Annotated in this window: 56 protein-coding genes (1 of these 56 only partly in view); 5 read left to right on the forward strand and 51 right to left on the reverse strand. The window is 39.6% G+C overall.

Going from position 1 to position 45,964, the window contains the following annotated elements:
- Positions 1–439, reverse strand: partial view of a succinate dehydrogenase/fumarate reductase iron-sulfur subunit gene (locus EO112_RS03790; protein ID WP_062401129.1) — the 5' end (the start) only. The gene continues 518 nt to the left of window position 1, outside the view; 439 of the gene's 957 nt are visible here — the first part of the coding sequence; its start codon is at positions 437–439; its stop codon lies beyond the left edge, outside the window.
- A gap of 1 nt (position 440) precedes the next feature.
- Entirely contained in the window at positions 441–2,159 is a 1,719-nt protein-coding gene (locus EO112_RS03795) for an FAD-binding protein (protein ID WP_126940927.1), read from the reverse strand.
- Between the two features lie 932 nt (positions 2,160–3,091).
- Between EO112_RS03795 and EO112_RS03800 the strand changes: the two genes are divergently transcribed.
- From EO112_RS03800 to EO112_RS03810, 3 genes are all read left to right on the forward strand, one after another.
- On the forward strand, positions 3,092–5,374 hold the full coding sequence (locus EO112_RS03800) for a ribonucleoside-diphosphate reductase subunit alpha (protein ID WP_127162995.1): 2,283 nt from the start codon (positions 3,092–3,094) through the stop codon (positions 5,372–5,374).
- Between the two features lie 700 nt (positions 5,375–6,074).
- Complete coding sequence (locus EO112_RS03805) at positions 6,075–7,289, forward strand: ATP-binding protein (protein WP_127162997.1); 1,215 nt, start codon at positions 6,075–6,077, stop codon at positions 7,287–7,289.
- 39 nt (positions 7,290–7,328) lie between these two features.
- A complete protein-coding gene (locus EO112_RS03810; protein ID WP_240629337.1) occupies positions 7,329–8,009 on the forward strand; it encodes a Fic family protein in 681 nt (226 codons plus the stop codon).
- A gap of 39 nt (positions 8,010–8,048) precedes the next feature.
- Here the strand turns inward: EO112_RS03810 and EO112_RS03815 are convergent, their stop codons facing one another.
- From EO112_RS03815 to EO112_RS03825, 3 genes are all read right to left on the reverse strand, one after another.
- On the reverse strand, positions 8,049–10,229 hold the full coding sequence (locus EO112_RS03815) for a P-loop NTPase fold protein (protein ID WP_127162999.1): 2,181 nt from the start codon (positions 10,227–10,229) through the stop codon (positions 8,049–8,051).
- A 287-nt stretch (positions 10,230–10,516) separates the two neighbouring features.
- Positions 10,517–10,849, reverse strand: coding sequence for a type II toxin-antitoxin system RelE/ParE family toxin (locus EO112_RS03820; RefSeq protein ID WP_127163001.1), 333 nt, complete (start codon positions 10,847–10,849; stop codon positions 10,517–10,519).
- A complete protein-coding gene (locus EO112_RS03825) occupies positions 10,846–11,154 on the reverse strand; it encodes a type II toxin-antitoxin system RelB/DinJ family antitoxin (RefSeq protein ID WP_127163003.1) in 309 nt (102 codons plus the stop codon). Before EO112_RS03825 ends, EO112_RS03820 begins: the two co-directional genes overlap by 4 nt.
- A 403-nt stretch (positions 11,155–11,557) precedes the next feature.
- Between EO112_RS03825 and EO112_RS03830 the strand changes: the two genes are divergently transcribed.
- A complete protein-coding gene (locus tag EO112_RS03830; RefSeq protein ID WP_127163005.1) occupies positions 11,558–12,586 on the forward strand; it encodes a ribonucleotide-diphosphate reductase subunit beta in 1,029 nt (342 codons plus the stop codon).
- A gap of 242 nt (positions 12,587–12,828) precedes the next feature.
- On the opposite strand, the gene brnQ is transcribed toward EO112_RS03830, so the two are convergent.
- From brnQ to EO112_RS03905, 15 genes are all read right to left on the reverse strand, one after another.
- Positions 12,829–14,160: a branched-chain amino acid transport system II carrier protein gene (gene brnQ, locus EO112_RS03835; protein WP_127163007.1), complete on the reverse strand. Its 1,332-nt coding sequence runs from the start codon at positions 14,158–14,160 to the stop codon at positions 12,829–12,831.
- Positions 14,161–14,374: 214 nt separating this feature from the next.
- Entirely contained in the window at positions 14,375–16,378 is a 2,004-nt protein-coding gene (locus tag EO112_RS03840; protein WP_127163009.1) for a molybdopterin-dependent oxidoreductase, read from the reverse strand.
- Between the two features lie 13 nt (positions 16,379–16,391).
- Complete coding sequence (locus tag EO112_RS03845) at positions 16,392–16,862, reverse strand: hypothetical protein (RefSeq protein ID WP_127010306.1); 471 nt, start codon at positions 16,860–16,862, stop codon at positions 16,392–16,394.
- Positions 16,863–17,099: 237 nt separating this feature from the next.
- Entirely contained in the window at positions 17,100–17,534 is a 435-nt protein-coding gene (locus tag EO112_RS03850; RefSeq protein ID WP_009353871.1) for a DNA starvation/stationary phase protection protein, read from the reverse strand.
- Between the two features lie 188 nt (positions 17,535–17,722).
- Positions 17,723–18,145 (reverse strand): hypothetical protein, encoded by a 423-nt coding sequence (locus EO112_RS03855; RefSeq protein ID WP_009353899.1) that lies wholly within the window; start codon positions 18,143–18,145, stop codon positions 17,723–17,725.
- 32 nt (positions 18,146–18,177) lie between these two features.
- Complete coding sequence (locus EO112_RS03860; RefSeq protein WP_062401143.1) at positions 18,178–18,963, reverse strand: sulfite exporter TauE/SafE family protein; 786 nt, start codon at positions 18,961–18,963, stop codon at positions 18,178–18,180.
- 3 nt (positions 18,964–18,966) lie between these two features.
- Positions 18,967–19,908, reverse strand: coding sequence for a hypothetical protein (locus EO112_RS03865; RefSeq protein ID WP_127163011.1), 942 nt, complete (start codon positions 19,906–19,908; stop codon positions 18,967–18,969).
- A gap of 9 nt (positions 19,909–19,917) precedes the next feature.
- Positions 19,918–21,099 (reverse strand): DNA polymerase IV, encoded by a 1,182-nt coding sequence (locus EO112_RS03870; RefSeq protein WP_127163013.1) that lies wholly within the window; start codon positions 21,097–21,099, stop codon positions 19,918–19,920.
- A gap of 1 nt (position 21,100) precedes the next feature.
- Entirely contained in the window at positions 21,101–21,451 is a 351-nt protein-coding gene (locus EO112_RS03875) for a helix-turn-helix transcriptional regulator (RefSeq protein ID WP_009353907.1), read from the reverse strand.
- Positions 21,452–21,761: 310 nt separating this feature from the next.
- Positions 21,762–22,325, reverse strand: a complete 564-nt coding sequence (locus EO112_RS03880) for a redoxin domain-containing protein (RefSeq protein WP_062401150.1) — start codon at positions 22,323–22,325, stop codon at positions 21,762–21,764.
- 145 nt (positions 22,326–22,470) lie between these two features.
- Positions 22,471–23,712 carry a serine dehydratase subunit alpha family protein gene (locus tag EO112_RS03885; protein ID WP_009353877.1) on the reverse strand — a complete coding sequence of 414 codons (1,242 nt, stop codon included), beginning with the start codon at positions 23,710–23,712 and terminating at the stop codon, positions 22,471–22,473.
- A 146-nt stretch (positions 23,713–23,858) separates the two neighbouring features.
- The gene (gene menC, locus EO112_RS03890; protein ID WP_127163015.1) at positions 23,859–24,998 is read right to left on the reverse strand and encodes an o-succinylbenzoate synthase; all 1,140 of its coding nucleotides are present in this window, start codon (positions 24,996–24,998) and stop codon (positions 23,859–23,861) included.
- 247 nt (positions 24,999–25,245) lie between these two features.
- Complete coding sequence (gene menH, locus EO112_RS03895; RefSeq protein WP_127163035.1) at positions 25,246–26,064, reverse strand: 2-succinyl-6-hydroxy-2,4-cyclohexadiene-1-carboxylate synthase; 819 nt, start codon at positions 26,062–26,064, stop codon at positions 25,246–25,248.
- Between the two features lie 10 nt (positions 26,065–26,074).
- Positions 26,075–27,883, reverse strand: a complete 1,809-nt coding sequence (gene menD / locus EO112_RS03900; protein ID WP_127163017.1) for a 2-succinyl-5-enolpyruvyl-6-hydroxy-3-cyclohexene-1-carboxylic-acid synthase — start codon at positions 27,881–27,883, stop codon at positions 26,075–26,077.
- Positions 27,884–28,107: 224 nt separating this feature from the next.
- Positions 28,108–29,250 (reverse strand): isochorismate synthase, encoded by a 1,143-nt coding sequence (locus tag EO112_RS03905; RefSeq protein WP_127163019.1) that lies wholly within the window; start codon positions 29,248–29,250, stop codon positions 28,108–28,110.
- A 262-nt stretch (positions 29,251–29,512) separates the two neighbouring features.
- Between EO112_RS03905 and EO112_RS03910 the strand changes: the two genes are divergently transcribed.
- A complete protein-coding gene (locus EO112_RS03910) occupies positions 29,513–31,138 on the forward strand; it encodes a class I SAM-dependent methyltransferase (RefSeq protein ID WP_062401162.1) in 1,626 nt (541 codons plus the stop codon).
- Between the two features lie 220 nt (positions 31,139–31,358).
- Here the strand turns inward: EO112_RS03910 and rplQ are convergent, their stop codons facing one another.
- The 31 genes from rplQ to EO112_RS08430 form a co-directional block, all read right to left on the reverse strand.
- Positions 31,359–31,697, reverse strand: a complete 339-nt coding sequence (gene rplQ / locus EO112_RS03915) for a 50S ribosomal protein L17 (RefSeq protein WP_009353923.1) — start codon at positions 31,695–31,697, stop codon at positions 31,359–31,361.
- A 14-nt stretch (positions 31,698–31,711) separates the two neighbouring features.
- On the reverse strand, positions 31,712–32,719 hold the full coding sequence (locus EO112_RS03920; protein WP_062401164.1) for a DNA-directed RNA polymerase subunit alpha: 1,008 nt from the start codon (positions 32,717–32,719) through the stop codon (positions 31,712–31,714).
- Between the two features lie 51 nt (positions 32,720–32,770).
- On the reverse strand, positions 32,771–33,160 hold the full coding sequence (rpsK, locus tag EO112_RS03925; RefSeq protein WP_009353912.1) for a 30S ribosomal protein S11: 390 nt from the start codon (positions 33,158–33,160) through the stop codon (positions 32,771–32,773).
- 15 nt (positions 33,161–33,175) lie between these two features.
- Complete coding sequence (gene rpsM, locus EO112_RS03930; RefSeq protein ID WP_009353922.1) at positions 33,176–33,544, reverse strand: 30S ribosomal protein S13; 369 nt, start codon at positions 33,542–33,544, stop codon at positions 33,176–33,178.
- Positions 33,545–33,566: 22 nt separating this feature from the next.
- On the reverse strand, positions 33,567–33,680 hold the full coding sequence (rpmJ, locus tag EO112_RS03935; protein ID WP_007391661.1) for a 50S ribosomal protein L36: 114 nt from the start codon (positions 33,678–33,680) through the stop codon (positions 33,567–33,569).
- Positions 33,681–33,706: 26 nt separating this feature from the next.
- Complete coding sequence (gene infA, locus EO112_RS03940; protein WP_009353944.1) at positions 33,707–33,925, reverse strand: translation initiation factor IF-1; 219 nt, start codon at positions 33,923–33,925, stop codon at positions 33,707–33,709.
- Positions 33,926–33,948: 23 nt separating this feature from the next.
- A complete protein-coding gene (map, locus tag EO112_RS03945) occupies positions 33,949–34,719 on the reverse strand; it encodes a type I methionyl aminopeptidase (protein ID WP_009353874.1) in 771 nt (256 codons plus the stop codon).
- 3 nt (positions 34,720–34,722) lie between these two features.
- Positions 34,723–35,286 (reverse strand): adenylate kinase, encoded by a 564-nt coding sequence (locus tag EO112_RS03950; RefSeq protein ID WP_009353894.1) that lies wholly within the window; start codon positions 35,284–35,286, stop codon positions 34,723–34,725.
- Between the two features lie 11 nt (positions 35,287–35,297).
- Positions 35,298–36,560, reverse strand: a complete 1,263-nt coding sequence (gene secY / locus EO112_RS03955; RefSeq protein ID WP_009353878.1) for a preprotein translocase subunit SecY — start codon at positions 36,558–36,560, stop codon at positions 35,298–35,300.
- Between the two features lies 1 nt (position 36,561).
- Positions 36,562–37,002, reverse strand: a complete 441-nt coding sequence (rplO, locus tag EO112_RS03960; protein ID WP_009353906.1) for a 50S ribosomal protein L15 — start codon at positions 37,000–37,002, stop codon at positions 36,562–36,564.
- 19 nt (positions 37,003–37,021) lie between these two features.
- The gene (gene rpmD / locus EO112_RS03965; protein ID WP_009353936.1) at positions 37,022–37,201 is read right to left on the reverse strand and encodes a 50S ribosomal protein L30; all 180 of its coding nucleotides are present in this window, start codon (positions 37,199–37,201) and stop codon (positions 37,022–37,024) included.
- A gap of 14 nt (positions 37,202–37,215) precedes the next feature.
- On the reverse strand, positions 37,216–37,716 hold the full coding sequence (rpsE, locus tag EO112_RS03970) for a 30S ribosomal protein S5 (RefSeq protein ID WP_009353893.1): 501 nt from the start codon (positions 37,714–37,716) through the stop codon (positions 37,216–37,218).
- 18 nt (positions 37,717–37,734) lie between these two features.
- Entirely contained in the window at positions 37,735–38,097 is a 363-nt protein-coding gene (rplR, locus tag EO112_RS03975; protein WP_009353882.1) for a 50S ribosomal protein L18, read from the reverse strand.
- Positions 38,098–38,128: 31 nt separating this feature from the next.
- A complete protein-coding gene (gene rplF / locus EO112_RS03980) occupies positions 38,129–38,674 on the reverse strand; it encodes a 50S ribosomal protein L6 (RefSeq protein ID WP_009353919.1) in 546 nt (181 codons plus the stop codon).
- A 24-nt stretch (positions 38,675–38,698) separates the two neighbouring features.
- Positions 38,699–39,097 (reverse strand): 30S ribosomal protein S8, encoded by a 399-nt coding sequence (gene rpsH, locus EO112_RS03985; RefSeq protein WP_009353887.1) that lies wholly within the window; start codon positions 39,095–39,097, stop codon positions 38,699–38,701.
- 28 nt (positions 39,098–39,125) lie between these two features.
- The gene (rpsN, locus tag EO112_RS03990) at positions 39,126–39,395 is read right to left on the reverse strand and encodes a 30S ribosomal protein S14 (RefSeq protein ID WP_009353911.1); all 270 of its coding nucleotides are present in this window, start codon (positions 39,393–39,395) and stop codon (positions 39,126–39,128) included.
- Between the two features lie 17 nt (positions 39,396–39,412).
- Positions 39,413–39,952 (reverse strand): 50S ribosomal protein L5, encoded by a 540-nt coding sequence (gene rplE, locus EO112_RS03995; RefSeq protein WP_009353920.1) that lies wholly within the window; start codon positions 39,950–39,952, stop codon positions 39,413–39,415.
- Positions 39,953–39,980: 28 nt separating this feature from the next.
- On the reverse strand, positions 39,981–40,298 hold the full coding sequence (rplX, locus tag EO112_RS04000) for a 50S ribosomal protein L24 (protein WP_009353903.1): 318 nt from the start codon (positions 40,296–40,298) through the stop codon (positions 39,981–39,983).
- A gap of 16 nt (positions 40,299–40,314) precedes the next feature.
- Positions 40,315–40,683 (reverse strand): 50S ribosomal protein L14, encoded by a 369-nt coding sequence (gene rplN / locus EO112_RS04005; RefSeq protein ID WP_009353930.1) that lies wholly within the window; start codon positions 40,681–40,683, stop codon positions 40,315–40,317.
- A 24-nt stretch (positions 40,684–40,707) separates the two neighbouring features.
- Positions 40,708–40,968, reverse strand: coding sequence for a 30S ribosomal protein S17 (gene rpsQ / locus EO112_RS04010; protein ID WP_009353932.1), 261 nt, complete (start codon positions 40,966–40,968; stop codon positions 40,708–40,710).
- A 39-nt stretch (positions 40,969–41,007) separates the two neighbouring features.
- Positions 41,008–41,208, reverse strand: coding sequence for a 50S ribosomal protein L29 (gene rpmC / locus EO112_RS04015; protein WP_009353915.1), 201 nt, complete (start codon positions 41,206–41,208; stop codon positions 41,008–41,010).
- Positions 41,198–41,635, reverse strand: coding sequence for a 50S ribosomal protein L16 (rplP, locus tag EO112_RS04020; RefSeq protein ID WP_009353916.1), 438 nt, complete (start codon positions 41,633–41,635; stop codon positions 41,198–41,200). Before rplP ends, rpmC begins: the two co-directional genes overlap by 11 nt.
- Complete coding sequence (gene rpsC, locus EO112_RS04025) at positions 41,635–42,300, reverse strand: 30S ribosomal protein S3 (protein ID WP_009353925.1); 666 nt, start codon at positions 42,298–42,300, stop codon at positions 41,635–41,637. The genes rplP and rpsC overlap by 1 nt, the downstream gene beginning before the upstream one ends.
- Positions 42,301–42,318: 18 nt before the next feature.
- Entirely contained in the window at positions 42,319–42,654 is a 336-nt protein-coding gene (gene rplV / locus EO112_RS04030; RefSeq protein WP_009353926.1) for a 50S ribosomal protein L22, read from the reverse strand.
- An 11-nt stretch (positions 42,655–42,665) separates the two neighbouring features.
- On the reverse strand, positions 42,666–42,947 hold the full coding sequence (gene rpsS, locus EO112_RS04035) for a 30S ribosomal protein S19 (protein ID WP_009353934.1): 282 nt from the start codon (positions 42,945–42,947) through the stop codon (positions 42,666–42,668).
- A 22-nt stretch (positions 42,948–42,969) separates the two neighbouring features.
- Positions 42,970–43,800 (reverse strand): 50S ribosomal protein L2, encoded by an 831-nt coding sequence (gene rplB, locus EO112_RS04040; protein WP_009353898.1) that lies wholly within the window; start codon positions 43,798–43,800, stop codon positions 42,970–42,972.
- 23 nt (positions 43,801–43,823) lie between these two features.
- A complete protein-coding gene (gene rplW / locus EO112_RS04045; protein ID WP_009353943.1) occupies positions 43,824–44,108 on the reverse strand; it encodes a 50S ribosomal protein L23 in 285 nt (94 codons plus the stop codon).
- Complete coding sequence (gene rplD / locus EO112_RS04050; protein ID WP_009353880.1) at positions 44,108–44,731, reverse strand: 50S ribosomal protein L4; 624 nt, start codon at positions 44,729–44,731, stop codon at positions 44,108–44,110. The genes rplW and rplD overlap by 1 nt, the downstream gene beginning before the upstream one ends.
- Positions 44,732–44,756: 25 nt before the next feature.
- Positions 44,757–45,398 carry a 50S ribosomal protein L3 gene (gene rplC / locus EO112_RS04055; protein WP_009353879.1) on the reverse strand — a complete coding sequence of 214 codons (642 nt, stop codon included), beginning with the start codon at positions 45,396–45,398 and terminating at the stop codon, positions 44,757–44,759.
- Positions 45,399–45,417: 19 nt separating this feature from the next.
- Positions 45,418–45,729, reverse strand: coding sequence for a 30S ribosomal protein S10 (gene rpsJ / locus EO112_RS04060; RefSeq protein ID WP_009353924.1), 312 nt, complete (start codon positions 45,727–45,729; stop codon positions 45,418–45,420).
- Positions 45,730–45,888: 159 nt separating this feature from the next.
- Positions 45,889–45,964: hypothetical protein (locus EO112_RS08430; protein WP_164723757.1), on the reverse strand; the 76-nt coding region annotated here is incomplete at its 5' end.

Here is a 45,964-nt window from a genome sequence, read left to right on the forward strand (position 1 = left end):
CTGTGTTCATAACGAATTTTTTGAAGTCTGCAGCAGATTGACGTGTACCAGTTTTAGTAGTGAACTCTGGTTTTACAAAAATCCAAGGAGCTACTTCTTTCAAGCGGCTAACTTTTGCTTCCCAGTCAACTACTAAGTCACGGATCACATCAAAGTTACCGATTGGTGCTACTGTGATTTCATCAGAACCAAAACGTTCTGTAATTTCATCAATTTTAGCCTCGCAACCAAGCATTGCTTGACCGTTAACTTTCACGGAGCAAGCGCCACATACTGCAGAACGGCAAGCTGCTACGAAAGTTAATGTTGGATCTAATGTATCTTTAATTTTTTGTAAGCCCCAAAGGATAGTACGGTCTGCTTCATAATCGAAAGTATAAGACTGTACATACGCGCGGCCTTCGTTAAAGCGGTGGATATGATAAGTAATTTGTCTCATCTTAGTACTTCCTTTCTTGTGGTTCGTATTTAGTGAACACTACATCGCGTTCGGACATTACGTATTCGCCATTTTCGCCAAGTTTCCAAATAGCGTGTTTTAAGTATTGGGAATCATCACGTTTAGGGAATTCTTCACGAACGTGAGCGCCACGAGATTCTTTACGATGTAAAGCGCCCAAAGCGATAGCTTTCGCAACTGTCAACATAGATTTGATTTCTACGTAGTTTACGAATGCCATATTGTAAGTACGGTTAGAGTCACCTACATAGCAAGTTTCATATTCTTCTGTCAAACGATCGATCACTTCAAGAGCTTCTGTGATACCTGCTTCGTTACGGAAGATACCTACTTTATTCCACATCGCCACAGCTAATTCATCACGAATTTCAGCTACTGGACGACCAGATGTACGGGATGTAACTTCAACGAATTTAGCTTCCCACTCATCAGCTTTTGCTTTCAATTCAGCATCGCAATCTGCAAATGCACTAGCTTGTGCATAATCAGCAGCACCTGCACCAGATACTTTACCAAATACAACGCCGTCAGCTAAGGAGTTACCACCTAAACGGTTAGCACCATGGATAGAGATACAAGATGCTTCACCAGATGCGAAGATACCAGGGATTTCTGTTGCACAAGTTTTGTAGTCAACTACGTCGATACCGCCCATGATGTAATGGCAAGTAGGACGAATTGGCACTGGATCTGTTAAAGGATCGCAATGTTCAAAGCAAAGAGCCAAGTCACGGATACCATGAAGTTTTTCGATGATAACTTCAGGTCCTAAGTGACGAAGGTCAGCTACTACGTATGCATCAAGGCCAGAACCATTGAAACCACGACCAGCTGCGATTTCATCTTCGATTGCTTTTGCTACAACGTCACGAGACGCTAATTCCATTTTGTTAGGAGCGTATTTTTTCATGAAACGTTCGCCCTCAACGTTTAACAAGTATCCGCCTTCACCACGAACAGCTTCGGACATCAAGATACCAGTTTTACCAAGACCAGTTGGATGGAATTGGATCATTTCCATATCTTTTAAGCCTACACCAGCGCGGAAAGCTACTGCCATGCCGTCACCAGTAGAAAGGAATGGGTTAGTTGTACGAGTCCAGAATACACGGCCAGCACCACCAGTGGATAATACGATGGATTTAGCTTTGATAATTTCTACTTTACCTTTTTTCATATTCCAGATAATAGCACCACCAGCTTTACCGTCTTTTACAACGATATCTAATAGGTACCATTCTTGTAAGAAATGTACGCCTTCTTTAAGACATTGTTCATATGTTGTATGAAGAATTACGTGACCAGTTTTATCCGCACTGTAGCATGTACGTGGATAGGATTGTCCACCAAAGTTACGTTGTGCGATTTTGCCTTCGTCTGTACGAGAGAAAGGAGTTCCCATGAAATCCATTTCTAATACGCCTTCTGGGCAACGTTGACAGAAGAATTCGATAGCATCTTGGTCGCCAAGATAGTCAGAACCTTTTACAGTATCGAATGTATGAACTTCTGTGGAGTCTTCTTTTGCTACGTTATTTAACGCCGCATTAACACCACCTTGTGCCATTGCTGTGGCAGAACGTGTTGGGAAAATTTTTGTGATCAATGCTACACGTAAACCATCACGTCGTGCAGCTTCTAAAGCAGCTCGTTGGCCTGCTCCACCACTACCTACTACGAGAACATCATATTGTTCCATACGTACCTCCTCAAAAACACTTGTCTTATTTTGAACTATACCTCTTACATACTGTTCTTAAAATAAGGAACTATGTTTAACTGCATATATGACTGATATATGCATCAATCTATAGCCTTATTATATACGGTATTCCAAAGTGTTACAATTGTCACAGCAGCCCCTAAAAACCCCCTTTTTACAAGGGATTAAGCCGTTTTGATAACGTTTTTCATAGGTTTTAAGTAAGTATATAACAATATACTATTTTCAAGGTAATTCTCATTCAATTTATACTTATACAGTGTACTTTTATCTTTTCCCCCAACTATCTTGTTATTACACAATTTTTTAGGTTATATAATTTTTTGTCATTATTAAAAGTTTCTTTAGAAATAATTTCCTCTTACTATTTCTAAAATTACTCATTTTAATTATGTGATAGTTTTTCTCATAATTTATTTTCTTTCTTTTATATATTTATTTTGCATTATTAAAATTACTAAAACTCATATTACAATATATTGATTTTTATCACACCTCGACTACAAGTCATATCTATTTTTTTCCATTTTCTTTTTCTAAAAGTACTCACTACAAACTATCTTATACAAAAACGACGAAATTTTTCATCCTCTGTATTTTGTAAAGTATCTTTTCCTCATTATGGTATGCATTTTTGACATGCTGAGGGCGTTGTGAAAAAATGACTGATATAGTATAATTTTAGAAGATGTTGTGCCAAAGCACTTTATCTCTATACAATATATTGATATTGAGTCCGTGTGAAAACATATCTATGCACTCTCATTTGCGATTCGTAAATGGGAGTCCTTTTATGGTCAAGGCCTAATACATTATGTTAACCGGATATGTTTCCACATATATTCAATATATGTGGATAATCTTTACAACAGATACAAAAACTACATCGTCAGAAAAAGGAGACTCTCATGAGCATTATGATCAAGAAACGGGATGGCCATTATGAGCCATTGTCGGTAGAAAAAACGAAGAAAATGGTTGCCTTTGCTTGTTTAGGCTTAGACTCTTGTGACCCTATCGAGCTTGAAATGGACTGTAAATTGCAGTTCGTGGACGGCATGACTACGAAACAAATTCAACAAACTCTTGTTCAAACTGCCATCGAGAAAGTCATCCAAAAAGTAGACGATGGTTTTGGCAACATGGTAAACCGCATGAACCAAGACTGGCAATTTGTGGCAGCTCGTCTATACTTATTCGATTTGTACAAAGAAGCTGCTATTAACCGTAAATACAAAGCCTTTGGTTATGGCAACTTCACTGATTTAGTAAAAACCTTAGTTGCTGCTCGCCGTTATGCAGACTTTTTCTTAACACAATATACAGAAGCTGAGTTGGAAGAACTAGGCGATTATATCAAGCCAAAACGTGACTACTTATTTAACTACGAAGGTATTAAATTATTGGCAGACCGCTATCTAGTGAAAGGCTTCAACAAAGAAATTTACGAACTTCCACAAGAGCGTTTCATGGCTATCGCTATGCATTTAGCTGTCATCGAAGGGGACAAAAAAGTCTATTACGCTAAAAAATTCTATGATTTGATGAGCGAATTAAAAATGACTACAGCTACACCAACGTTGGCGAATGCTGGTACACCATTCCATCAACTAAGCTCTTGCTTTATTTCTGGTGTAGAAGATAATCTATGGTCCATTTACGATGTGAATGCAAAGTTCTCCCGTGTGTCTAAACATGGTGGCGCTCTTGGTATTTATCTTGGTAAAGTACGTGCCTTGAACTCCGATATTCGTGGCTATAAAAATTCTTCTGGCGGTGTCATCCCTTGGATTCGTTTATACAACGATACTGCCGTTGCTGTAGACCAGTTAGGTAAACGTAAAGGTGGCGCTACGGTAACACTTGACGTGTGGCACAAAGATTTCTACGAATTTGTTGAACTTCGTACGAACAATGGTGATGACCGTCGTAAAGCGCACGACATCTTCCCTGCTCTATCTGTACCAGATATTTTCATGGAACGTGTTATCAACCGTGAGCACTTCACTTTATTCGACCCACATGAAGTATCTCGTGTGATGGGCTTTCAATTAGAAGACTATTACGATGACGATACGAATAAAGCTTTCACGGAAAAATATTTAGCTTGTGAAGCTAGTCCAGATTTACACGGCATCGAAGTCAGTGCTTTGGATATGATGAAAAAAATCATGCGTTCCGCTGTAGAAACTGGTACACCTTTCATCTTCTTCCGAGATACGACGAACCGTGCGAACCCTAATAAGCATGCAGGTATGATTTATGCATCCAACTTGTGTCATGAAATCGCACAAAACGTTGGTTTCACGGATTTAGATGAAGAAATTATCCAAGACGATGGTTCCATCGTGACTCGCACAAAAGCGGGGGACATGGTAACCTGTAATTTAAACTCTATCAACCTAGGTCAAACCTCTGATGAAGAGTTAGAAGAAAACATCGCATTACAAGTTCGTATGTTAGACAACGTTATTACTATCAACCAATTCCCTGTGCCTGAAACACGCGTAACTAGTGAAAAATATCGCGCTATCGGCCTTGGCACTAGCGGTTACCACCACTACTTGGTGAAACATAAAGTACAATGGGAAAGCGATGAGCATTTGGATGTAGCTGACACATTGTTTGAAAATATTGCTTACGCTGCCATCAAGGCATCCATGGAATTGGCGAAAGAAAAAGGTGCTTACCCTGCTTTCAAAGGTTCTCAATGGGAAACGGGGGAATATTTTGAGCGCCGTGGTTACGCCTCTGAAAGATGGCAACAACTGCGAGCAGATGTGGCAAAATACGGTATCCGTAACGGTTACTTAATGGCTATCGCTCCAACAGGCAGTACATCCAACATTGCTAATACCACAGCTGGTATCGATCCTATCTTCAAAAAATTCTTCATTGAAGAGAAAAAAGGTAGCTTTACACCTAAAACAGCACCTGATTTGAGCAACGAAACTATGTGGTTCTACAAAGAAGCCCACACGATTGATCAACAATGGTCTATCAAGGCTTGCGGTATCCGTCAACGCCATATCGACCAAGCACAGTCTTTCAATTTGTACATTACGCCACAAATGAAAGCAAAAGAAATTCTTGATTTATATGTGGAAGCCTATAAACAAGGCATTAAGACAATTTACTATATCCGTAACCAATCCTTAGAAATGGATGAATGCACTAGCTGTTCCTCCTAATCTTTGGTGGGGTTAACCCTTATACATATAAGAGCACGGCATGCTCCTCACAAACGGCATTTCATGATGTTTGTTCGGGGCACACCGTGCTCTTTTGGTATATTTCGAATTAGGCAAATTCCCCACCAAAAATCTAGTCGGAACGACGTCGTTTTGTCGGGGAGGTCGGATTTGTATTCTGTAAGTGACTGTGGTATACTTGACTTACAAACAAGAAGAGTCTTCAACGTGTGGTGGCGTTAGGCTCATCTCAAAAACAGAAATGTGATTTGCCTAACGTGTATAAGTACTAGTGATACTTATCTTTACGTTAGGCTTTTCATTGTCTATTTTACAAGATCAATGATTTGAATTGCTAAGCTAATAATAGAAATGACTAAAGTAATCTTTTCATATTTTGTCATAGCAACCACCTCCTCCCATAGTAGGAAGAGATGAGCCCAACTCACGTTGATGACTCTTCTATGGTTTTATTATAGCACAAATATTTGCGATATGTTGATATTTTAAAGGTATTATATATAGTACGATTGATATGTATTTTGTTTATGATCGAGACTATACTAATACCTTTTTATGCTTTCGAGTATAATCGAATTGATATGCGCAATCTGTAACACTTTCGACTATACTCGAAATAATTATTGGAATCTTTAATTGTTTCGAGTATAATAGAATCAATGAAAGTGAGGTGTTAGCTATGGAATATATTAAACGTCCTAAGTACTTAACCCAAATAGAACCATTCATTGATAAGCCTGTAATTAAAATTCTCACAGGTATGCGCCGTGTTGGAAAGTCTACTTTATTAACGATAATTAAAGACACTATCTTACAAGAAGTGCCTGATGAACGTAAAGTTTATATTAACTTTGAATCCTTAGAATTTTTAGAGATAAACAATGCCACATTATTGGCAAAATATCTCATAGAAACAACAAAACACTTGGATGGGAAGCTTTACTATTTCTTTGACGAGATACAGTTAGTGGAAGATTGGGAAAAAGTTGTAAATGGTCTACGTGTTGGTAAAGATTGCGACATCTATATTACTGGTTCCAACTCCACCTTAATCTCTGGCGAACTTGCTACACTTCTTGCTGGCAGATATGTAGAATTTGAAATACAGCCATTTACATTTGATGAGTTTGTAGAAGTATTCCAAGAAAAACAGCTTAGTAAAGAAGAGCTATTCACTAAGTTCATCCAATTAGGTGGTATGCCTACCTTAAAATACTTTAACTTAGAAGAAAATAGTAGTTATAAATATCTAAATGATGTGTATCATACGGTTTTGATCAAAGACGTATTGACACACAATAAAATTCGCGATGTGGATATTTTCAATCGAATCCTATCATTTACTATACAAAATATAGGGTCCCCCGTTTCTGCAACTAGTATTAAAAAATATTTAAAGAGCGAGCATCGGGATGTTTCCATTGATACTATACTGAATTATTTAGACTATTGTCAGCAAGCTTTCATCCTGAAAAAGGTGTCTAGATTTGATACGGTCGGTAAAAAGAATCTTAAAATTGATGAAAAATATTACCTTACGGATCATGGATTTCGGGCTGCCAAAGGGTATTCTAATACGAAAGATATTGAAAGAACCCTGGAAAATATTGTATATATTGAACTGATATCTAGAGGATATACCGTAGAAATTGGGAAGGTAAAAGATATGGAAATCGACTTTATCGCTACGAAAGATAAAGAACGACTGTACTTTCAAGTGTCCTATCTTATGGAAACAGAAGCCACACGACAACGTGAGTTTGGCGTCTATGCGCACGTACAAGATAATTACCCTAAGTTTGTTCTCTCCATGGATACCATTGACTTTAGCCAAGATGGAATCGTTCACAAACATGTGATTGATTTTTTGTTGGAAAACAGTTTATATATATGATACAGTATAGATTCTTCGTACATTAAGGAGATAATTAATTTGAAACTGTCATACGCTTATTTAGATGATTTTCTAGTCAGAATGGCACATCATAGTACAGCCATTGAAGGTAATACACTAACACAATATGAAACTAAAAGCATTTTATTAGATGGTATCATTCCTAAAGTAATGAATGAGCGCGAATTTTATGAAGTAAAAAATTACAAGAAATATATGGCTTTTTTGAAAGATAATTATCATAATGAGATTACTATTAGTTTAATAAAGGATACTCACAGCTATTTACTACAAGATATTAGAGATGATGCAGGAGCATTTAAAACAATTCATAATATAATCTTAGGAGCCGATTTTATTCCCACAGAGCCTTATTTAGTGCAATCAGAATTAAAAAACTGGTGTAACACTTTAGAGTATAGATTAAAAATTTCAAATACGGTTGAAGAAAAAATAGAAGTGATTATGGACCAGCATTTTCGATTTGAACGAATACACCCATTCTCTGATGGAAATGGAAGAACTGGCAGAGCCTTAATCGTTCATTCTTGTCTACAACAAGGGATTGCCCCTATTATTATTAATAAAAGTGATAGACAACTATATATGAATTTATTATCTGACTTAGATATAAAAGGATTAACCAGTATGGGAATACAATTGTCAAAAGAAGAAAATACTAGAATGAAGATTATTAACAATGCTGAATCTGCGTTATAAAAAAGCACAGGGCTCGTGTCCCTGTGTTTTTTATATGCCTTAATTTTCTATTTTTATACCGTTGCGCTCCCATTGTTCTACTAATTCCTGGGCCTGTTCTTCATTCGCAGAATATAATTCATGCATCTGATAATTTAAAACAAATGTGGCTAGCTTCAACTTTTCAATTTCAGTAAACTCTAATAAATCAATGTTACGTAGTCGTTTAACTACATCATATATTTCATCTTTAGAAATATATTGTTCATATCCACTAATATCAAAGCTCCACCTTGAACCATGAGTTCCATTACGCCTTGTTGCAAATATACAAATAAATTTAAGCGTATTAATAGTACTTGTAGAGATCTTATTAAAATACTCTAATGCCTCCTGTTTATCAAGTTCTCCCCACAAGCGGAAAACAACACTAAACATCTCTATACTTAAACTCTCTTCTGATTCAATAATCGATTTAATCTTTACTAGATACTTTTCTTCTAACTTTAGTAATTGCTCTAAACTTATAATCGCTTTAGTATTCACTTCCTCTGAATTTCTTTCGTAAAACAACTTAATTCTATATAGGATAATAGTTATTGCGCCTACGCGATTTTTATCCATATCATTTAATATGGAATATAAAAGTTCAAATCGTTCTTGTTCTATCCTAATTCTATGTAAAAGTTCTTCTACTAAATCTATAGCCAAATCATACGCAGTTCTTGTGAATAAACCTGCATTAGTTTCACCTTTGAAGTTCCATTGAGAAGAAAATATCACGGAGACTATTAAATTTATTCTCTTACAAGGGATGTCATCAATTAAAGATAGGACCTCTTCTAAAAAATATATAATATTTCCTTTATCGTTAATTTCATCAATAGAACTAACCAATTCATTCTCATTAAATATATAAATCCAATCTTTAATTGTGGTCCTAGAAACTTCTACGCTATCCAAATCATGTCTAAAGTATATATCAAACTTTTCAGCATCACAGATTCTCATTTTCTTTTTATTATCTGCATCGGATTGATAACTTCCTTGATATTCATTAATCTCTTTTGCAAAAACAGGAAACATCGTTGAAACACACCGTATAGATTTCTCCGGGGAAATGCTCATCTCTTTAAATTCATCGTAATATCTATTTCGATATTCTATAGCATCTTCATTAGTTTTAAAAAATTTATAGTTATTGCTATTACAAAGAATATCTTTATTACTGTAAATCCATTTATATAACTTTGGCTCTAGGACTTCAAGCGCCGTAATTCCAATCATATCTTCAACACTTACCTCTTGATACAATGCTCGATATTTAAATTTAAAAATATTAGTTAATCGATTGATATCTCTAAGGTTATCAATATATGGACTTACACAATTAACAAAGATCCTTCCCCAGTAGCTATCATCTATAATTGTATCATTAGATATGTCATTAATAATTTTATCTAGCTGATTAAATAAATACTTGTGCACCTTACTTTTACTAATTCTGGGAATCTCAAATGGAATTTGAATAATCTTTTCTAAGTATTCATGTCCGTCTATATTATGGATTTCTTTTAACGCTCTACAAACGATTTCCCTATCCATAGACAATATATACACTATATTAGGAAAATTACCTACTTGTTTAGCCAAATGAAAGATATCTCTAATTTGTGAATTAGTGAGCCGATCAATATCATCAATTACAACAATGATTTTTTGATTACTTTCTTTCAATATAGTCTCAAGCTTTTCTTTCGTTGAATCTAGATTAGGAACTTCCATGAGATTAGTTCCCTGTGTTTTAATAATAGGTTTTAATATATTAACAAGAATACCTCCCAATGGTGATAGTACCGATAATGCATCTAGACAATCCGCGTAGTCGGTTAATACTTTTCCTATTTTCCTTTTAATTTTATTATTGCTTGGCGTATCTAAGTTATTTATTAAATTACGAAAAAATAAACTAATCAAATTATCCTTATCAGAATAATTCCAAGGTGAAAATGTAACAATTAACGGCTTATTTTTAGATTCCTCTCCCATGTTTTTAATCTCGTTCATCGTCATATTAAGTACAGAGGTTTTCCCAGATCCCCATTCTCCAAATAGGCCTATCACTAATCCATCGCTAGCATCACATTCATACAATGCCTTTGCTAACTGCTTCGAGAAAAATGATCTTCCCAACAAATCTTCCTCTTCTGTTTTGATTGGTTTATCTGCATTATAGTTCATATAATTCTTCTCCTATCTTCAATATACTTAAAGTTTTATTACTTCCTATCAAATTTTTCTAATTCCATATATTTTTACCAGTACAAAATATAGACTGTTCAAACACATCATTCTCTAGAGTATATATTTCGACATCTCTCTCTTACTCTCCTATATAGATTTACTCAACTTTTCTGATAAGCCAAAATACATCATAAAAGGGTATTCTTCATACAATGCATATATAAAAAACACAGGGCAAAATACCCTGTGCTTTTATTTTCTATATTTTTAACACCAATCACAAACTATGTGTCTAAGTGGTTCATTCGATTCTCTATATTACGACCTCCGTAAAAAATACGTGCTATGGAAACGACATGCATTATATCATCCACACAATAAAAAACTACATACTTATCAATAGGAACCTTGTACATCCTTTTCGATTTCCAAGGCTCCTCATTAACCAGCATATGTCTCATCGGAAATATATCTAGAGAAGCAATCATTTTTCTGATTCGCAATATTTGATGTTCTGCTGCTATAGGAGATAGTAATGTATAACGAATATATTCATATATATCCCTTAAATCTTCTAATGCCGTAGAGGAATAAGTCACTCTATAATGATCACTCATATCCCATATTCCTTCGCCAATAACGCATCTACCTCATCTATACTATAGGACTTATCGTTCTTTAAAGAATCTATTCCTTTTTGTAATTCAGCATCTAGTTCTTCCTTCGATAATCTACTCAAAGATACTGGTGTTTTACGGTTCGACAATCGCAGTTCAAAGGGCATCCCATTTTGCAACACAATTTGGCTATATAACATTTGTATTGCACTAGATGGAGAAATTCCAAGCTTCCCTAAAATATTCTCTGCATTTTCTTTTAAAGTAGAATCAATTCTAGCATATACTGCATTTGTATTTGCCATATATATCACTCCTTTCTTTTCTCCATCATACACCACGATGATTGCATATGCAAGCAATTGCAAGTACATGGCTTCAAATATTATGTGCTCATCGACATCTGAAGCTGGAATCCTAGATAGCTTTTCTCTTCCTATATCTCTACTATCATGCCATAATAAAAACGCACTAAATTAACAGGAAACGTATTCTAGCATAGAATACACAAAAGCACAGGACTGATACTCCTGTGCTTTTTGATTGCCTACCTACCTATCTTTTTAGTATAATAAAAAGTAGTATCAAAACTACATACCAATATTAGCAGGCGTCTAGCTATGCTTTTATAGTTCTTTATAGTATTAAATGGTAAAGTGAATGTCATCTCCTATGTTGACTTTCACCTAGATACATAGGAGATATTTCATGGAAAAGAAACTGATTTTTAATGAACATGGTGACCGTGGCACGCAAAGTATGGTGGGCGGTAATACGACGAATTTACGGGAATGGAATCGTATTAAGTACGATTGGGCAAACACATTGTATCGCACGATGCTGAACAATTTCTGGATTCCTGAAGAAATTTCTTTGAACGAAGATATTAAGCAATTCCCTTATTTAACGGACAGCGAACGCCGTGCCTTCGACAAAATTATTTCTTTCTTAAACTTCTTGGACTCCATTCAAAGCGAGAACTTGCCAAACTTGAGCCGTTATATTACGGCATCCGAAGTGGCTTCTTTATTGAATATCCAAGCCTTCCAAGAAGAAATTCACGCCCAATCCTATTCTTACATTTTAGATACCGTAACGAATCCAATTACTCGTGACCGCATTTATGATGAGTGGCGTACAGATGAACATTTATTAGCTCGTAACCGCTTCATCGCTGACATTTACCAACGTTTTAGTGATGAGCCATCGGAGCACAATTTAATCCGCACTATCATGGCAAACTATATTTTAGAAGGCATCTATTTCTACTCTGGATTTAGTTTCTTCTACACATTGGCACGCCAAGGTAAAATGACCGCAACTTCCACAATCTTTAAATACATCAACCGTGACGAAGTGACTCACTTAATATTGTTCCAAAATATTATCCGTGAGCTTCGCATCGAACGCCCTGAACTATTCACTCCTGAACTAGAAGCTGAGTTAACACAAATGCTTCGTGAAGGTACAGAAAATGAAATTGCTTGGGGTCAATACATTACAGATGACAAAATTCTTGGCATCAACAACACATTGATCGAGCGCTATATCAAATACTTAGCAAACCAACGTGCTGACTCCATCGGCTTGCAACCGTTATATCCAGACATCAAGGAAAATCCTATGGCTTGGATTGAAAGTTTCTCCAATTTGAACAGCACGAAAACTGACTTCTTCGAGGCAAAAGTTACGAACTATACAAAAGCAGCAGCATTTGACTTCGACGATTTGGAATAAGAATGCCTGTAAGGTTATATACATAAAAGCTACACGTAGATATTATCTATGGTGTAGCTTTTTGTTTTCCCTCTAAATCTGTAATTTTGCAACTTTAAAATTCAATGAGCCTAGTATTTAACTAGGCTCATTGCTATTAAAACCAATTCATTTTGTCCTATAACCTTATAACCCTTATTTAATTACAAAAAATATTGGAACTACTCGTATATAAGTAGTCCCAACATATATAAAATAATCTTTTAGTTAGCTTTCACCAACGCCCGCTGGATCAATCCAATCACGAATCCTACGCCGCCGAATACAAGCCAGTCCATACCGATGCCATGCATCGGTACTTGTGTAGCAAAGAATTGTCCTAAGCTACCTAAGTCTACGCTCGCTGTTTCTAAGCCAGATACAAGGGCTGTGATGAAGGTTGCCCCTACTGTCCAAGCATATACACATTGGCGACCGTTGAACAACGGATGTAAGAATGCCAACACAATCAATGCGATGGATAATGGATAGAGGAACATCAACACAGGAATGGCTGCGGTAATGATGGTTTTCAATCCAAACATGCCTACACCGAAAGAAATCAATACGAATAGCACTGCATAAGCTTTATAGGATAAGCCACCAAATTGTGTGCTAAAATACTGTGCACAAGAAGTAACAAGTCCGATACTTGTCGTCAAACACGCCAATAATACGATGACTGCCAAGATCATGGCCCCTAAGTCGCCAAACAATAAACGAGCCGATTCTGCCAATACAGGCGCTCCTGTATCTAAGATGCCTAACTGTTCTACGCTGGTAGCGCCTAAGCTAGCAATGAAGATGTACACCACGCCTAAACAACCTACAGCGATTAACCCAGCTTTCATAGTGGCACGTGTAATTTCATCACGTGTTTGTGCCCCTGAAAGTGTTACAAATTCGATAACCAAAATACCAAATACGAAAGATGCTAAGGCATCTAATGTGTTATATCCATCTAAGAATCCTTGTAGGAATGCTGTACCGCTAGTAGCGTAGGACTCTGTCGGTGTACCATAGCTGCCTAATGGAGTAATCAAAGATTTAACAATCAATACCACGATGGTCAGTAGCAAGGCTGGTGTTAAGATTTTACCAATGCGATTGACCAATTTTTGCGGATTAATAGAGAGCCACAATGTGACTACGAAGAACCCCACAAGGAACAAGGATAGTGCTGTATCTGAGGCAGCTCCACCTAAGAATGGTTTCACTGCAATTTCATAGGATACAGTCCCCGTACGAGGGATGGCAAAAGCAGGGCCAATGGATAAGTATAATGCCAATGTAAATAGGACCCCAAACACTGGATGCACACGACTTGCCAAACTTTGTACGTTACGGCTGCCGGAGTATCCCATGGCCATAACCCCTAACAATGGTAAACCTACACCAGTTACGATAAACCCTAAGATGGCCCACCACACATTGGTACCTGCATGTTGACCTAAAGTAGCAGGGAAGATTAAGTTACCTGCCCCAAAGAATAAAGCGAACAGCATCAGGCCGATAGCAATATAGGCTCGCCCCGATAGTTGAGTATGATCTGACATAATATCTCCTTTCAAATACATTCCATAATAACAAATATACACTGTATAAATACACTTCTTATGCTTATTTTTTTATTATATCTAATTATAAGTAAAATAAAAAGCCATTTTCTTTATAGAAAATGGCTTTTTCTATGCTAATTATGCATATACACCCGACCTATAATTGATAGTCAAACTACATCTATTAACTATAACCAAGCATTACTCATTTTTAGTCGCAAGACTCTACATGTACTTTCACATCATAAAAGGTACTACCCCAACCATAATCGGTAGATCGTGAGGCAGTTAATACATTCATTGTATATTCTGAATCATGGGACTGCGATTGCCACCAGACGCCACTACTCACAATAGTCCCCTTTGGCACCGCATCATCAATGACTAAGGCAATCCGCAAGGAACCTCGCTCATTATACATACGCACAAATTCACTGTGCCATACGCCCTTGCGCTGGGCATCATCAGGATGCATACGAGCAACCATCTTTGGTGTATCTTCTTGTATCTCACAAAAGGACGAATCTAGTATACGTGGATCAGCACCATTGATGAGGAAGAACTCCGCTGTATCTCCATGAGCCTCACGATACACAGGATAGGGCTCACACTCTAATGGGTTATATAATTCAATCTTACCCGATGGTGTACCATACTCTAGCTTATACGTACTGGATAGATCCATCTCCACTAGCTCCCCTGCCAAGATTCTATCTTGCACTTCTCTTGAAATCGGAGCATATCGCACAATATCTTCAATCATCTCCAACTCTGACATAGCAAACACAGGGTCATCGATGCCCATAGCTCTGGCAATACTACAAATGGTGTCCCAGTTAGAGCGACTTTCACCTACAGGAGGTATGGCTTGATAACCACAACCAATGGTGTAATGCCCATAAGAATTATAGATATCATTATGCTCTACGGACGTAGTTGCAGGGAGTACAATATCCGCATACTTTGCCGTATCTGTCATAAACCGTTCGTGCACCACTGTGAATAGGTCCTCTCGTGACAATCCTTTGCGTACCACTGTTTGGTCCGGTGAGGTCACCGCAGGATTGCTGGAATATACATAGAGGGCCTTAATCGGTGGGTTGTCCGCCTCTGTTAACATCGGTCCGAAATGAATCATAGGGTTCAACCGTGTTTCTTTTGTCTGAAAGCGCTCCCAACTGACACGCTTACCGCCAACAAATTGACTACCCGAGGCACTCGACAAGAGTCCACCTCCTGTATGTAGGTACGCCCCCACCAAGGCAGGTAGTACCACTACACATCGCACCGTATTCGCTCCGTTCCCATAGCGAGATAGTCCACTGCCTAAGCGGATAAATGGTGCCATTGCCTGTCCATAAGCACGAGCAAACTGGATAATCCGTTCCTCTGGTACGCCTGTGATTCGAGCCACTTTCGATGGTGGATATTGAGAAGTAACAGCATCACGGAATCCTTCATAGCCTTGTACATACTGATGAATAAATTCCTCATGTACTAATCCTTCTTCCACGAGCACATAAGCCACACCCAACGCAAAGGCTCCATCTGTACCTGGTCGTATGATAATGACTTCATCTGCTAATTTCATTGTCTCCGTATAGTACGTATCAATCACCCAAAGCTTGGCACCTCGCTGGCGAGCTATGGTCACATCATGTAGGACATGTACATCCGTAGCCACTGCATTGAGGCTCCACAACACCACACAATCACTGTATTGTATATCTTGTGGACGACTCCCTAGGGTATTCCCCATAAGACTAGCCCAACCATACCGTTTGGCAGGGGAACAAATCCCCTTATCTTGACGGGTCGCACCAAGTATGGCAAAGAGTGGATCCCCTGCACTCTTTTGTAAGATTCCCATGGTCCCTGCATAGGAATAGGGCATAATACTTTCAGAACCGTATGTATGGATACAGTGCTGAAACTGCTGAGCAATTTCCTCTAGTGCTTCGTCCCAAGTAATCGGTTTAAATTGACCGCTTCCCTTAGGACCTATGCGTCGCAAAGGCGTTGTCAGACGTTCCCTATGGTGGACTGTTCGTTCATACTGTTGCATTTTCTGGCACAGCGTTCCTCTCGTAAAGCTGTGATCTTTCATACCTTGTACCCGTTGTAACTGGTCTCCCTCAATGGTCAAGATCAATCCACAGGCATCTGGGCAATCATAAGGACATACTGATGTCCTTGTATGTATGGGCTTCGTCATCATTCATTCCTTACTAGTCATTATCAAAGTCATCAAACAAGTCAAAGTCAACATCAAAGTCGAAGTCAAAACTATCTCCAGAATTGTAATCATAAGAACTATCAGCCTCTTGTTGATCATACTCTAACTCATCTTCCATAATATCATTGTAGTTGTTATGGAAAAATTGATCCTGTTCTGTTTCGTTTGCACTAGAAAAACCATAATCTTCATCAGCATGCTCTGGCAATACATCCAATTGACTATAATCACGAATCGTCATTGCTTCATAAGGGTCCAAAGGTGCACGGTTTTCTTCTGACTCTTCAATCTCCACCATATCCATAGCTCGGTTCAAATCCTTTGACGTCCCCTCTTGTTGCACCATGTCCAAGAACTCATCCGAACTCACTTCACTCACCAGCGTATCCATGTCTTCTACCACAGATGTATCCTTCTGTGGTTCTATAGTTTGTAATTGTCCTCGTCGTAAAAATCGATTCATCCTCTATGCCTCTTTCTCAACCTCTCTTACATTACTTGTATTGTATCACCTGGCAATGAAATTTTACAATACATCGTTTTATCACCTTTCAAAGGTATGCCTTATATACTAAAAGAACCCCTGAGCAGGGGTCCTTTGGTATAGTTTATAGTATAGTTGTAAGTGTTGTCATATTCAGGATGTTATCACATATAAGGGAGTGTTATGTGATTGGTTCGATGTTACTGTCAGGAGGAATTAGCCTAAAGTAGCACGTAAGAACCACAATTGTTTTTCATAGTAAGCAATGTGGTCTTCCATGATAGCCACTAATCCGAAGTTACCTTCTTCATCAGCTGCTTCGCGGATAGCACGAGCTTCTTTGTTCAACAATTCGAAATCTCCTACTAAGAAGTTGTACACTTGTTCTACGGAGAATTTGTTGCCTGGTTCTTCTTTCAAAGAAGCAATTTCTAAATATTTTGCCACATGCACTACAGGTTCTTCACCTTGCATTTTTACATGCTCAGCTACTGCATCATAATAATCAAATGCTACATCGTAGACTTCTTCTAAATATTTGTGAGCTGGCACAAATTGAGATCCTACTACATTAAAATGGAAATTGTGAAGTTTAATGTTCCAAATTGCTAAGTTTGCAATATATTGATTGACTGCTTGTAAGTTTTTCATACCTGTTTCTCCTTTTCTTTAGTTATTTTGCTAATTATTCTAATTAGCAATTAATAATTATTATTTGTTATGTGTATATCTTAGCATAGTAAATCATAAAATGCAATAGCTTTTCATATAGTTTATCGAAATATTTAAATATAAAAAGTTCCCATTACCTATAACGTAATGAGAACTTGTAGTATATATTATTCACTTTTTTTGATAAACCCTTGTGTAGCGCTATACAAACAAAACCACACAAAGAAACTAGCTCCTGTAATAATCAGATACATAGTATCCGTTAACTCCCCAGATCGATACATCGCCAAGGTATAAAAGAAAGCTGTCATCGTCATCAGAATATAGGACAATACATAACGCATGCCACGCTCTACATCTTCATCGGTAAACATTTCCTTCTTAAAACGCATCCAGTAAATCCCGCAAAGGGCTAAGCCACCTAGCATATTAGCAGCTAGTAAACTCATATCAGCCCGACCATTAAAGAACCAGCACAAAGCTAAATGATTAATAAACAACATCCATTTAATCATCGTGGTCAAACGGGCTGTCGTAATCGTCTGTTGTGGCTGTGGTTGGTGTTGTTTCCGTTTCTTTCCCTTTCCCATAAAGTCCTCTCTATTTAATCTATACTATGACACTAGAACAATACGTGAGATGTGTAAATTAAGCGTAATGCCAGTAATCCAATCCCAATGGATAACCCAATTAAAATCGTTTTTGCTCGCAATCGTTTCGCAATGAACGCCCCTAATTGACCACCCGCTAAGGCACCAATACCACAAGGAATGGCAATTTCAAAATGAATATGACCACTCAAAAAATGTGTTAAAGTCCCTACTGAGGTAGACATAGCCAAGATAAAATGACTAGTGGCGGTGGCCATATGCGTAGGAAATCCCATGATATAAATGAAAGCCGGCACATGGATCAAGCCACCGCCGATACCAAATAAGCTAGAAATAAAGCCTACTCCCATGCTAATTAAGATACCTACCACTTTATTATAGGTCAACTCTTCTAATTGCAAGGACTCTTCTTTGCGTTCCCCTTTATTCATATTTTTATAACCAATGAACAAAGACATGATTAGCAAGAAAGAACCAAACCAGAATCGGAACCCACTAGGATCAAAATATTCCGCTACATGAGCACCGATAATCGACCCTGGGAAGGTGGCAATCCCGAATAGAATTGCTGCGCTATATAATATTTTCTTCTGCCGCACATAGGCAATAGTACCCGAAATGGCATTACAGGTTACCGTAAACAAGGATGTACCTACTACCATAGCTGGCGTCCATTCTGGAAAGAAGTAAAGAAATACTGGCACAAAAATCAATCCGCCACCTGCACCAATGATGGTTCCCAATGCGGCTACAACTACGCCTAGCAATACAAAGCCTAATACACTTACCACATCCATACCTTAATCCTCCTTAGACAGCTTCGCAAATCGGTCTAACTTATGCTTTTTGAAGACCGCTTTCATGCCTCGCTTTTCCGCTTTTTTCTCTGCCTTTTTTGCTACTTTTTGCAAGACTTTTTCTGTCCATGCATCGCCATGCTCTTCTGCATAGCGTTCCCATTTAGACAATTTTTTTGCCCACTTGTCTACAGAGGGAGCTTCTTTTTTATGTTTCGACTTATCTTTGCTTTTTTCCTTCTTTTTCTTTTTTTCTTGTTTCACAATGCAGCATTTGTCTCGCTCTTCTGGTATGGGAGAATCTTCTGTGCAATGTTTGCAACGCTTTTTATGCTGTTTTTTTGTCTCTGTTGACGACTCCATCTCAAACATATCATACAAGTTAGATTTTTTGTTAGTATATTTCGTTAACTCAATGACCGCATCCTCTTCATCGTCTTTAGGGTCGTCATCCTCCTCATCGTCATCATAGTCATACTCATTAATACGCTTCGTTTCGCTGGTATTACTGAACAAATTCATAAAAGAACTCGATGTTGCTTTCGGTTCAACCCTCTCTGCAGACATTTCCCCTTGCCAACGCTCAGCCATCACAAAATCTACGCCTAATGCCACACCTACATCATAGCCTTCCACACCTTCATCCGCCACAACTTCTACTGTTGGTGTCTCTTCTAAGGAAGATATCATATCATACAGATAATGATCTGTTACCATACTTTGGAGCCCACGTAATTCTTCCCATTGTTTTCCCAATAGAGCCAACATATGAGCAAAGTTTTCTAAGTCTTCTACCACTTCCATAGCCATTTCAGGGGACTCCATATGGTGCGCCTCTAAATTCGCCACATATTGCTGTTGCACTTCCTTGCAATGACTATACGCTGTCTGCAAGCCTTGTAACAACTTTTCAATCTGTTCCTGGTCCAATATATATTGTTGCATACTATCCTCCTAGGACGATGTCGTGTCATCCTTCAATTTTCGTTTCCACATAGCTCCTGTGGTAACAATATCTTCTCCAAATCGTTCTTCCAAAGTATCTAGTACTTGTGCTAACCGATCTGGCTGTGTTTCTTCACTCTGAAAGAGCGAGTCTTGCTCCACCTCTTGGTGAAAGCCACTGACCGTAATCCCCAATAACCGGAACGGCCCCTGTACATTAAGTTTATTATATAATACACAGGCCGTCTCATACAATACATCTTCTCTATCCGTCTGATAGGATAATCGTTTTTGCCTTGTTTTGGTGGTAAAGTCAGATAATCGTACTTTGATGGCTATCGTATGACCTTTAAGTCCTTTCTGGCGCAAACGCTTAGCTACATGATGCGCAAAATATCGCCATTCATTGTCGATTTCCTCTGGGTCCATTAAGTCCCTTTCATAGGTCAGTTCATTGCCTACGGATTGCAACTCACGATTCCACTCAATAGGACGATCATCAATGCCTTTAGACAACAAATACACACGTTCACTTTGATGACCGCAATAGGGTTCTAACTCATGATACGAATCTAACTGCGCAATATCTTGAATCCTATGAAATCCGCCTCGTTGTAACGCTTGTTCCATATGAGCCCCTACGCCCCACAACCTTCGTACCGGTAAATGTTTAATATGAGCGCTTTCTTGCCCATGAGGAATAATATATAAACCATCTGGCTTTCGTAAATCCGACGCTAGTTTTGCTAAAAACTTATTCGGCCCAATTCCCACAGATGCGACCAACCCCGTTAGGTCCTTAATTTGTTCTTTCACAGCACGGCCCACTGCCATAGGAGACTCATAGAGTTTTCCTAATCCTGAAATATCTAAAAAAGCCTCATCCAAAGAAATGGGCTCTAAATAGGGACTAAACCGATGCAACACATCATGAATTTGATCAGAAATTTCGTGATATCGTTCCATTCGTGGCAATAGATAGATACCATCTGGACATAATTTTCTAGCCTTCCCAATAGGCATAGCAGAACGTACCCCAAATTTCCGTGCTTCATAACTACACGTAGCCACCACACCACGTGAAGAAAGGCCACCCACGATAACTGGGTGACCTTGTAGTTCTGGACGATCATGTTGTTCTACAGATGCAAAGAAAGCATCCATATCTACATGCATAATCCAACGTTTCATATTATTCTGCCACCGCTTGTGGAGCATCCTCAATACGGCAGTATTTGATTTGTGCACAAATGCACTCATCTTTTGTTTTATATAATTCAGGCAAGAATTTAACAAATTCATCAAAAGCTTCTTCATTAATGGAATAGCGTGTCCACAAACCGCTACGCACAGAATTCACAATACCTGCATCAATTAAAATTTTCATGTGATAACTAAGAGTAGATTGAGATAACTCAAAACTAGCCAAAATATCACACGCACATAATTCATTACAAGACAACATGTCTACAATGTGCAATCTTGTTTCATCGCTAAGGGCTTTAAAAATCCCTGCCAATCGTTCGTATGTAACTTCTAACATTCTCATTCTCCTATATGCATTCTATTTGTAACCTTACCTCCTTATTATATACAAATTTCTAAACTAAATCTAATAATTTAAATGAATAAAGGATACTTTTTAGTAATACAACTATATAATTTGGGAAAGATAAAAACGACAAAGCATTGCTTTGTCGTTTTTATGGGAAGTAAAGGATCTAAGATGTGTTCTTAGGAAAGTTTACAAATATAGTCAACACACTCAATTAGTACATCATGTGTTGTTGAAGATTCGAGAGAGGGAGAGGAGCCTTCAACCACAAAACTACTAAAGGAGCTGTTTATTTACTTTAGATTTTGCCAACTAAGCCAAGATCTGCTGGGTTCAACGTTTTTTCACCAGGAGTCCATTTTGCTGGGCACACTTCACCATGTTTTGCAACAAATTGGCAAGCTTGTACTTTACGCACTAACTCAGCAGCGGAACGACCTACACCCATGTCACAGATTTCTGCGGCACGAACGATACCTTCTGGGTCTACCACGAAAGAACCGCGATACGCTTGGCCAGACTCTTCAGAGAATGTCTCGAAGAAGTCAGCTAATTCATGTTTAATATCGGATACCATAGTGTATTCGATTTTATTGATTGTAGGAGATGCATCGGACCATGCTTTGTGAACGAACGCAGAGTCAACAGATACGGAGAATACTTCTACGCCCAAATTTTTCAATTCTGCGTATTGATCTTGTAAGTCTGCCAATTCTGTTGGGCATACAAATGTGAAGTCTGCTGGATAGAATACAAACACGCTCCATTTACCTTCGATAGTTTTATTGCTTACTTTAATAATTTCTGGTTTACGGAATGCATCTAATTCAAAAGCTGGTAGTTGTTTACCGATGATTGCCATGCTAAATCTCCTTTATTATTACAACCTATACATAGCACATACTGAGTATGTGACTATGAAATCAATCTATGTATCTATCATACACTATACTTTTAGAAAAATCAATATAGAATTGTTCTCATTCTCTATACCAATAATGCATAGATTACTTTTCTAACATGGTTTCTAGGATGACAACATCGGTTTGCTTCATCCCTTCACGGGCAATGGTTGCTACCGTTTGCACTGTATGGTCAATGTCTTCTTTTACAATACCTTGGCCTGCTTTAAAGCTATTATCTGTCTTTGCTTGTGTATAGGCTAATAAGGAATTACCAAGGGACATACCAATTTTCATAGCACAAGATGCTTTTGCTCCATCGCAAACCACGCCGGATGTGCCGGCTAATGCATTTGATAATGTTTCCCAAACTACTTCCTTGGATTCATTAAGCAAGAATGCTACACCAGCGGCTGTAGCAGAAGCAGCACTCACTACACCGCAATAAGCACTCAAACGACCAATGTACTGTTTAATGTATAGGGCTAATACATTGGCTAAGGCTAAAGAGCGTAACGTATGGTCGCGATCGATACCGTATTCTTTAGCATACATCATAATAGGTACAGATAGTGTAATCCCTTGGTTACCACTACCGCAGTTAATCATTACCGGCATAGAGCAACCATCCATGCGTGCATCAGAGCCAGCAGCTGCATAGGCACGAGCTTTATCCGCAATGGAAGAAGAATTAGAAATAATCAATTTACCAATATTGGAACCATAATTGTTTTTCATACCTTCTTCGGCAATAGCCATATTCAAATCTAGTTGTGGTCCTAAAATATCTTCCAACTCTTTCGCATCTACAGTACTAGCAAACTCATAGCAAGAGTCAAAGCACAATTCCATGGAATGTTTAGCCACTTCTTCTGCAGATAAGGCAATCAACACTTCTCCGTCTTTTTCTGCGTAAGAAATAGTGGTATGTGTATTTTGAACAATGACCTTAGACGTATGCTCACCAGCCACAGCAGTGACTTCGATGAATAAGTTTTCTACCCCTTCTGCTAGCTCAATATCACAGTAATCCGCTTCAAATAAACGGTCTGCTTCTACCACTTGTTCATGAGTAAGGTCTTCTAATACTTCTAATTCTTTCGCCGCTGTCCCTACTAAGGTGCCTAAAATAAGACTATAATAAATGCCCGTACGACCTTCTGAATTAGGAATGGTTACACTTTTTGCATTCTTAATAATATTGCCACTTAACCGACCATGAATGTGATCTGGTCGAACACCTAATAGTTCTGCCGCTTTCGCCGCTGCAAATGCCAAGGCGATTGGCTCCGTACAACCAAAGGCCGGTTTTACCTCACGTTTTAATAATTCTATGTACTCTGTCATACAAACCTCCTACGTATCTATGTAAAACAACGATACATTCCACCTCTACTTGAAATGCATCATATCTGTATATGTCATATAGTTTCATACACTACTTGTATATTGTATCATACCACATCCACAAGCTATACAAGTATATAAATCAGTTATAGGTGCCATAATTTCTTATGTATGCAATACGCCTCTAACGCCTCTATATCAACGTCTACACCCAATCCAGCACCATTAGGCACCTCTACAAACTGTGAAAGTCTCTCTGTACTGCAGTTTTTTATTGTACTAATAATAGGCGGTCGAGTCAAATCTCGCTCAAAATAGCGCAACGAATCCGACAAATCTCCCGGCATATAACTATCTCCTAGAGCCGCTAATTGTACATGCATCCATTTGGAAATACTGGATTCTACCATGGATCCAATCCAGTACTGGATGCCATGATCACGACAATACTGAATGACCTTAGCCGTTTCTCGAAGACCACCTAAACGACCCACTTTTACATTAAGTACATCCAACAAGCCATGCGTATGGGCATAGACCAAATCATCATACCCCAAAATCGATTCATCTAAACATATAGGAGTCGTAATATCCCATTCATGAGTTGACTTATATTGATGGTACATTTTTAAGCTTTGTATCTGAAAGGGCTCTTCTATACAGGCTAAATCAAATGCATTAAATGCCCGCACCTTGTCCATATCTTGATAAATATAACTTTGATTCGCATCCACCGCTAACATAAGGTCTGGATAGGCTGAACGCACTCGCTGTACTCGTTCATAACCATCCTTGGGGGATACTTTCAGTTTAATACGCTGACACCCTTGTGATACATAACCAGATACAGCATCTACCAAGGTATCCAAAGGGACGTCCCCAATGACAATGCCCGTAGGTACGGTCGGAAGTAAGGATTGCTGTAGCACATATTCCACTGTATTAACCCCTAAGCGATGGCATTGTAGATGGAGCAAGGCATTTTCCACGGCTGCCACAGTCATAGGCATGCCTTCCATCAGCCATTGTTGTGGCAATGTGGTTATTGTTTCTTGCCCCAACAGGTTTGGTAAATACCTCGTGCATAAGGTATCCCAACAAGATGTCACCGTTTCTTTTGTATAAAAAGGGTCTACGAAGGCCACGCATTCGCCGTAGCCTACATAGCCCGCTTCATCTTCCAAACGAACAATGAGAGTATCCCTGACACCGACTTCGCCCTTTGCCGTTTTGAAAGTAAACTTCATCGGTAGTTGCACATGGTACAGGGTGATATTTGTAATCATAGGACACCTCTCATTTCTATTACTGCAACTAGAATTATATACGTCTAGTTAACCTTTTAAGATAACCTAGCTAACTTCATACTATAGCTCCTCTATGACTGTATTACATAGATTCATCACTATATTATTTAGTAGATACGATGTCGATTACTGTATTACATAGTGAATACACTCCTAGCCACTATCTTCTTCCATATCCGCGCATCCTAAGAGTATAAATAATCCACACATTCACTAATACTTCCGATTATAGGAAAAATTGTTTTAAAATTTGCCGATACGCCTCTGGTGCTTCCACATGTACATTATGACCCACCTGCGGTACAATACGATGAACATCACCAAAATATTTAGCACCAATGGCTGTATATTTTGCATCTAGCTCACCGCTAATATAACAAATGGGCATGGTTAGCTCCGATAATCGATGTCCTACGTAAGGCATCGTCCCCTGTCCACTTCCTTCCAAGGTGAAAGCCAATGCATGGGGGCTATTGAGCAAGCGCCGCCCTCTAATCTGCTGTTGCACCTTTGTAGGTAAACCTTGTTGTGTCTTGAAAATCTCTAGCTTAGCCCAAGTCTCGCTAAACCAAGTGATATCATGTGCACGAATCCGTTCAGCCAGCGCTTGATCGGCTACATAGCGGTCTTGTCGTCCCCCTTCATCTTCTATGCCTACCGAGCCACTTTCTAAGATGAGGTGCGTTACCTCATGGGGGTACTCCAAGGCATAAAGTAAGGCCAGCCTAGCTCCCATGGAATACCCCATGAGAGCATATCTTTCACCGGCTACGGCATAGATAACTCTATGCAAATCACTGAGCATCTGAGGCAGTTCATAAGGTTTTAATTCCATAGGTCGAGCCGACCTACCATGACCCATACTATCGATACGTATCAGTCGATACCCGCTGACCTCAATTCCATCCCAGGTAGACCCAGATTCAGAAAATCCATGAAAACAAACTAACGGTTTTCCCGTACCCATTACAGTCACCCCATAGTAGTATTCTCCTATGTGGATCTGCATACGTTGCATATCTAAGGTTCGTATATCTTGAATCATTGGTCTCATATTATTGTACCCGATAGACCTTGTGTAACTCACGACTGCTTTCTTTAGAGGTAGGTACTTCAATGAGGTGAATCCCCTCTGTGCCGATATACTGTTGCATCGCCTGTTCTAACTCTGCATTCGTAGTGACTTTTACATAGTCTAAGCCATACATAGTCGCTAAGCCACTGTAATCAATGCCTTGCGGTGTGTTGAATAGGTAATCAAAATCATCCGTCCCTTTTTGTGGCAAGTATTGGAAAATCCCGCCTCCATCATTGTTATGTAAAATGATGGTCAAGTTCATACCATGTGTCTTTCCAATGGCTAAACCGTTCATATCGTGAAAGAAACTTAAATCTCCTGTAACCATCACCGTTGGTTTTCCATTCGTGCTAAGCCCTAACGCCGTAGACACAGTCCCATCAATACCATTGGTGCCACGATTTCCACACACCATAGCTTGAGAACGTCCAGTGGCCCAGAAATAGTCCATATCACGAATAGACATACTGTTCGCCACCAGAAGTTGGCCCTCATCGGGCATCATTTGTTGTAACATGTGAATGGTACGGCCTTCAAATAGATTTGGTTCCTCTTGGACTTTGTCTAATTGTTCACGGCTGTTAGATTCGATACCTTGCCATACTCTAACATACTCTAGATCCGATACTGTATAGCAAGTATATGCTGTGTTAGATTCCTCTAATCTATGTCGATGATTGATATCTGTGATGTCCTGTTCCAGTCCAAATTTATAAGAGCTAGCGCCTTCCGCGTCACTCTTATCTAATAATCCCTGCACTGTATCTCCTATTCTACTACCTAGACCCAATACAGCAAATAAGCCACGATATACTTCTGTTACAAATACCTCTACACTCGCCATCACATGTATGGTAGTTGTCAAGCTAGGGTTCACCACATCTGCATTAGGGCTAACGGTAATATAATCGATGTCCGTCAAGGTCCCCATCCATTGTTGAATCCGTTTTGATACAGGGATTTGTCCCAATTGGATGACCACATCAGGTCTCAATTCCTCCCATCGTTCATGATGAGCCAAGAAAGCATCGTAGGTGCTAATCACGCCCTCATATTGGCGCAAATTAGATAAGGGATCACCGATGACAACAGCGCCAATCCGATTGGCGAAGTCCACCACCACTTTGGGGTTCGTAACCGACGGACCGCCCAAAATGAGCACTCGTTTTCCGTCCAGCAACGATGCCAATGATGCTATCTCCTGATGTTTCACAAGTCGGAATGGTTTCGCACTGCGCCCCTGTTTAAAATACTCTTCCTCACGATTGGGCACCAAGGGCTCAAACAAAGGTACATTGATGTGTACCGGTCCCAGTTTGTGGTCATTCGCTTTCAAATAGGCACGGCGTGCCACTTGACGAGGGTACGTGTAATAGTGACTTTCACTAGGCACAGACAATTCCTCATAATAGTTCACGGCGGTGCCAAAATATTTCTGTTGGTCAATGGTCTGCGGTGCCCCCACCTGTTGCAAGGTGTACGGACGGTCAGCGGACAAAATAATCATAGGCACACCACTGTGCTTGGCTTCCACCACCGCCGGTCCATAATGAGTCAAGGCAGACCCCGATGTACACACCAATACGGCTGGTTCGCCTTGCGCTTTGGCAATGCCCAATGCCATAAACCCAGCGGACCGCTCATCAATATTCATATACGTGTGAAAGCCTCCATGGCTTTGAAAAAGCATGGCTAATGTAGTGGACCGCGAACCAGGGCTGAACACCGCATGGCGCACCCCTAATTGGTATAACTCATCCACCAAACTTGCTATATATTCATTCATATCGTATCTCCCATACCAATATGTGGTATTACGTTATAGTTAATAGTGACTATCTACTATGTATTATACCATTGTTTTTAGATTCTGTACGTATCCATATGAGTTGCACTGGGCATCTATCTAACACCTAGACGCCCCTATCTCATTCATAATTAACTCACATACATAATCATGAATTCATAACACAAAAAAGGAATGCTGATTGCTCAACATTCCTTTTCATCCTATAATGCATCCAATATGGTGCCCATTTTATTAATGGTTTCTTCGTACTCTTCATCGCTATTGGATTCGCTCACAATACCGCATCCTGCATAGGCATAGAGTCGGTTATCTATGATAAGGGCAGACCGAATGGCAACCACTAGAATGCCATCCCCCATGTCTTTCATAAATCCAAAGGGCGCCGCATACATGCCGCGCTCATGGGCTTCATACTTCGCCAGTAAATCCATTGCCAGTTCTCGTGGCTCTCCCCCTAAGGCTGGTGTAGGATGTAATAATTGGCCCCATTCGATAAGGGACTTCGTACTATCCTTAGCAGTGATAATGGTCCGCAAATGATACAGCCGTGAAAGCTCCATAATGCCCGTTTCCCCTACGGTCACATCCTCTGTCACTTGTCGCATCGTATGCACAATACGATCTCGCACAATATTGTGCTCCACCCGATTTTTATGATCATTTAGGAATCGCTCTTTCGTCCACGCCTTAGAACCAAACTTCGGTGCTGTTCCTGCCAAAGCATAGCTTAGAATTTCATCCCCTCGATGGCGCACGAGAATTTCAGGGGATGCCCCCACAAAGGTACGTCCCTCTTTTTCATAACCAAAAATAAAGCAATTCGGGTTGTTCTCCACCAAACGGTCTAATATACTCACCACATCAAACTTTGTAGGGCTGGTAAATTCTACCTCACGAGAAGAAACCACCTTTGTCATACGCCCTTCATGAATATTTGTCAAAATGGCATCCATCAAGGTATCCCAATCTTGTTTATCATCACTAGTTTCTGTGAACGTATGGTCTACGCGCTCAATCTTATGGCGCTGTATATCTACGCCCTCCCCTGCATGCAGGTAAAAGGACTCCCCATTTTCTACGATATAGTAATGGGTAAAAGCCACCATTTCATGGCCCATGTTGCTCCATTTTTTATCTTTTACAGTAGGAAAGAAAGTGCCCCCATAAAATACGTACGCATATTGTTCCCGGTCGATATCATCTTGTACCACCGCCAATCGTTTGGCGCCTACCACCACACGATCACTTTGACGGTCCACCCAAAAGACCCGTTCTTCCCCCTCAAAGTTTAGCCAAAACTCCAAAAGATTGTCTAATTGTAAAGGCTCCTTAATATATTTCATATGACTCCTCATCGTCCCTAATCCCTAAGTAGGGACACGTTATATAGATTCTATTACAATTATATCACATGCGTCACATTGTATAGGGTATTAAAATTAGTACATTCCATTACACCCTTTTTAATACTACCTGATCATCAGTATACAGTATATAAATCATCCTATTTCTGATATACTTATAGCTATATAACTATATGAAATAAACCACTCACTATAACCCGTGAGTAACTATGATGACATCTCAGAGAATAAAGGAGTTTTTATGCGATACAACACACGAATGACTAAAGAGCAGGCCAAAGAAATCTACGCTGACTTAGGGTATTTATCTCAGCCCTTTCCGTATGCGTCTGCTCCCTTCCTTGAAAGTTACGCTCGTCTATTAGGACTTTCACCGGCCTCTGCTAGCACAGCTCGCATTTTGGAAGTCGGATCTTCCTACGGCGGCAATTTAATTTCCCAAGCCCTGTTCTATCCGCAGGCGACTTTCACAGGTATCGAAATTGCCCCCACCCAAGTGAGTGTAGGCAAGACCTATATTGACCAATTGGGCATCACAAACCTTGACTTATTAGAAGGTGATGTGAATGAAAGTCACCACCACCTCGGCACCTACGATTACATCATCGCTCATGGCTTTTATTCTTGGGTGGACGAGGAAACGAAAAACAATTTCCTTCGCCTCTGTAAAAAACACCTCGCGGAGAATGGTATTTTGTACATGTCCTATAATACCTACCCAGGTTGGCATAAGATGGACAGTGTGCGTGCCCTTTTAGAGTTTGCCAACAAAGATATCAACACCTTGAACCATCGCGAAAAAGTGCGGCACGGTAAAACGGTGGCGAGTAAGCTAGGCGCTCTCATGCTTGAATACGATACGGTAAAAAACCAACAGACATCATTTTTGCAGTCCTTACGTCAAATATTGCAAAAGCAAGATTGCTATGTAGGCCATGACCATTTAGAGCCAGTGAACACACCAGTGTACTTTCACCAATGCATGGACCATATGGCAGAGCATGGATTTACCTACCTCTGCGACTGCGATTTGAATTTATCATTCCCTACTGTGTATGACGAAATATTGCGCACGCAATTACAGGAGCTAGCTCCACATGATCCATTGGCACGAGAACAGTACATCGATTTTATGCTGAACACAGCATTCCGCAAATCCTTATTCACCCACAAAGGGGCTACACCAAAACGCATCACCGAAACATCTGTCACAGATGCAGACTTCCAACACAGCTTGGAGCAATTCCTATTCACTCTTCGCATTCCATCGGAACATTTAGAGCCAATCTTTGAAAACTTAGCAAAACGGATGGATAGCTCTGCAACAAAAGCATTAGTAGATTTATTCCAACAAGAGGGTCCTCATTTCTATCTGAAACACAACACATTAGTAACCTATACAGGAGAGCATACCATCCCTGATATGTGCTTGCCATTGTTATATCAGTTCTTAGTAGAACACATCATTCAAGGCGGTATCAGCCTGTCTGTATTGGAAACAGAGCATCCTTTCAAACATCATATTTTTGAAGAGAAGAAAAGCTACATCCCTGAGCGCTATATTCCATTTGTAGAGATTATGCCACAAGAAGGGGTGAATGCCTACATCTACCCTGGCAATCGCTACAATGACCCTATCTCCGATTTCAACGAAGAAGATTTAGAGTTCATGAAACTCCTCAGCAAGCCAACCACAAAACATGATGTGATGTGCAAAATCTACGAGGCTATGACAGAAGAAAGCATTAGCCCTCTAGCCTTACAACAATCCAACAAATACACCATGATCCTTGCTTTCTACGAAGAAATGATTCGACGTATGGAATACTTTGGTTTCTTTGAAGTGGACGAAACACAATTTAATTAATACTAAAACAGCGACTCCATCCCACCGGACAGAGTCGCTATTTTCATGTATTCAATTCATTTTATTTCGCCTCTATACTATATGTTACAAAACCCAAAAATCCCGCTATCTGACTATAAACGGTTCTCTATTAGATAGAGCCTCTATATGCCATAGAAAAGCAAAAAAGGCTGCAACAGAATGAGTAAAACTCATCCTATCACAACCAGATTGCTGTTGATTATACAAGCTCAAGAATAGCTAATGGAGCTGCATCGCCTTTACGAAGGCCAAGTTTGATTACACGAGTGTAACCACCGTTGCGCTCAGCATATTTTGGAGCAATTTCATCAAATAATTTTTTTACTGCATCTTCGTTCATAAGAAAAGCAAGAACTTGACGACGAGCATGTAAGTCGCCACGTTTGCCTAATGTAATCATTTCATCAACATATTTGCGAAGCTCTTTTGCTTTTGCTTCTGTTGTTTCAATGCGTTCATGTACGAAGAGAGATGTTACCATACCGCGGAACAACGCTTTACGAGCGGAACTGTTGCGGCCTAATTTTCTGTATGCCATTAGTCTTTCTCCTCTTATTCGCTTTGAGATGTTAAGGAATCATTACTCTCATTGTAAGATTGTAATTTCTCTAGAATTTCTTCTACAGATTTTTTCCCTAAATTGCGGATTTTTCCTAATTCGTTTTCTGATTTACCAGTTAAGTCACCGATAGTATGAATGTTAGCGCGTTTCAAACAATTGAAAGCACGAACAGACAACTCAAGATCTTCAATAGGAATTGTCGTTGGTCCTTTAGGTTCAGCATCAATATCGCCACCTTCTTGACCATTTTCACCTGTTAATTCTGCTTCACTTTCCCCTACATTAATCATATCATGAGAATGAGCTAGTCGAGTAAAGTTTCCTAGATAGGAAATCATGATTGCTGCAGATTTAGCAATTGCATCAGATGCTGTAATAGAACCATTTGTCCAAACTTCTAAAGTAAGCTTATCAAAGTCCATTTCGTTGCCCACGCGGACATCGCTGACTTCATATTTTGCTCTTAGAATTGGCGAGAAGATAGAATCAATTGGAATTTGACCAATCATATCATCTTCACGTTTATTCTTAGTAGATGGTACATATCCTTTACCGCGTTCGATACGCACATCCATTACAAGATGAGCTGCTTCATCCATTGTAGCAATTACCAATTCTGGATTTAAGACTTCGACTTCAGGAGGCATGAATTGAATCAAGTCACCTGCTGTTAATACTCCATCTTTACGAACATCGATATGTACATCCATCGGTACAGGTGCTTCATCTTCAAGACGAATGCACAACTGTTTAAGGTTCAGAATAATATCGGATACATCCTCACGAACACCTTCAATCGTAGAGAACTCATGAAGTACTCCGTCAATCTTGATGGAAGTAATTGCTGCTCCATCTAAGGATGAAAGCAAAATGCGACGCAAGCTATTACCGAGAGTAATACCATAACCACGATCCAATGGCTCGCATACGAATTTACCGTAGCGGCCATCTTCTGTCATTACTACTTTCTCGATTCTAAGTTTTTTTTCTTCGCTCATCAGGTATACCCTCCTCTAAAACTTGTCACTATTCTAAGTATATAGCTCAGATTATACGCGACGACGTTTTGGAGGACGACAGCCGTTATGAGGAATTGGAGTCACATCTTTAATGCTTGTTACTTCAAGACCAGCTGCTTGCAACGCACGAATCGCTGCTTCACGACCAGATCCTGGACCTTTAACAAATACTTCTACAGTGCGAAGACCGTGTTCCATAGCTGCTTTTGCCGCTTGTTCAGCTGCCATTTGTGCTGCAAATGGAGTGGATTTACGGGAACCACGGAAACCTAGACCACCAGCAGATGCCCAAGAAAGAGCATTACCGTTTACGTCTGTTACTGTAACGATAGTGTTGTTAAAAGTGGAGCGAATATGCGCTGCACCAGATTCGATATGTTTCTTTTCTTTTCTTTTGGATCTAACTGTTTTCTTAGCCACAATATCCCTCCTTTATTATTTCTTCTTACCTGCGATTGCTTTACGAGGACCCTTACGAGTACGAGCATTTGTCTTCGTACGTTGACCACGACATGGAAGTCCCATACGATGACGTTTACCGCGATAGGAGTTGATTTCAATTAAGCGTTTAATGTTAAGTGCTTCTTCACGACGAAGATCACCTTCTACTTTATACTCTGCATCAAGAAGTTCACGGATTTTAGCTACTTCATCTTCACTTAAATCACGAACGCGAGTATCTGGGTTGATACCAGTTTTTGCTAATACTTCTTTAGAAAGAGTAAGACCGATACCGTAAATATAAGTTAAACCAATTTCCACACGTTTGTCACGTGGTAAATCTACACCGGCTATACGTGCCATCTATTCATCCACCTCCTATCAATTATCCTTGTTTTTGTTTATGTTTTGGGTTTTCGCAAATAACCATTACACGGCCTTTACGTTTAATAATTTTACATTTTTCGCATATCTTTTTAACTGATGGTTTAACCTTCATAAGTACCTCCTTTGTGGATCCTATGCTTACTTAAAGCGATAGGTGATGCGACCACGGCTTAAGTCATATGGTGTCAGTTCCATAGTAACTTTATCACCAGGAAGGATACGGATAAAATTCATACGCATTTTACCTGACACATGAGCCAAAACCACATGCCCATTTTCCAATTCAACTTGGAACATAGCATTTGGTAGTGCCTCAACGACCGTACCTTCCACTTCAATAACGTCTTCTTTTGACATATCTTTTATCCTCCGGTTACTGGTTATTGTATTAACCTCGGTGTATCACGCATAGTAAGTATTTCAGTACCATTTTCAGTAATGGCAATGGTATGTTCAAAGTGAGCAGCTGGCTTACGGTCCATTGTGACCGCAGTCCAGTTGTCTTCAAGAACTCTTACTTTGTGCGTGCCCATAGTAATCATTGGCTCAATACAGATGACCATTCCTGGTCTAAGTTCTGGACCTTTGCCCTTAGTACCATAATTTGGAACTTGTGGATCTTCATGCATGCTTTTTCCTAAACCATGTCCTACAAAATCTCGCACAACACCATATCTATGACGTTCTGCATGAGATTGTACGGCATGGGAAATATCTCCTACATGATTACCCGCTACAGCTTGTTCAATCCCTTTGAAAAGACATTCCTCTGTAACTTTTAGTAATGCATAGACTTTAGGACTTACTTCTCCTACTGGAACAGTAATAGCAGAATCCCCATGATATCCATTAATAGATGATACTAAATCAATGCTGATGACATCGCCATCTTTTAGTATACGAGATGCACTTGGAATCCCATGTACCACTTCATGATTTATGGAAGCACAGATAGTTGCTGGATACCCATAGTAACCAATGCAGCTTGGAACTCCTCCATGACTGCGAATATATTCTTCGGCAAATTGGTCTAACTCAAGCGTTGAAACACCCGGCTTAACTAGTTTAGCAAGCTCGGTTAACGTTGCTGCTGTCAGTTGAGATGCCTTTCGGATATGCTCAATTTCTTCGGGCGATTTAAAAATAATCATTGATTATTTCTCCAAAGCCGTAACGATATTTGCAAATACTGTGTCCACATCCTGTAAGCCGTTGATTTCTACATATTGACCACTATTACGATAGTAATCGATCAATGGTTTAGTAGACTCTTCGTATACAGCAAGACGTTTCTGTACTGTTTCCGGTTTGTCATCATCACGATTTTCAAGACGTGCTCTTTCACTGATGCGTCGAACCAACTCTTCAGAGGGAACACTTAAATTAAGTACAGCATCAAGAACGATGTTCATTTCTTTTAAAATCGCATCCAAAGAAACAGCTTGTGCTGTTGTTCGAGGGAAGCCATCTAAAATGAAACCTTGTTTACAGTCATCCTTGGACAAGCGTTCACGAACGATGCCAATGGTAACGCTATCTGGAACTAATTGTCCAGCATCCATATATTTCTTAGCTTCTAATCCTAATGGAGTAGATTCTTTTACAGCGGCACGGAACATGTCACCTGTAGAAATTTGAGGGATACCATATTTTTCAATCAGACGAGCTGCCTGCGTGCCTTTACCAGCACCTGGAGGTCCCATTAATAAAATATACATATCATAATCTCCTATTTCACAAAGCCCTTATATTGGCGTGTTAATACTAAAGATTCTACTTGTTGCATTGTATCTAATGCTACGCCCACCACGATAAGTAGTGCTGTACCACCAAAGTACACACCTTGAATACCTGTCAATCCACCAATCATATTTGGTAAGATTGCAACGAAAGCTAAGAAAAATGCACCTACTAATGTAATTCGAGTCATTACTCGGTCTACATAGTCAGCAGTCGGTTTTCCTGGGCGAATACCTGGGATAAAACCACCGTGTTTTTTCATATTATCTGCCATATCCGTAATATTGATTGAGATAGCTGTATAGAAGTATGTAAAAAATAAAATCAACACAGCATACAAAATAGTTTGTATCGGCGTTCCCCATTGGAAATAACTTGCAACTGTTTGTACCCAAGGTACTTGTACAAATTGTGCCAATGTGGCTGGGAACATCAATATGGATGACGCAAAGATAATTGGGATAACCCCTGCTTGATTGACTTTCAACGGCAGGAATGTTGAGTGACCACCATACATTTTTCGTCCTACTACGCGTTTAGCATATTGAATAGGAATTCGACGTTGGCCTTGTGTCACAGCAATTACAAGAACGATCATAGCTACCGCAATGATAGCAAATAGAATCGCTTGAAATACATTAATTGTACCTACTTGTAGGTACTGGTAAATGGTTTGAACCCCATCAGGGAATCGCGCCACGATACCAGCAAAGATAATGAGAGAAATACCATTACCTATGCCATGAGCTGTAATTTGTTCTCCTACCCACATCAAGAAACATGTTCCTGCTGTCAAAATAATAGAGATTAGAATTACAGACATGAAGCTATTATCAATAAGTGCGTTGCTAGCACGTAATGCATAAGTCATACCAAAGGCTTGAATAAAGCCAAGAATTACTGTACCATAACGTGTTACTTTAGCAATTTTTTTACGCCCTTCTTCTCCATCTTTACTCCATGCTTCAAATGTTGGTACTACGGCTCCTAACAATTGCATAATGATTGATGCATTGATATAAGGAGTAATACTCATTGCAAAGATAGAGAACTTACTTAACGCACCACCGGCGAACAAATCTAGCAAACCAAATAAGTTACCACTGGTGAATAAGCTTTCAATAACAGATGCCTCTACGCCAGGTACCGGAATATGGATACCTAAGCGAAAGACAATGAACATAAGTAATGTATAAACTACTTTGTTGCGTAATTCCGTTACTTTTGTGATATTCAAGAGGCTATCTAGCACCCTAGATCACCTCTACTTTTCCACCTGCTGCTTCGATTTTTTCTACTGCAGATTTTGTAAATCCGTTAGCGATAACAGTTAATTTACGTTCTAAAGTTCCGTTACCAAGGATACGGATACCATCACGTACGTTTTTCAAAATACCAGCTTCAATAAGAGCTACTGGATCTACAGTTGCACCGTCTTCAAAACGATTCAATTGGGATACATTAACTTCTGCATATTGAAGTGCAAAGATATTTTTGAAACCACGTTTTGGTAAACGACGATAAAGAGGCATTTGGCCACCTTCGAAGCCAGTGCGCACACCGCCACCACTACGAGAATTTTGACCTTTTTGACCACGACCGGAAGTTTTACCTAAACCGGATCCAAGACCACGACCTACACGAGTACGAGTTTTTTTGGAACCTGCAGCCGGAGCTAATTCATGAAGTTTCATTCGTGCACCTCCTTATCTATTATACTTCTTCTACTTTTACTAAATGTCTAACTTTATGAAGCATACCTTCGATTTGAGGTGTCACTTCTTTAACTACTTGGGAGTTAGTTTTTTTCAATCCAAGAGCTTTAACAGTCGCACGTTGATCTGCAGGACGACCGATTAAGCTTTTTGTTAATGTTACTTTAACTTGTGCCATTATTGGTCTCCTTATTAACCGTAAATTTCTTCAAGAGTTTTGCCACGAAGTGCAGCTACGTCTTGAGCTCGTTTTAATTGAGCTAAACCTTCTAGTGTTGCGCGAACCATGTTGTTAGGATTAGAAGATCCTAAGGATTTAGTCAAGATGTTACGAACACCAACTAATTCCAATACGGCACGCACTGGGCCACCAGCGATAACTCCAGTACCTTCTGCAGCTGGTTTCAAGAATACACGACCTGCGCCGAATGTTCCTGTAACTGTATGAGGGATTGTACCATTTTTAATAACAACATGAATAAGGTTTTTCTTAGCATCATCAATGCCTTTACGGATTGCATCAGGTACTTCCGCAGCTTTACCTAAGCCAACACCTACATGACCGTTGCCGTCACCAACAACTACAAGGGCGCTGAAGGAAAAACGACGACCACCTTTAACAACTTTGGCTACGCGGTTGATGAATACTACTCTTTCTTTAAGATCAAGAGTTGTGTAATCAATTCTTGCCATGTCTATAGTTCCTCCTTCTTAGAATTTTAAGCCTGCTTCACGAGCACCTTCTGCAAGGGCTGCTACACGACCATGATAAATGTAACCACCGCGGTCAAATACTACTGTATCGATACCTGCAGCAATTGCTTTTTTCGCAACAGCTTCACCAACTGCTTTAGCAGCAGCTACGTTACCGCCGTAGGAAAGATTTAATTCTTTATCTTGAGAGCTAGCAGATACTAATGTTTTGCCAGCTACGTCATCAATGACTTGAGCATAAATATTGCTTAAAGAACGATATACGTTCAAGCGAGGACGTGCAGCCGTACCGGAAATGTGACGACGTAAACGTAAATGACGTTTTGCACGAGCAATTTTGCGTTTGGATGTTCCTGCCAAGATGTCCACTCCTTTCTAATGTAAACTGTTATTACTTACCTTTAGCGCCAGCTTTACCTGCTTTACGACGAACAACTTCGCCTTCGTAACGGATACCTTTACCTTTGTAAGGTTCTGGTTTTCTCCATTTACGAATATCAGCTGCTACTGCACCAACAACTTCTTTGTCAGCACCAGAAACAACGATTTTATTAGGAGCTGGGACATCGATTGTAATACCAGCAGGAGCTTCCATCTCTACTGGATGGGAGAAGCCCAATGTTAAAGCAAGTTTGTTACCTTGCTTAGCCGCTCTGTAACCAACGCCATTGATTTCTAAAGTTTTAGTAAAGCCTTCATGTACGCCTGTTACCATATTTGCAACAAGAGCACGAGTTAAACCGTGTAAAGAACGGTGTTCTTTTCCATCGCTAGGACGAGTTACTGTGATTACATTTTCTTCAACAGCAATGTTAATATCCGGATGGAAAGTACGAGTTAATTCACCTTTTGCACCCTTAACTGTTAACGTATTCTCGTTTTGAGATACTGTTACGCCAGCTGGGATCTCGATAGGCATTCTACCGACACGTGACATTCTTTCTACCTCCTATTGCTATGATTACCAAACGTAAGCGATTACTTCGCCACCTAAGCCTTCTTTACGAGCTTGTTTGTCGCTCATAATGCCTTTAGATGTAGAAATAACTGCAATACCTAAACCACCAAGTACGCGAGGAAGTTCTTCCTTTTTCGCGTATACACGTAGACCTGGTTTAGAGATACGTTTAATACCGGTAATTACTTTTTCATTATTAGAACCATATTTCAATGTTACTTTTAAAGTAGCATGTTTTTCATTTTCAATTGTTTCAACTTCCTTAACGAAACCTTCGTCTTTAAGGATAGCTAAAACAGCAGCCTTCATTTTAGAAGCAGGGATTTCAACTGTTTCATGAAGTGCAGAGTTTGCATTACGGATGCGAGTCAGCATATCCGCAATCGGATCTGTCATTACCATCTTCTAAAAACCTCCTCTCGTTATCCTATTACCAACTAGCTTTTTTCACGCCAGGGATTTGTCCTTTGTACGCCAATTCACGGAACGCAATACGGCTAATACCGAATTTGCGTATATAACCATGAGGACGACCTGTTAAGTTGCAACGGTTGTGCAAGCGTGTTGGGGATGCGTTGGCAGGTAATTTGGATAAACCTTCATAATCGCCTGCTGCTTTTAACGCTTCGCGTTTTGCTGCATATTTTGCAACGATACGTGCACGTTTTTTCTCACGTTCGATCATAGATTTTTTAGCCATCTATCGTTTCCTCCTAATTATTTTTCAAAAGGCATGCCGAATTGTGCCAATAATTCACGAGCTTCTTCGTCAGTGTTAGCTGTTGTTACGAAGATAATATCCATACCTGTTACTCGTTCTACTTGATCGTATTCGATTTCAGGGAAGATTAATTGCTCTTTTAGGCCCAATGCATAGTTACCACGACCATCAAACGCTTTAGCGCTGATACCACGGAAGTCACGCACGCGAGGCAATGCCGCATTAATCAATTTATCGAGGAATTCATACATGCGTTCGCCACGAAGAGTTACTTTTGTGCCAAGAGGCATACCTTCACGAACTTTGAAGTTCGCAATGGATTTTTTCGCGCGAGTTACGACTGGTTTTTGACCAGCGATAATTTCTAAATCTTTAACAGCTGCATCCAATGCTTTGGAGTTACCAACAGCATCGCCTACGCCGATATTGATTACGATTTTTTCTAATTTAGGAATTTCCATTACGTTGCCATATTGGAATTTCTCTTGTAAAGCCTTCTTAATTTCAGAAGTATATTTTTCTTGTAAACGAGACATTTTGTAAAAGACCTCCTTTCCTTATCAATTAAAGTTTAGCGCCACTTTTAACAGCTACACGAACTAAAGAACCATTTTCCTCAACTTTTTTAGTACGAGTTGGAACTTTTTGTTCAGGATCTAACACCATTACATTGGATACATGGATTGTACCTTCTTTTTCAATGATGCCACCTTGAGGGTTCGCTTGGCTAGGTTTTGTATGACGTTTAACTAGGTTAAGACCTTTTACAGTTACTCGTTCTTTTTTGATATCAACAGCGATGATTTCGCCTTGTTTACCTTTTTCCTTGCCGGAGATAACAACAACTGTATCACCTTTTTTAACATGTAGTTTTTGGGACATGTTGAGCTCCTCCTTCTTATAACACTTCTGGAGCAAGGGAGATAATTTTCATGAAATCTTTTTCACGAAGTTCTCTTGCTACAGGTCCGAAAATACGAGTTCCGCGAGGGCTTTTGTCGTCTTTAATAACTACAGCAGCGTTCTCATCGAAACGGATATAGGAACCATCTTGACGACGGATGCCTTTTTTAGAACGAACAATAACGGCTTTTACAACGTCGCCTTTCTTGACAACGCCACCGGGTGATGCATCTTTTACAGAAGCAACGATTACGTCACCAATATTGCCAAATTTACGGTAAGAACCGCCCATCACTTGGATGCACATAATGCGTTTCGCACCAGTGTTATCGGCAACATTCAAAATTGTTTGTTGCTGGATCATGACTTTTCCTCCTTACATCACTGATTATTTTTGTCTTTCAATAATTTCTACAACTCTCCAACGTTTATCTTTAGATAATGGACGAGTTTCTACGATTTTTACGATATCGCCAACTAAGCATTCGTTATTTTCATCATGAGCTTTAAAACGTTTGCTTGTTACCATTGGCTTGCTATATAATTCGTGAGGTACTTTACGATCGATTTGTACAACAACTGTTTTGTCCATTTTGTTGCTTACAACTTTACCTACACGTGCTTTTCGTACATTTCTTACTTCTGCCACGACTTTAAGCCTCCTATTCAATCCAAACAAAATTTGTTATTATGCGTTACCTTTAATTTCTTCTTCTCGTTGTACAGTTTTGATACGAGCGATAGTTTTTTTAACTTCACGGATACGCATTGGATTTTCTAATTGACCAGTAGCGAGTTGAAAACGTAGGTTAAACAACTCTTCTTTCAATTCGGAAACTTTAGTGTTCAACTCGGCAGCGCTCAAATTGCGAATGTCATTAACCTTCATTTACGTCACCACCCAATTCTTTACCCTTAACAACGAACTTCGTTTTGATTGGAAGTTTATGGCTTGCAAGACGCATAGCTTCGCGAGCCACTACTTCTGGAACGCCGTTCATTTCAAACATTACACGTCCTGGGCGAACTACTGCTACCCATTTTTCTGGAGAACCTTTACCGGAACCCATACGAACGCCTGCTGGTTTTGCAGTGATTGGTTTATCAGGGAAAATTTTAATCCAAACTTTACCACCACGTTTAATGTAACGTGTCATAGCAATACGGGCTGCTTCGATTTGACGGTTTGTGATCCAAGATGGCTCTAATGCTACTAAACCGAAATCACCATGAGCAACTTTGTTACCACGCATTGCACGGCCTTTCATACGACCGCGGAATTGTTTACGATGTTTTACGCGCTTTGGAATTAGCATTAGTTGTCACCTTCTTCCTTTTTAGATGTTTGTTTAGCTTCTGGCAAAACTTCACCTTTGTAGATCCATACTTTAATACCGATGCAACCATATGTTGTATGTGCTTCTGCTGTTGCATAGTCGATATTTGCACGAAGTGTATGAAGTGGAATGGAACCTTCACGGTAAGATTCGCTACGAGCGATCTCTGCACCGCCAAGACGACCGGATACCATTACTTTGATACCGTTAGCGCCTAAACGCATAGTGCGACCTACTGCTTGTTTCATTGCACGACGGAAGCTTACACGGCGTTCCAATTGACTAGCAATGCTTTCAGCAACAAGTTGAGCTTCCATGTCTACTTGTTTAATTTCAGCAATGTTTACATCGATTTGTTTATCTGTAAAACGTTTTAACTCTTTACGGATATCTTCGATACCTTGTCCACCTTTACCAATAACCATACCTGGTTTAGCTGTGTGGATAGTTACTTTAATACGTTTATTTGTACGCTCAATTTCAATGCGGGAAATACCAGCAATGAAAAGTGTTTTCTTCAAGAAAGTACGAATTTTTACGTCTTCATGAAGGTTAGATGCGAAATCTTTATCAGCATACCATTTTGCGTCCCAATCTTTTACGATACCAACACGCAAGCCATGTGGATTTACTTTTTGACCCACTCTGTTTCCCTCCTTCGATTAAGCTCTTTCTTTAACAACTACTGTTACGTGGCTAGAACGTTTCAAAATTTTGAAAGCCTGTCCACGGGAACGAGGATGAATGCGTTTCATTGTTGGGCCTTGATCAACAAAGATCTCGGACACATAAAGATTATCTACATTCATATCAAAATTGTGTTCTGCATTTGCAATAGCAGATGTCAAAACTTTAGTTACTACATCGGCGCCAACTTTCGGAGTAAACTTCAAGATGGCAAATGCTTCGCCGATGTTTTTACCGCGCACTAAATCTGCAACAATGCGGATTTTACGAGGCGCAATACGAATATGTCTAGCGATTGCTTTTGCTTCCATGTTAAATCCTCCTATTTTCTGCCTGTAGATTTTTCGTCCTTACCATGACCTTTATAAGTACGTGTAGGAGCGAACTCACCTAATTTATGACCTACCATATCTTCTGTAATGAATACAGGTACATGTTTGCGACCATCATGCACAGCAATCGTATGGCCTACAAATTGTGGGAAAATAGTAGATGCACGGGACCAGGTTTTTACTACTTTTTTATCATTAGTTTCATTTAAGGCATCAATTTTTTTCAGAAGAGATTCTGCAACAAAAGGGCCTTTTTTAATTGATCTGGACACTGTTATATCTCCTTCCTATATCCTATTTTGTACGACGTTTAACGATTAACTTGCTAGAAGCTTTTTTCTTGTCGCGAGTTTTAACGCCATGAGCTGGTTTACCCCAAGGTGTAACAGGATGTTTACGACCAACTGGAGATTTACCTTCACCACCACCATGAGGATGGTCACAAGGGTTCATTGTAACCCCACGGTTGCCAGGACGAATGCCTAACCAACGTTGACGGCCAGCTTTACCAATAGTGATATTTTCATGGTCAATGTTAGATACAACACCTACTGTAGCACGGCATTCTACGCGTACACGACGAAGTTCACCAGATGGTAAACGAAGTAATGCATAGTTGCCTTCTTTCGCCATTAATTGAGCGGAAGTACCAGCAGAACGAACGATTTGTCCGCCTTTACCGATTTTCATTTCGATGTTGTGTACTTGAGTACCTAATGGGATATTAGCCAATGGTAATGCATTACCTGGTTTAATATCGGATTCAGGACCGGAGTAAACTACATCACCCACTTTAAGACCATGTGGAGCAATGATATAACGTTTTTCACCATCTGCATAGTTTAACAATGCAATACGAGCACTACGGTTAGGATCGTATTCGATTGTAGCTACGCGAGCTGGGATATTATCTTTAGTACGTTTGAAGTCAATAATACGGTATTGACGTTTATGACCGCCACCTTGATGACGTACTGTCATTTTACCAGTGTTATTACGACCACCTTTAGAAGTTACTTTTGCGAGCAAGGATTTTTCAGGTTTGCTTGCTGTAATTTCAGTAAAGGCAGACACTGTCATAAACCGACGACCAGCGGAGTACGGTTTAAATGATTTAATTGCCATTATTGGGCCTCCTTACTAGACTCTTATACACCTTCAAATAATTCAATAGTTTCGCCAGCTTTTAGAGTTACGATAGCTTTTTTATAATCGCTACGTTTACCCATTGTGCGACCCATGCGTTTAGTTTTTCCTAATACACGGATAGTGGCTACTTTTTCTACTTTTACGTTGAAGATAGATTCAACAGCTTTACGGATTTCTACTTTGTTCGCATTCAAAGGAACTTGGAAAGTGTATTTGTTTTCTTGCATTAACAAAGTTGTTTTTTCTGTAATGATTGGACGAATTAATACATCAAATTTGTTCATTATCCAAGCACCTCCTCAATTTTTGCAATAGCACCTTCAGCGATGAAGAGTTTGTCGTGATGCAATAAATCGAAGATATTAATGTTCGTGTATGGAAGAGCTTTCACACCTTGAATGTTACGAGCAGATAATTCCACATTTACATCACCATCAGTGATGAAAAGAACTTTTGCGTCACCTACTTGGAAGTTATTAAGAATGTTTAATACTTCTTTAGTTTTTGGTGCAGCTAATTTCAATTCGTCGATTACGAACAATTCGCTGTTATTTACTTTATCAGATAATGCAGATTTAACTGCTAAGCGTCTAGCTTTACGAGGCATAGCTTTATAGTAGCTACGTGGCTGTGGACCAAAAGTGATACCACCACCTACCCAAATTGGGGAACGGCTAGAACCAGCACGAGCACGGCCTGTACCTTTTTGTCTCCAAGGTTTTTTACCGCCACCGCGTACTTCTCCTCGAGTTTTAGTTGCATGTGTACCAAGTCGTTCGTTAGACAATTGACGAACTACGGCTTGATGCATAACAGCAGCGTTTACTTCAACACCGAATACTGCATCATTCAACTGGATTTCGCCGACTTTAGCGCCGGACATGTTGTATTTAGTTACTGTTGGCATTATGTATCCTCCTTTCGACAATTAGTTATTTAACAGGTTTTACTGTGTTGCGAACCATCACTAGGCTACCTTTAGCACCAGGGATGCCACCTTTGATTAATAAAAGGTTACGTTCAGTATCAACTTTTACAACAGATAGACGTTGTACAGTAACTCTGCCACCACCCATTTGTCCAGGAAGTTTTTTACCTTTAAATACTTTACCGCCGCCACCGGAGATCATTGGACCGATGGAACCTGGTTCACGATGAGATTTGGAACCATGAGTTTCAGGACCACGGCTAAAGTTATGACGCTTAATTGTACCAGCGAAACCTTTACCTTTACCTGTACCCACAACATCTACTAGCTCACCTTCTGCGAAGATATCAGCTGCCAGAGTTTGGCCCACTGTGTAATCAGTTGCTTCAGCAAGGCGAAGTTCACGAAGATATTTAACTGGCGCAACGCCGGCTTTATCGAACTGGCCTTTTACAGGTTTAGTTAAATGTTTTTCTTTAATGGAACCGTATCCAAGCTGTACTGCATTGTAACCGTCGGATTCAACAGTTTTTACTTGCACTACTACGCTAGGTGTAGTTTCCACTACAGTGACAGGAACTAGTTTGCCTTCAGTAGTGAAGACTTGAGTCATTCCTAACTTTTTACCCAAAATAGCTTTAGACATAATCGCACCTCCTTATTTCTTATAATTTTATTTCAATAGATACACCAGCTGGCAAATCAAGGCGAGTGATTGCATCTACTGTTTTCGAATTTGGTTCAATAATTTCTACTAAGCGTTTATGTGTACGCATTTCGAATTGTTCACGAGAATCTTTGTTAACATGTGGAGAACGAAGAATCGTGAAAATGTTTTTTTCTGTAGGCAATGGAATTGGTCCAGAAACCAATGCGCCATTGCGTTTTGCAACGTCTACAATACGTTGAGCACTTTGATCCAATGCTTTGTGATCATATGCTTTCAAGCGAATACGGATTTTTTGTTGTTTTGCCATTGTTATATATCTCCCTTCGTCCATTTCCAGAATGAACTGCTCCATAGAAATTCTCCCTCGCGAGGGCAACCTTCTATATCATAGTTTATACACAACCTAAGAGCGGCAAGTTTGCCGCTCCTTGATTGCACGGTTTATATAGATAATCTTTCAGTCAGATTATGCTTCGATAGCTGTAACAACACCAGCGCCTACTGTATGGCCACCTTCGCGAATCGCGAAACGTAAACCTTCT

The organism is Veillonella sp. VA141, from assembly GCF_003992175.1.
Taxonomy (GTDB): domain Bacteria; phylum Bacillota; class Negativicutes; order Veillonellales; family Veillonellaceae; genus F0422.

What these genes read in the sequence shown, in the direction of transcription:
- EO112_RS03795 (WP_126940927.1), bottom strand. Translation starts at nt 2,159, where the DNA reads ATGGAACAATATGATGTTCTCGTAGTAGGTAGTGGTGGAGCAGGCCAA.
- EO112_RS03800 (WP_127162995.1), top strand. Translation starts at nt 3,092, where the DNA reads ATGAGCATTATGATCAAGAAACGGGATGGCCATTATGAGCCATTGTCG.
- EO112_RS03805 (WP_127162997.1), top strand. Translation starts at nt 6,075, where the DNA reads ATGGAATATATTAAACGTCCTAAGTACTTAACCCAAATAGAACCATTC.
- EO112_RS03815 (WP_127162999.1), bottom strand. Translation starts at nt 10,229, where the DNA reads ATGAACTATAATGCAGATAAACCAATCAAAACAGAAGAGGAAGATTTG.
- EO112_RS03820 (WP_127163001.1), bottom strand. Translation starts at nt 10,849, where the DNA reads ATGAGTGATCATTATAGAGTGACTTATTCCTCTACGGCATTAGAAGAT.
- EO112_RS03825 (WP_127163003.1), bottom strand. Translation starts at nt 11,154, where the DNA reads ATGGCAAATACAAATGCAGTATATGCTAGAATTGATTCTACTTTAAAA.
- EO112_RS03830 (WP_127163005.1), top strand. Translation starts at nt 11,558, where the DNA reads ATGGAAAAGAAACTGATTTTTAATGAACATGGTGACCGTGGCACGCAA.
- brnQ (WP_127163007.1), bottom strand. Translation starts at nt 14,160, where the DNA reads ATGTCAGATCATACTCAACTATCGGGGCGAGCCTATATTGCTATCGGC.
- EO112_RS03840 (WP_127163009.1), bottom strand. Translation starts at nt 16,378, where the DNA reads ATGACGAAGCCCATACATACAAGGACATCAGTATGTCCTTATGATTGC.
- EO112_RS03845 (WP_127010306.1), bottom strand. Translation starts at nt 16,862, where the DNA reads ATGAATCGATTTTTACGACGAGGACAATTACAAACTATAGAACCACAG.
- EO112_RS03850 (WP_009353871.1), bottom strand. Translation starts at nt 17,534, where the DNA reads ATGAAAAACTTACAAGCAGTCAATCAATATATTGCAAACTTAGCAATT.
- EO112_RS03855 (WP_009353899.1), bottom strand. Translation starts at nt 18,145, where the DNA reads ATGGGAAAGGGAAAGAAACGGAAACAACACCAACCACAGCCACAACAG.
- EO112_RS03860 (WP_062401143.1), bottom strand. Translation starts at nt 18,963, where the DNA reads ATGGATGTGGTAAGTGTATTAGGCTTTGTATTGCTAGGCGTAGTTGTA.
- EO112_RS03865 (WP_127163011.1), bottom strand. Translation starts at nt 19,908, where the DNA reads ATGCAACAATATATATTGGACCAGGAACAGATTGAAAAGTTGTTACAA.
- EO112_RS03870 (WP_127163013.1), bottom strand. Translation starts at nt 21,099, where the DNA reads ATGAAACGTTGGATTATGCATGTAGATATGGATGCTTTCTTTGCATCT.
- EO112_RS03875 (WP_009353907.1), bottom strand. Translation starts at nt 21,451, where the DNA reads ATGTTAGAAGTTACATACGAACGATTGGCAGGGATTTTTAAAGCCCTT.
- EO112_RS03880 (WP_062401150.1), bottom strand. Translation starts at nt 22,325, where the DNA reads ATGGCAATCATCGGTAAACAACTACCAGCTTTTGAATTAGATGCATTC.
- EO112_RS03885 (WP_009353877.1), bottom strand. Translation starts at nt 23,712, where the DNA reads ATGACAGAGTACATAGAATTATTAAAACGTGAGGTAAAACCGGCCTTT.
- menC (WP_127163015.1), bottom strand. Translation starts at nt 24,998, where the DNA reads ATGATTACAAATATCACCCTGTACCATGTGCAACTACCGATGAAGTTT.
- menH (WP_127163035.1), bottom strand. Translation starts at nt 26,064, where the DNA reads ATGATTCAAGATATACGAACCTTAGATATGCAACGTATGCAGATCCAC.
- menD (WP_127163017.1), bottom strand. Translation starts at nt 27,883, where the DNA reads ATGAATGAATATATAGCAAGTTTGGTGGATGAGTTATACCAATTAGGG.
- EO112_RS03905 (WP_127163019.1), bottom strand. Translation starts at nt 29,250, where the DNA reads ATGAAATATATTAAGGAGCCTTTACAATTAGACAATCTTTTGGAGTTT.
- EO112_RS03910 (WP_062401162.1), top strand. Translation starts at nt 29,513, where the DNA reads ATGCGATACAACACACGAATGACTAAAGAGCAGGCCAAAGAAATCTAC.
- rplQ (WP_009353923.1), bottom strand. Translation starts at nt 31,697, where the DNA reads ATGGCATACAGAAAATTAGGCCGCAACAGTTCCGCTCGTAAAGCGTTG.
- EO112_RS03920 (WP_062401164.1), bottom strand. Translation starts at nt 32,719, where the DNA reads ATGAGCGAAGAAAAAAAACTTAGAATCGAGAAAGTAGTAATGACAGAA.
- rpsM (WP_009353922.1), bottom strand. Translation starts at nt 33,544, where the DNA reads ATGGCACGTATAGCCGGTGTAGATTTACCACGTGACAAACGTGTGGAA.
- rpmJ (WP_007391661.1), bottom strand. Translation starts at nt 33,680, where the DNA reads ATGAAGGTTAAACCATCAGTTAAAAAGATATGCGAAAAATGTAAAATT.
- infA (WP_009353944.1), bottom strand. Translation starts at nt 33,925, where the DNA reads ATGTCAAAAGAAGACGTTATTGAAGTGGAAGGTACGGTCGTTGAGGCA.
- map (WP_009353874.1), bottom strand. Translation starts at nt 34,719, where the DNA reads ATGATTATTTTTAAATCGCCCGAAGAAATTGAGCATATCCGAAAGGCA.
- EO112_RS03950 (WP_009353894.1), bottom strand. Translation starts at nt 35,286, where the DNA reads ATGTATATTTTATTAATGGGACCTCCAGGTGCTGGTAAAGGCACGCAG.
- rplO (WP_009353906.1), bottom strand. Translation starts at nt 37,002, where the DNA reads ATGAAACTTCATGAATTAGCTCCGGCTGCAGGTTCCAAAAAAACTCGT.
- rpmD (WP_009353936.1), bottom strand. Translation starts at nt 37,201, where the DNA reads ATGGCACAAGTTAAAGTAACATTAACAAAAAGCTTAATCGGTCGTCCT.
- rpsE (WP_009353893.1), bottom strand. Translation starts at nt 37,716, where the DNA reads ATGGCAAGAATTGATTACACAACTCTTGATCTTAAAGAAAGAGTAGTA.
- rplF (WP_009353919.1), bottom strand. Translation starts at nt 38,674, where the DNA reads ATGTCACGTGTCGGTAGAATGCCTATCGAGATCCCAGCTGGCGTAACA.
- rpsH (WP_009353887.1), bottom strand. Translation starts at nt 39,097, where the DNA reads ATGGTAATGACAGATCCGATTGCGGATATGCTGACTCGCATCCGTAAT.
- rpsN (WP_009353911.1), bottom strand. Translation starts at nt 39,395, where the DNA reads ATGGCTAAAAAATCTATGATCGAACGTGAGAAAAAACGTGCACGTATC.
- rplE (WP_009353920.1), bottom strand. Translation starts at nt 39,952, where the DNA reads ATGTCTCGTTTACAAGAAAAATATACTTCTGAAATTAAGAAGGCTTTA.
- rplX (WP_009353903.1), bottom strand. Translation starts at nt 40,298, where the DNA reads ATGTCCCAAAAACTACATGTTAAAAAAGGTGATACAGTTGTTGTTATC.
- rplN (WP_009353930.1), bottom strand. Translation starts at nt 40,683, where the DNA reads ATGATCCAGCAACAAACAATTTTGAATGTTGCCGATAACACTGGTGCG.
- rpmC (WP_009353915.1), bottom strand. Translation starts at nt 41,208, where the DNA reads ATGAAGGTTAATGACATTCGCAATTTGAGCGCTGCCGAGTTGAACACT.
- rplP (WP_009353916.1), bottom strand. Translation starts at nt 41,635, where the DNA reads ATGCTAATTCCAAAGCGCGTAAAACATCGTAAACAATTCCGCGGTCGT.
- rplV (WP_009353926.1), bottom strand. Translation starts at nt 42,654, where the DNA reads ATGGAAGCAAAAGCAATCGCTAGACATATTCGTATTGCGCCTCGTAAA.
- rplB (WP_009353898.1), bottom strand. Translation starts at nt 43,800, where the DNA reads ATGGCAATTAAATCATTTAAACCGTACTCCGCTGGTCGTCGGTTTATG.
- rplW (WP_009353943.1), bottom strand. Translation starts at nt 44,108, where the DNA reads ATGAACAAATTTGATGTATTAATTCGTCCAATCATTACAGAAAAAACA.
- rplD (WP_009353880.1), bottom strand. Translation starts at nt 44,731, where the DNA reads ATGCCAACAGTAACTAAATACAACATGTCCGGCGCTAAAGTCGGCGAA.
- rplC (WP_009353879.1), bottom strand. Translation starts at nt 45,398, where the DNA reads ATGTCTAAAGCTATTTTGGGTAAAAAGTTAGGAATGACTCAAGTCTTC.
- rpsJ (WP_009353924.1), bottom strand. Translation starts at nt 45,729, where the DNA reads ATGGCAAAACAACAAAAAATCCGTATTCGCTTGAAAGCATATGATCAC.